The organism is Streptomyces solitudinis, from assembly GCF_036323765.1.
Taxonomy (GTDB): Bacteria; Actinomycetota; Actinomycetes; order Streptomycetales; family Streptomycetaceae; genus Streptomyces.
The window spans coordinates 171,970-228,278 of the sequence record NZ_JAZDCW010000008.1 but is presented as its reverse complement, the minus strand read 5'-3'; the positions used below and the strand labels follow the sequence as shown (position 1 = coordinate 228,278).

At 75.2% G+C, this 56,309-nt stretch carries 53 protein-coding genes and 1 riboswitch (1 of these 54 running past the window's edge); of the genes, 28 read left to right on the top strand and 25 right to left on the bottom strand.

The features are described from left to right. Positions 1–128 precede the first annotated feature (128 nt). From V1J52_RS20955 to V1J52_RS20940, 4 genes are all read left to right on the top strand, one after another. Entirely contained in the window at positions 129–1,652 is a 1,524-nt protein-coding gene (locus V1J52_RS20955; protein WP_330141464.1) for a S8 family serine peptidase, read from the top strand. A gap of 288 nt (positions 1,653–1,940) precedes the next feature. Beyond that, positions 1,941–2,972 carry a DEDDh family exonuclease gene (locus V1J52_RS20950; RefSeq protein ID WP_330141463.1) on the top strand — a complete coding sequence of 344 codons (1,032 nt, stop codon included), beginning with the start codon at positions 1,941–1,943 and terminating at the stop codon, positions 2,970–2,972. 76 nt (positions 2,973–3,048) lie between these two features. Next, positions 3,049–3,891 (top strand): SURF1 family cytochrome oxidase biogenesis protein, encoded by an 843-nt coding sequence (locus V1J52_RS20945; protein ID WP_330141462.1) that lies wholly within the window; start codon positions 3,049–3,051, stop codon positions 3,889–3,891. 5 nt (positions 3,892–3,896) lie between these two features. Beyond that, positions 3,897–4,652 carry an SDR family oxidoreductase gene (locus V1J52_RS20940; RefSeq protein WP_330141461.1) on the top strand — a complete coding sequence of 252 codons (756 nt, stop codon included), beginning with the start codon at positions 3,897–3,899 and terminating at the stop codon, positions 4,650–4,652. Between the two features lie 72 nt (positions 4,653–4,724). Here V1J52_RS20940 and amaP read toward each other — a convergent pair whose 3' ends face one another. The 11 genes from amaP to V1J52_RS20885 all read right to left on the bottom strand — a co-directional run bounded on the left by amaP (position 4,725) and on the right by V1J52_RS20885 (position 14,290). Beyond that, entirely contained in the window at positions 4,725–5,330 is a 606-nt protein-coding gene (gene amaP, locus V1J52_RS20935; RefSeq protein WP_330141460.1) for an alkaline shock response membrane anchor protein AmaP, read from the bottom strand. Between the two features lies 1 nt (position 5,331). Continuing rightward, entirely contained in the window at positions 5,332–6,006 is a 675-nt protein-coding gene (locus V1J52_RS20930) for a DUF6286 domain-containing protein (RefSeq protein WP_330141459.1), read from the bottom strand. Continuing rightward, a complete protein-coding gene (locus tag V1J52_RS20925; protein ID WP_330141458.1) occupies positions 6,003–6,389 on the bottom strand; it encodes a hypothetical protein in 387 nt (128 codons plus the stop codon). The genes V1J52_RS20930 and V1J52_RS20925 overlap by 4 nt, the downstream gene beginning before the upstream one ends. 3 nt (positions 6,390–6,392) lie before the next feature. Then, a complete protein-coding gene (locus V1J52_RS20920; RefSeq protein WP_330141457.1) occupies positions 6,393–6,584 on the bottom strand; it encodes a hypothetical protein in 192 nt (63 codons plus the stop codon). 119 nt (positions 6,585–6,703) lie between these two features. Beyond that, positions 6,704–7,195, bottom strand: coding sequence for an Asp23/Gls24 family envelope stress response protein (locus tag V1J52_RS20915; protein ID WP_330141456.1), 492 nt, complete (start codon positions 7,193–7,195; stop codon positions 6,704–6,706). Between the two features lie 161 nt (positions 7,196–7,356). Next, the gene (locus V1J52_RS20910) at positions 7,357–8,136 is read right to left on the bottom strand and encodes an enoyl-CoA hydratase/isomerase family protein (RefSeq protein WP_330141455.1); all 780 of its coding nucleotides are present in this window, start codon (positions 8,134–8,136) and stop codon (positions 7,357–7,359) included. 201 nt (positions 8,137–8,337) lie between these two features. Next, positions 8,338–8,553 (bottom strand): helix-turn-helix domain-containing protein, encoded by a 216-nt coding sequence (locus V1J52_RS20905; RefSeq protein ID WP_330141454.1) that lies wholly within the window; start codon positions 8,551–8,553, stop codon positions 8,338–8,340. Positions 8,554–8,950: 397 nt separating this feature from the next. Further along, on the bottom strand, positions 8,951–10,549 hold the full coding sequence (locus V1J52_RS20900; RefSeq protein ID WP_330141453.1) for an ABC-F family ATP-binding cassette domain-containing protein: 1,599 nt from the start codon (positions 10,547–10,549) through the stop codon (positions 8,951–8,953). Positions 10,550–10,764: 215 nt separating this feature from the next. Beyond that, the gene (locus V1J52_RS20895; protein WP_330141452.1) at positions 10,765–12,165 is read right to left on the bottom strand and encodes a hypothetical protein; all 1,401 of its coding nucleotides are present in this window, start codon (positions 12,163–12,165) and stop codon (positions 10,765–10,767) included. A 103-nt stretch (positions 12,166–12,268) separates the two neighbouring features. After that, positions 12,269–13,429 (bottom strand): alpha/beta hydrolase, encoded by a 1,161-nt coding sequence (locus tag V1J52_RS20890; RefSeq protein WP_330141451.1) that lies wholly within the window; start codon positions 13,427–13,429, stop codon positions 12,269–12,271. Between the two features lie 69 nt (positions 13,430–13,498). Continuing rightward, positions 13,499–14,290, bottom strand: coding sequence for a class II aldolase/adducin family protein (locus V1J52_RS20885; protein WP_330141450.1), 792 nt, complete (start codon positions 14,288–14,290; stop codon positions 13,499–13,501). 370 nt (positions 14,291–14,660) lie between these two features. Here V1J52_RS20885 and V1J52_RS20880 point away from each other — a divergent pair, with 370 nt between their 5' ends. The 15 genes from V1J52_RS20880 to cobC all read left to right on the top strand — a co-directional run bounded on the left by V1J52_RS20880 (position 14,661) and on the right by cobC (position 34,055). Then, positions 14,661–15,908: an inorganic phosphate transporter gene (locus V1J52_RS20880; RefSeq protein ID WP_330141449.1), complete on the top strand. Its 1,248-nt coding sequence runs from the start codon at positions 14,661–14,663 to the stop codon at positions 15,906–15,908. 88 nt (positions 15,909–15,996) lie between these two features. After that, positions 15,997–16,209: a hypothetical protein gene (locus V1J52_RS20875; protein WP_330141448.1), complete on the top strand. Its 213-nt coding sequence runs from the start codon at positions 15,997–15,999 to the stop codon at positions 16,207–16,209. A 178-nt stretch (positions 16,210–16,387) separates the two neighbouring features. Beyond that, a riboswitch (cobalamin riboswitch) is annotated at positions 16,388–16,513 on the top strand. Between the two features lie 122 nt (positions 16,514–16,635). Continuing rightward, positions 16,636–17,622: a cobalamin biosynthesis protein gene (locus V1J52_RS20870; RefSeq protein WP_330141447.1), complete on the top strand. Its 987-nt coding sequence runs from the start codon at positions 16,636–16,638 to the stop codon at positions 17,620–17,622. Further along, a complete protein-coding gene (locus V1J52_RS20865; protein ID WP_330141446.1) occupies positions 17,609–19,132 on the top strand; it encodes a cobyric acid synthase in 1,524 nt (507 codons plus the stop codon). The genes V1J52_RS20870 and V1J52_RS20865 overlap by 14 nt, the downstream gene beginning before the upstream one ends. Further along, positions 19,129–22,779 carry a cobaltochelatase subunit CobN gene (gene cobN / locus V1J52_RS20860; protein WP_330141445.1) on the top strand — a complete coding sequence of 1,217 codons (3,651 nt, stop codon included), beginning with the start codon at positions 19,129–19,131 and terminating at the stop codon, positions 22,777–22,779. Before V1J52_RS20865 ends, cobN begins: the two co-directional genes overlap by 4 nt. After that, positions 22,776–24,890 carry a putative cobaltochelatase gene (locus V1J52_RS20855; protein WP_330141444.1) on the top strand — a complete coding sequence of 705 codons (2,115 nt, stop codon included), beginning with the start codon at positions 22,776–22,778 and terminating at the stop codon, positions 24,888–24,890. Before cobN ends, V1J52_RS20855 begins: the two co-directional genes overlap by 4 nt. After that, complete coding sequence (gene cobO / locus V1J52_RS20850) at positions 24,890–25,486, top strand: cob(I)yrinic acid a,c-diamide adenosyltransferase (protein ID WP_330141443.1); 597 nt, start codon at positions 24,890–24,892, stop codon at positions 25,484–25,486. Before V1J52_RS20855 ends, cobO begins: the two co-directional genes overlap by 1 nt. A 4-nt stretch (positions 25,487–25,490) precedes the next feature. Then, a complete protein-coding gene (locus V1J52_RS20845; protein WP_330141441.1) occupies positions 25,491–26,837 on the top strand; it encodes a cobyrinic acid a,c-diamide synthase CobB in 1,347 nt (448 codons plus the stop codon). Further along, entirely contained in the window at positions 26,834–27,568 is a 735-nt protein-coding gene (cobI, locus tag V1J52_RS20840) for a precorrin-2 C(20)-methyltransferase (RefSeq protein WP_330141440.1), read from the top strand. The genes V1J52_RS20845 and cobI overlap by 4 nt, the downstream gene beginning before the upstream one ends. Further along, a complete protein-coding gene (cobM, locus tag V1J52_RS20835; RefSeq protein WP_330141439.1) occupies positions 27,565–28,395 on the top strand; it encodes a precorrin-4 C(11)-methyltransferase in 831 nt (276 codons plus the stop codon). Before cobI ends, cobM begins: the two co-directional genes overlap by 4 nt. Then, positions 28,388–29,683: a precorrin-6y C5,15-methyltransferase (decarboxylating) subunit CbiE gene (cbiE, locus tag V1J52_RS20830; RefSeq protein ID WP_330141438.1), complete on the top strand. Its 1,296-nt coding sequence runs from the start codon at positions 28,388–28,390 to the stop codon at positions 29,681–29,683. Before cobM ends, cbiE begins: the two co-directional genes overlap by 8 nt. After that, positions 29,680–31,425 (top strand): precorrin-3B C(17)-methyltransferase, encoded by a 1,746-nt coding sequence (gene cobJ, locus V1J52_RS20825; protein ID WP_330141437.1) that lies wholly within the window; start codon positions 29,680–29,682, stop codon positions 31,423–31,425. Before cbiE ends, cobJ begins: the two co-directional genes overlap by 4 nt. Then, positions 31,422–32,021 (top strand): precorrin-8X methylmutase, encoded by a 600-nt coding sequence (locus V1J52_RS20820; protein WP_443075886.1) that lies wholly within the window; start codon positions 31,422–31,424, stop codon positions 32,019–32,021. The genes cobJ and V1J52_RS20820 overlap by 4 nt, the downstream gene beginning before the upstream one ends. Beyond that, positions 32,018–32,950 (top strand): sirohydrochlorin chelatase, encoded by a 933-nt coding sequence (locus V1J52_RS20815; protein ID WP_330141436.1) that lies wholly within the window; start codon positions 32,018–32,020, stop codon positions 32,948–32,950. The genes V1J52_RS20820 and V1J52_RS20815 overlap by 4 nt, the downstream gene beginning before the upstream one ends. Then, a complete protein-coding gene (gene cobC / locus V1J52_RS20810; protein WP_330141435.1) occupies positions 32,934–34,055 on the top strand; it encodes an Rv2231c family histidinol phosphate aminotransferase CobC in 1,122 nt (373 codons plus the stop codon). Before V1J52_RS20815 ends, cobC begins: the two co-directional genes overlap by 17 nt. Positions 34,056–34,407: 352 nt before the next feature. Here cobC and V1J52_RS20805 read toward each other — a convergent pair whose 3' ends face one another. Further along, on the bottom strand, positions 34,408–35,499 hold the full coding sequence (locus V1J52_RS20805) for an amidohydrolase family protein (RefSeq protein ID WP_330141434.1): 1,092 nt from the start codon (positions 35,497–35,499) through the stop codon (positions 34,408–34,410). A 237-nt stretch (positions 35,500–35,736) separates the two neighbouring features. Here V1J52_RS20805 and V1J52_RS20800 point away from each other — a divergent pair, with 237 nt between their 5' ends. The 5 genes from V1J52_RS20800 to thpD all read left to right on the top strand — a co-directional run bounded on the left by V1J52_RS20800 (position 35,737) and on the right by thpD (position 40,191). Then, positions 35,737–36,408 carry a SigE family RNA polymerase sigma factor gene (locus tag V1J52_RS20800; protein WP_330141433.1) on the top strand — a complete coding sequence of 224 codons (672 nt, stop codon included), beginning with the start codon at positions 35,737–35,739 and terminating at the stop codon, positions 36,406–36,408. 343 nt (positions 36,409–36,751) lie between these two features. Then, positions 36,752–37,267: a diaminobutyrate acetyltransferase gene (ectA, locus tag V1J52_RS20795; protein ID WP_330141432.1), complete on the top strand. Its 516-nt coding sequence runs from the start codon at positions 36,752–36,754 to the stop codon at positions 37,265–37,267. A gap of 115 nt (positions 37,268–37,382) precedes the next feature. Beyond that, positions 37,383–38,651 (top strand): diaminobutyrate--2-oxoglutarate transaminase, encoded by a 1,269-nt coding sequence (ectB, locus tag V1J52_RS20790; RefSeq protein ID WP_330141431.1) that lies wholly within the window; start codon positions 37,383–37,385, stop codon positions 38,649–38,651. 91 nt (positions 38,652–38,742) lie between these two features. Further along, a complete protein-coding gene (locus tag V1J52_RS20785) occupies positions 38,743–39,141 on the top strand; it encodes an ectoine synthase (protein ID WP_330141430.1) in 399 nt (132 codons plus the stop codon). A gap of 150 nt (positions 39,142–39,291) precedes the next feature. Beyond that, positions 39,292–40,191 (top strand): ectoine hydroxylase, encoded by a 900-nt coding sequence (gene thpD / locus V1J52_RS20780; protein ID WP_330141429.1) that lies wholly within the window; start codon positions 39,292–39,294, stop codon positions 40,189–40,191. A 220-nt stretch (positions 40,192–40,411) separates the two neighbouring features. On the opposite strand, the gene V1J52_RS20775 is transcribed toward thpD, so the two are convergent. Continuing rightward, positions 40,412–41,509, bottom strand: coding sequence for an aminotransferase class V-fold PLP-dependent enzyme (locus tag V1J52_RS20775; protein ID WP_330141428.1), 1,098 nt, complete (start codon positions 41,507–41,509; stop codon positions 40,412–40,414). 413 nt (positions 41,510–41,922) lie between these two features. Here V1J52_RS20775 and V1J52_RS20770 point away from each other — a divergent pair, with 413 nt between their 5' ends. The 3 genes from V1J52_RS20770 (at position 41,923) to V1J52_RS20760 (ending at position 44,297) form a co-directional block, all read left to right on the top strand. Next, positions 41,923–42,141: a hypothetical protein gene (locus tag V1J52_RS20770; RefSeq protein ID WP_330141427.1), complete on the top strand. Its 219-nt coding sequence runs from the start codon at positions 41,923–41,925 to the stop codon at positions 42,139–42,141. Between the two features lie 109 nt (positions 42,142–42,250). Then, positions 42,251–42,940 carry a class F sortase gene (locus V1J52_RS20765; RefSeq protein WP_443075885.1) on the top strand — a complete coding sequence of 230 codons (690 nt, stop codon included), beginning with the start codon at positions 42,251–42,253 and terminating at the stop codon, positions 42,938–42,940. A gap of 109 nt (positions 42,941–43,049) precedes the next feature. After that, on the top strand, positions 43,050–44,297 hold the full coding sequence (locus V1J52_RS20760; RefSeq protein ID WP_330141505.1) for a TerD family protein: 1,248 nt from the start codon (positions 43,050–43,052) through the stop codon (positions 44,295–44,297). 71 nt (positions 44,298–44,368) lie between these two features. On the opposite strand, the gene V1J52_RS20755 is transcribed toward V1J52_RS20760, so the two are convergent. After that, positions 44,369–46,003, bottom strand: a complete 1,635-nt coding sequence (locus V1J52_RS20755; protein ID WP_330141426.1) for a hypothetical protein — start codon at positions 46,001–46,003, stop codon at positions 44,369–44,371. A gap of 238 nt (positions 46,004–46,241) precedes the next feature. On the opposite strand from V1J52_RS20755, the gene V1J52_RS20750 reads away from it, so the two are divergent. After that, positions 46,242–48,083 (top strand): DUF8508 domain-containing protein, encoded by a 1,842-nt coding sequence (locus V1J52_RS20750; protein WP_443075884.1) that lies wholly within the window; start codon positions 46,242–46,244, stop codon positions 48,081–48,083. 91 nt (positions 48,084–48,174) lie between these two features. Here V1J52_RS20750 and V1J52_RS20745 read toward each other — a convergent pair whose 3' ends face one another. From V1J52_RS20745 to sufB, 11 genes are all read right to left on the bottom strand, one after another. Beyond that, positions 48,175–48,975: an EI24 domain-containing protein gene (locus V1J52_RS20745; RefSeq protein WP_330141425.1), complete on the bottom strand. Its 801-nt coding sequence runs from the start codon at positions 48,973–48,975 to the stop codon at positions 48,175–48,177. Between the two features lie 63 nt (positions 48,976–49,038). Further along, complete coding sequence (gene dapD / locus V1J52_RS20740) at positions 49,039–50,028, bottom strand: 2,3,4,5-tetrahydropyridine-2,6-dicarboxylate N-succinyltransferase (protein WP_330141424.1); 990 nt, start codon at positions 50,026–50,028, stop codon at positions 49,039–49,041. Between the two features lie 43 nt (positions 50,029–50,071). Next, a complete protein-coding gene (locus tag V1J52_RS20735) occupies positions 50,072–50,680 on the bottom strand; it encodes a TetR/AcrR family transcriptional regulator (protein ID WP_330141423.1) in 609 nt (202 codons plus the stop codon). After that, positions 50,680–51,003, bottom strand: coding sequence for a DMT family transporter (locus V1J52_RS20730; protein ID WP_330141422.1), 324 nt, complete (start codon positions 51,001–51,003; stop codon positions 50,680–50,682). The genes V1J52_RS20735 and V1J52_RS20730 overlap by 1 nt, the downstream gene beginning before the upstream one ends. A 163-nt stretch (positions 51,004–51,166) precedes the next feature. Beyond that, positions 51,167–51,499 (bottom strand): metal-sulfur cluster assembly factor, encoded by a 333-nt coding sequence (locus V1J52_RS20725; RefSeq protein ID WP_330141421.1) that lies wholly within the window; start codon positions 51,497–51,499, stop codon positions 51,167–51,169. Next, on the bottom strand, positions 51,496–51,963 hold the full coding sequence (sufU, locus tag V1J52_RS20720; RefSeq protein WP_330141420.1) for a Fe-S cluster assembly sulfur transfer protein SufU: 468 nt from the start codon (positions 51,961–51,963) through the stop codon (positions 51,496–51,498). The genes V1J52_RS20725 and sufU overlap by 4 nt, the downstream gene beginning before the upstream one ends. Positions 51,964–51,977: 14 nt before the next feature. Beyond that, entirely contained in the window at positions 51,978–53,234 is a 1,257-nt protein-coding gene (locus V1J52_RS20715) for a cysteine desulfurase (RefSeq protein WP_330141419.1), read from the bottom strand. Then, the gene (gene sufC, locus V1J52_RS20710) at positions 53,231–53,995 is read right to left on the bottom strand and encodes a Fe-S cluster assembly ATPase SufC (RefSeq protein WP_330141418.1); all 765 of its coding nucleotides are present in this window, start codon (positions 53,993–53,995) and stop codon (positions 53,231–53,233) included. The genes V1J52_RS20715 and sufC overlap by 4 nt, the downstream gene beginning before the upstream one ends. Positions 53,996–54,001: 6 nt before the next feature. Next, positions 54,002–54,334 carry a non-heme iron oxygenase ferredoxin subunit gene (locus tag V1J52_RS20705; protein WP_330141417.1) on the bottom strand — a complete coding sequence of 111 codons (333 nt, stop codon included), beginning with the start codon at positions 54,332–54,334 and terminating at the stop codon, positions 54,002–54,004. Continuing rightward, the gene (gene sufD / locus V1J52_RS20700) at positions 54,331–55,512 is read right to left on the bottom strand and encodes a Fe-S cluster assembly protein SufD (RefSeq protein ID WP_330141416.1); all 1,182 of its coding nucleotides are present in this window, start codon (positions 55,510–55,512) and stop codon (positions 54,331–54,333) included. Before sufD ends, V1J52_RS20705 begins: the two co-directional genes overlap by 4 nt. A gap of 61 nt (positions 55,513–55,573) precedes the next feature. Continuing rightward, on the bottom strand, positions 55,574–56,309 hold the 3' portion of the coding sequence (gene sufB / locus V1J52_RS20695) for a Fe-S cluster assembly protein SufB (RefSeq protein WP_330141415.1). The gene runs 686 nt beyond the window's last position; the window shows 736 of its 1,422 coding nt (coding positions 687–1,422); the start codon falls outside the window, past its right edge; it ends in the stop codon at positions 55,574–55,576.

Below are 56,309 nucleotides of genomic sequence, written 5' to 3'. Positions count from 1 at the left end.
CTACAGAATCATTGCCGCCCGGTGTCCGACGGCGATAGCTTCCCACCGAACCGGCCCCCGAACGGCCAGGACCGTTTACCGGACGGTGGTTCCCCGCCCGACCGTTGACGAACGAACATGGAGACCCCATGGCACTGAGCCCCCTGTCCAGACGGCGGCGTCTGCTCGCGGTACCCGCCGGAGTGGCCCTGACCGTCTCACTCGGGCTGATGCCCGGTGCGAGCACGGCGCTCGCTAAGGGGAAGCCGGCCGCCGAGGACGGCCCGCGGCTGTCCTACGTGGTGAACACCGACGCCTCCAAGAAGGCCGTCAAGAAGGCCAAGAAGGCCATCAAGAAGGCGGACGGCACCGTCGTCACCGCCTACGAGGAGATCGGCGTCATCGTCGCGCACTCCACGAACCCGGACTTCGGCGCGGAGGTCCGCGCGGCCCGCGGCATCGACTCGGCCGGCGCCACCCGCACCGCGCCGCTGGAGTCCGCGGCCACCACCGACGTCGGCGAGCCGACGTACGTCAAGGAACCGCGGCAGCTCTTCAAGAGCGCCCAGGCCGCCGGTGTGACGAACGAGCCGCTGGAGTCACTCCAGTGGCCGCTGCCGCAGATCAAGGCCGACGAGGCGCACAAGATCACCGAGGGCAGCCGGAACGTCACCGTCGCCGTCATCGACACCGGTGTGGACGACACCCACCCCGACCTCGCGCCCAACTTCTCCGCCGGGCAGTCGGCCAACTGCGTGGGCGGCGTCGCCGACACCTCCCCCGGAGCCTGGCGCCCCTACCCCGACGGCAGCTACCACGGCACCCACGTCGCGGGCATCGTGGCGGCCCCGCGCAACGGCATCGGCGTCGCCGGCGCGGCCCCCGGGGTGCAGGTCTCCTCCATCAAGGTGAGTGAGCCGGGCACGAGCCTCTTCTACACCGAGGCCGTCGTCTGCGCCTTCATGTTCGCCGCCGAGAACGGCGTGGAGATCACCAACAACAGCTACTACATCGACCCGTGGATGTTCGCCTGCCGGGACGACGCCGACCAGGGCGCTCTCGTGGACGCCGTCTCGCGGGCCATCACGTACTCCCAGCGCCAGGGCGTCGCCCACATCACCTCGGCGGGCAACTCCAACTACGACCTCGCCAACGAGATCACCGACGACTCCAGCCCGAACGACTCCACGCCCGTGGAGCGGACCATCGACCCCAGCGTGTGCCCCGACATGCCCACGCAGCTCAGCGGCGTGACCTCCGTCGCCTCCACGGGCTCGCACGGCGTCAAGTCGTACTTCTCCAACCACGGTCTCGGGCAGATCGACGTCGCGGCCCCCGGCGGCGACTCGCGCTACCAGATCCCCGAGGCCCCGGCCAAGAACGGCGGCGTGCTGTCCACGATGCCCGACGGGGAGTACGCCTTCCTCCAGGGCACCTCGATGGCCGGTCCCTACGTGGCGGGCGTGGCCGCGCTCATCAAGAGCCAGGACCCGTACGTGACGCCGCAGGAACTGGCCTGGCGCCTGAAGGCACAGGCCGTCAGCACCCCGTGCCCCGAGGGCGAGTTCGACCCGAGCGGCGACGGCCGGTACGCGGCCGAGTGCACCGGTACGCAGCACATCAACAGCTTCTACGGCTACGGCATCGTGGACGCCCTCGCGGCCGTGAAGTGACGCACGCCCACGCGTGACACCGCCACCGCGCGCGGCGGCGGCCCATGCGGCGGAAGGGGGCCGGGCAGTCCGTCCGGCCCCCTTCCGCGTGCCCGGGACCTGCCCGGCGCGCGGCCGGACGGGGCCGGAGCGCGCACGCCCCAGCGCCGGGAACGCGCCCCCGGACGGACAAGCGGGACCAAAGCGGCGAGCGTGAGGTAAACGGGCGTCAGCCGCCCGCCGCGCAGCGGTCCTTGCCCGGCGGCCGGCGGGCGGTGCTGTCAGTCATGGCCCGTATCCTCTGTGACCATGCTCGAAGACCAGACGGCACACGACCGGGTGGCGGCCGCCCCGCAGATCCCCGCGCAGCAGCACGCCGCCGAGTTCTCCTGGCCGTCCGGCTACCCGGACGGCTACGCCGTGGTGGACGTGGAGACGACGGGCCTGGCCCGGGACGACCGCGTCGTCTCGGCCGCGGTCTACCGCCTCGACGCCCGCGGCGAGGTGGAGGACCACTGGTACTCCCCCGTCAACCCGCAGCGCGATCCGGGACCCACCTGGATCCACGGGCTGACCAGCGACATGCTCGCCGGCGCCCCGCTCTTCGCGGACATCGCCGAGGAGTTCGCGGCCCGGCTGGACGGGCGGGTGCTGGTCGCGCACAACGCCGTCTTCGACTGGATGATGATCGCCCGCGAGTACGCGCGGGTGCGCCGCACCCCGCCGGTGCGGCAGCGGCTGTGCACCATAGCGCTCGCCAAGGAGCTGGCGCTGCCGCTGCCCAACCACAAACTGGAGTCGCTGGCCGCGCACTACGGCGTCGTGCAGGAGCGGGCGCACCACGCGCTCGACGACGCCCGGGTGCTCGCCGAGACGTTCCGGCCCAGCCTGCACCGGGCGGCGCAGGACGGCCTCCGGCTGCCGCTGCTGGCCTGCCGCCCGCTGACCGAGTGGACCCAGACGTCCTTCGGCGGCAGCCCGGCGCGCAGCGGCGGGGCCGGGGGACACGGACCGGCCGGGTGGCGCCCGTCCCGCCGGCGCCCCGCCTGCCCCTACCCCAACCCGGGCCGCTATGAGCCGGGCGGCACGCTGGTGCAGGGCATGCGGGTGGCGATCTCCGGGGACACCTTCACCGAGCGCGAGCTGCTGGAGGACCGCGCCGTCGAGGCGGGCCTGCACATCGCCACCAGCGTCTCGCGGCTCACCAGCCTCGTCGTGACCAACGACCCGGAGTCGGCCACCTCCAAGCTCGCCCGCGCCCACGCCTACGGCACCCCGGTGATCGACGAGGCCGCCTTCACCCAGCTCCTCCAGGACGTCACGCCCGCCCCCGGCGGCTGAGCCGCGCCGGCCGGGCGCTCCCCGGCGGGTGCCCCACCGGCACCCGGCGCGGCCGGGGCGGGTACCGTCGACAGGCGTGTACCGCTTCCTGTTGTCCCGGCAGTGGGTGATCCTCACCCTCCTCGCCCTCGCGCTCGTCCCGGTGATGACCGAGCTGGGTTTCTGGCAGCTGCACCGGCACCAGGCGCGGGTCGCGCACAACGAGGCGACCGCCGCGAGCCTGGCGGCCGACCCCGTACCGGTCGCCGAGCTGACCGGCACCGCCCGCCCGCCCGCCGACGAGGACCGGTACCGCCCGGTCACCGCCACCGGCACCTACGACAGCGCACACGAGGTCGTCGTGCGCCGCCGCACGGCCGCCGACGGCCGGGAGATCGGCTACTTCGTGCTGACCCCCCTCGTCCGCGAGGACGGTTCCGCCGTCCTGGTGAACCGGGGCTGGGTACCGGCCCCCGGCGACCAGACGACCTACCCCGAGGTGCCGAAGGCGCCCGGCGGCACGGTGACGGTGACCGGACGGCTGCTGCCCGACGAGACGACCGCCTCCACCGGCATCAAGGTCCGCGGCGGCCTGCCCGACCGGCAGGTCATGCTCATCAACAGCGAGCAGCGGGCGCGGGAGATCGGCCGCCCGGTGCTGCACGGCTACCTGGAACTCACCGGCACCCGTCCGCAGCCGCCCGCCGGCCGGCTCGCCCAGCAGATCCCCGAGCCCGACCACAGCGGCGTCGGTGCGCACCTGGCCTACGCCGTCCAGTGGTGGCTGTTCACCGCGGCCGTGCCCGTCGGCTGGGTGGTCCTGGTGCGCCGGGAGCTGCGCGACCGGGCCCGCGCCGCGCGGGACGGGGACGGGCCGTCGGCCGGGACCGCGGGAAGGGCCCCGGCCCTCGCGGCGGGGGCCCCCGGCACGGCAGACTGACCCCCATGGATCTTGGGCTCAAGGACAGGGCGTACCTCGTCACCGGCGGCACCCGCGGGCTCGGGCTCGCCACCGCGCGGGAACTGGTGAACGACGGCGCACGGGTGATCGTGACCGGACGCGACGGCGAGAGCGTCGCGGCCGCGGCGGCGGAGCTGGGCGCGGGCGCCGTGGGCGTGGCCGCCGACAACGCGGACCCGGACACCCCCGGACGGCTCGTGGACGCGGCCGTGACGCACTTCGGCCGCTTCGACGGCGTGCTGGTCAGCGTGGGCGGCCCGCCCGCGGGGACGACGGAGTCGGTCACCGACGAGCAGTGGCAGCGGGCGTTCGACTCGGTGTTCCTCGGAGCGGTGCGGCTGGCCCGCACGGCGGCCTCCCGGCTCGGCGAGGGCGGCGTGATCGGATTCGTGCTCTCCGGTTCGGTGGCCGAGCCGATCCCGGGGCTCACGGTCTCCAACGGGCTGCGTCCGGGCCTGGCCGGCTTCGCCAAATCGCTGTCGCTGGAGCTGGGGCCGCGCGGCATCCGCGTGGTCGGGCTGCTGCCGTCGCGCGTGGACACCGACCGGGTGCGGGAGCTGGACGCGCTGTCGGGGGACGCCGACGCGGCGCGGGAACGCCAGTGCGCGGCCATCCCGCTGGGCCGCTACGGCACGCCCGAGGAGTTCGGCCGGGCGGCGGCGTTCCTGCTGTCGCCCGCCGCATCCTACCTCACCGGCACGATGCTGCCGGTGGACGGCGGGGCCCAGCACCGCTTCTGACGGCACGCACCCGGCGGCCGCTGGGGCCGCCGGGTGCGCGGGCCGGTTCCGGCCGGGTGCGGTGGGCCCGGGTCAGTCCAGGCGTTCGGCGCGGTGCCGGGACGCCCGCAGCCGCACCTGCGCGGGCAGCGCGGCCAGCCCCGCCGACGTCCTGGCGTGCTCCAGCGCCCGCGCGCGCAGCTCCCTGACGACCCGGGCCGGCCGCGCCTCCGGCTCCAGCAGCAGGCCGACGCGGGCCCGCGGGGAGCCGCGCCGGCCGGTCAGCGTGACCCGGGCCCGGCCGACGCCGTGCTGGTCCTCCGCCTCGGCGGCCATCGCGTCCTCCAGCGCGGCGCCGCGCACCCGGGCCCCGGCGCCGTCCCCGGTGTCCACCCGGACCGTGCCCAGGCGCCGGGAGCGGAGCTGGGCGACCAGCCACCACAGGGCGAGGAGGACGAGCAGTCCGAGCACGGCGAAGACGACCGGCCACCACCAGTCCTCCGCGCGCCACTGCGTGCGGTCGGCCGCGGTGAGCAGCACCTCGTCGGGGCTGCGCCAGGCGTAGCCGTCCGGCGGGGTGACGCCGACGCGTCCGTACAGGTCGAAGGCCGCGGCGAGCGCGGCGAGGCCGAGCCCCAGCAGGGCCAGCCCGGTCAGCGCGAGCAGCACCCGGTTGACGGTCCTCAGCACAGCGATCACCTCAGCCCTTGTCCGGACGGTCGACCCGCACCGACAGCTTCGGCTGCCGGGCGAGCCCGAGGTCGGCGACGGTGTCGGCGAGCACGCCGACGAGATCGTCGCGGACGTCGTCGACGTCGCGGAAGTGCGCCGTCGCGCGCACCTTCGCCTTGCGGCGGCGCACCTTCACCCGGGCGTGCCGCACGCCGGGGACCCGGGTGGCCTCGTCGCGCAGCACGAGGGCCGCGGCCCGGCGGTCGAGACCGGCCCGCAGCCCCGGCGCGCCGCGCATCGTCAGCAGGTGGCGCAGGCCCGGTGTGAGGGCGAGCAGCAGCAGCCACAGCCCGAGCAGGGCGGCCAGCACGGCACCGGCGATCACCCAGGCGTCGTCGAGCTGCCGGGTGGCCAGGTCGTCGGCCACCTCGCGGCGCCACCGCGCGGCGGACCCGCCGACGCGGGTGGCGGCCAGTTCGTAGAGCAGCAGGCCGGCGGCGGCGAGGCCGAGGAGGGCCACCAGGGCGGCGGGCACGCGCCGCGCCGACCAGAAGCGCCCGGTCCGGCCCGCGTCCGCGCCCGAGGCCTTGGGGCCGGGCGCGAACCCGGTGCCTTCGGCGGCGGGGTCCGCGGTGGCTCCCGGCCGGGTGGCGGGCTCTCCGGTGTCCAGGGTGGGTACGTGGCGGGCGGACTCCTGGCTCACCTGACCCTCCCGCCGGTGTCCCTCGCCAGGTGCGGCGAGGTGAGCCGCTCGACGTCCACGGCCACTTCCGGCACGGTGAAACCGGCCAGTTCCTGGACGCGGCCCGTCACCCGGCGGCGCACGGCCCCGCACTGGGCACCGATGTCGCTCGGGTAGGGCAGCTCCACGGAGACCCGCAGCCGGGCCTCGCCCGGCTCACCGCCGGGTCCGGGCCCGGTGCGGCGGGCGACCGTGGCGTGCTGCGCCCGTCCGCCGCCGGTGCCCGCCGGGGCGCCGGCGGGGTGCAGCGCCTCGTGGGCGGCCTGGGCGGCGATCTTGGCGATCACCCGGTCGGTGACGTGGGTGGCACCGCGTTCGGCGGCGGGAACGGCTTCGAGCTCCACCGCTCACCGCCGCCGGTCGCTGCGGCCCCGGGTGTGGAAGAACTCTCCCGGTTCCAGGTCGCCGTCGGCGAACCGGCCGACGACGAAGCCCACCGCGCCCAGCGCGGCCACCAGGAGGAAGGCACCGAAGCCGCCGAAGTACCCGGCGAAGCCCAGCGCCATTCCGGCGATCAAGCCGACGACAGCCATACTCATCCTGTGCTCCTCAGTCGCTCACTGCACACGGGGAAACCGGAGAGGTCGTATCCGGAGGGGCCGGGCCCGCCCGGCAGGCCCGGGGGCGCCGGGAAGGCCGGGACGAGCCGGGAGGACCGTCACCGCAGCCTCGGCTGCTCCGGCTCCTCCTCGTCCTCGTCCGGCTCGTCGGGCAGTTTGACGTCGCTGACGGCGATGTTGACCTCGACGACCTCCAGCCCCGTCATCCGCTCGACGGATTCGATCACGCTCGCGCGCACCTCGCCCGCCACGTCCGCGATCGGCACGCCGTACTCGACGACGATCTCCAGGTCGAGCGCGGCCTGCACCTCGCCGACCTCGGCCTTCACCCCGCGCGTGACGGACTTGCTGCCGCCGGGCACCCGGTCGCGCACCGCGCCGAACGTGCGGGAGAGTCCGCCGCCCATCGCGTGGACGCCTTCCACCTCCCGGGCCGCCATCCCGGCGATCTTGGCCACCACCCCGTCGGCGATGGTGGTCTTGCCCCGGGACGCCGGATCGCCCGAGGCACCGCGGCTGCCGAGCGTCTTGCCGGCACCCTGGCCGGGCTGGCTCACCGTGCTGCCTGCGGAGGACGTGGTCTCGGTCATGGCCTTCACCCCTTTCGGAAAGAGCCCGGGGAGGCGGACGGGCCTCCCCCGCTCCGCGTTCACCCTAAGGCTGGAATGACCGCGTACCCGCCTGATGCGCCGCTGAACGGGGGAAGGGGCATCCGTCCGGGCCGGTGGGAGGCCGCCGGGGCGCCGGCGGGCTACTCGCCGAGCCCCGCGAGGTCGCGCAGCCGCCGGGCCTGCCCGGCCCGCTCGGCCGCGCGCTGCTCCTCGTAGTCGCGGGCGACGGCGCCGCGCAGCAGGGCCTTCGTCTCGATGACGGCGTCCCGGGGCGCCGCCAGCAGGGCCGCCGCCAGGTCGGCGGTCGCCGCCTCCAGCTCGGCGCGCGGCACCACCAGGTTCGCGATTCCCGTGCGTTCGGCCTCGGCGGCGTGCACGAAGCGGCCGGTCGCGCAGATCTCCAGCGCGCGGGCGTAGCCGACCAGGTGCACCAGCGGATGGGTGCCGGTGAGGTCGGGCACGAGCCCGAGGCTCGTCTCGCGCATGGCGAACTGCACGTCGTCCGCGCAGACGCGCAGGTCGCAGGCGAGGGCGAGCTGGAACCCCGCGCCGATGGCGTGCCCCTGCACGGCGGCGACGGAGATGAGGTCGGTCCGCCGCCACCAGGTGAACGCCTCCTGGTACCCGGCGATCGTCGCGTCCAGCTCCTCGGCCGGGCCCCGGGCCATGTCGAGGAAGGTGGGCTCCCCGTCGAAGCCCTCGGGGGTGAACGCCCGCCGGTCCAGCCCCGCGGAGAAGGACGGCCCCTCGCCGCGCAGCACCACCACCCGGACGCTGCCGGGCACCAGGCGGCCCGCCTCGGTGACCGCCCGCCACATCGCCGGGGACTGGGCGTTGCGCTTGTCCGGGTTGGCGAGGGTGACCGTGGCCACGGCGTCGTCGACGGTGAGCCGCACACCGTCCTGGTCGAGCAGAGTCATGAGGCCCTCCGGTGGCTTGACCGCAGTGAAGTGACTGCAGGGTAACCACCGGCTGCGAGGGCGGAGCGGCCGGGTGGCGCGGGCCCCGGGGCGCACCGCGCCGCGAAGCCCGCCTCCGGCGCGGCGCGGCGGCCGGAGCGTGCCGGAGAGGGCCGCGGCGAACGGCGTGGCGGACGCCGCGGCCCGGCCCGGGAGACGTCCCTAGCCGGCCTTCTTGCCCCGCGTCGCCCCGCCGCGCCCGCGCAGGGTCACGCCGGCCTCGCTGAGCATGCGGTGCACGAACCCGTAGGAACGGCCGGTCTCCTCGGCCAGCGCCCGGATGCTCGCACCTGAGTCGTATTTCTTCTTGAGGTCCGCCGCGAGTTCCTCGCGCGCGGCGCCGGTCACCCGGCTGCCCTTCTTCAGAGTCTCGGTCACCCGTGCCTCCTCATGGGAAGTGCGCTCTGAGTTCTCATGATCACCCCTTCCGGTCCTTCTGGCCACCCATTCGGCAAGGTCAGTGCGACCGCTTCGCGCGGCCGTCGTCGCGGGCGCGGGGTGACGGGGGCGGCGGGGCGGGCGCTTCCGGGGCGTGCGCTCCCCCGGAAGCGGGTGAGAACGGGCAGGTCAGCGGGGGCTTCGGGCGGGGCGGCGGGCGGGGCGGCGGGACGTGCCCGCACTCCGGCGCACCGCCCGGGCCCGGGCGGTGCGGGGGCCGCGGTACGAGCCGCCCTCACTCAGATGAAGGATCTTGCGTCCACGCCGCTCCGCCGGACGGCCCCCGGAAGGCCCCGGGTGACGGCTGCGGGAACGGACGGCGAACACCCGCCGTCCGTCAGGCGAGGGCGACCAGGTCCGCGTAGTCGGCGCCCCACAGGTCCTCGACGCCGTCGGGGAGCAGGATGATGCGTTCGGGCTGGAGCGCGTCCACGGCCCCCTCGTCGTGCGTCACCAGCACCACCGCGCCGGAGAAGGTGCGCAGGGCGCCGAGGATCTCCTCGCGGCTGGCCGGGTCGAGGTTGTTCGTGGGCTCGTCCAGCAGCAGGACGTTGGCGGAGGAGACGACGAGCGTCGCCAGCGCGAGCCGGGTCTTCTCCCCGCCGGAGAGGACCCCGGCGGGCTTGTCCACGTCGTCACCGGAGAAGAGGAAGGAGCCCAGGACCTTGCGGATCTGCACCAGGTCCATGTCGGGCGCCGCCGAGCGCATGTTCTCCAGCACCGTGCGCCCGGGGTCAAGCGTCTCGTGCTCCTGCGCGTAGTAGCCGAGCTTGAGACCGTGCCCGGGGACGACCGCGCCGGTGTCCGGCTCCTCGATGCCCGCCAGGAGCCGCAGGAGCGTCGTCTTCCCGGCGCCGTTGAGGCCGAGGATGACCACGCGGGAGCCGCGGTCGACCGCCAGGTCCACGTCGGTGAAGATCTCCAGCGAGCCGTAGGACTTGGACAGGCCCTCGGCGGTCAGCGGCGTCCTGCCGCAGGGCGCGGGGTCGGGGAAGCGCAGCTTGGCGACCTTGTCCGACTGGCGCTCCTCCTCCAGGCCCGCGAGGAGTTTCTCGGCGCGGCGCGCCATGTTCTGCGCGGCGACGGCCTTGGTGGCCTTGGCGCGCATCTTGTCGGCCTGGGTGTTGAGGGCGGCGGCCTTCTTCTCGGCGTTCGCGCGCTCCCGCTTGCGGCGCTTCTCGTCGGCCTCGCGCTGGGTGAGGTACTGCTTCCAGCCCATGTTGTACTGGTCGATCTGCGACCGGTTGGCGTCCAGGTAGAAGACCTTGTTGACGACCGTCTCCACCAGGTTGATGTCGTGGGAGATGACCACGAGGCCGCCGCGGTAGGTCTTCAGGAAGTCGCGCAGCCAGACCACGGAGTCGGCGTCGAGGTGGTTGGTCGGCTCGTCCAGCAGCAGGATGTCGGCGTCCGAGAACAGGATGCGCGCCAGCTCGACGCGGCGGCGCTGGCCGCCGGAGAGGGTGTGCAGCGGCTGGCCGAGCACCCGGTCGGGCAGTCCGAGGCTCGCGGCGATGGTGGCGGCCTCCGCCTCGGCGGCGTAGCCGCCCTTGGTGAGGAACTCCGTCTCCAGCCGCTCGTACTTCTTCATCGCGCGTTCGCGGGTGGCGCCCTTGCCGCCCGCCATGCGCTCCTCGTTCTCCCGCATCCGGCGGATGACGGTGTCCAGGCCGCGGGCGGAGAGGATGCGGTCGCGGGCGAGGGTGTCGAGGTCGCCGGTGCGCGGGTCCTGCGGAAGGTAGCCGACCTCGCCGGTGCGGGTGATGTGGCCGGCGGCGGGGACGCCCTCCCCGGCGAGGCACTTGGTGAGCGTCGTCTTGCCCGCGCCGTTGCGGCCGACGAGGCCGATGCGGTCGCCGCGGGCGATGCGGAAGCTGGCCGACTCGATGAGGACGCGGGCGCCGGCGCGCAGCTCTAGGCCGGAAACGGTGATCACGGAGAACTCCTGGACAGGACGTACGTACGGGCTGGCGGGCTGCGGTGCGCGTGCCGGGCGTCCGCGGCGGACGGGCGGCAGGCGGCGGACGTACGTCGACTGCTAATGCACGTAAGGAGTTGCCATGCGGGCCAGTCTACCGGCGCGCCGCGGCGGACCGTCCGCGCGGTGGCGGGGCCCCGCCACCGCACCGGCGGGGGCGGGGCACGGCCGGTTCAGGCGCCGCCCGCGTGCACCTGGAAGGCGGCCCGGCGCACCGCGCGGGCCAGGGCCGGGTCCGGGTGGGCGGCGGCCAGGGCAACGAGCACCTGGACGGTGCGTGGGTGCCCGGTGGCACGCACCTCCTCCAGGAACCGGGGCACCGACTCGTGGACGGCCGACTCCAGGTGGTCCACCAGGAGCTGGCTCTCGCCGTGGTCGGCGACGGCGGCGGCGGTGTCCACCCACAGCCAGGCGGCCTCCGCGCGGGTGAGGACCCCGGGCGCCCCGCCCGCCAGGTCCTCCGGGTCGGCGCCCTCCTGCTCGGCGAGCCACAGCAGCGCGTAGGGCCGCAGCGCCGCCTCCCCGGTGACGGCGCGCACGGCGGGCTCGGCCGGGGTGCCCACCACGCGCAGCGCCTCGAAGGCGAGCGCCCGGATCAGGGCGTCCTCGCCCCGGGCCGCCGCCAGCAGTTCGGTCACGGCGGGACCGGTGGGCCGGGCGGCGAGCCAGGCGCGGTACTCGTCACGGGCGGGTCCCGGGGAGAGCCGGGCGCAGCCGCGCAGCATGTCGGCCGCCGGCTGCTCGATGTTGCCGACCGGGCTGAGCGCGGCCACGCAGATCTGCTCCAGTTTGACCCACACCGCCCAGTTGCCCAGCGGCGTCAGGACGGCCTGGCCCGGCGGCTCCCCGGGCCCGGTGCCCGCACAGCGGGTCAGCGCGCCGACGGCGGCGAGCCCGTCCAGGGCCCAGCCGAGCAGTTCGCCCAGCTCCCGGGGCGCCGGTACCCCGGCTGGGACCGCGCCGTTGGCGTCGTCGCCCGGGGCGGCCCCGGCCCGTTCGTCGCGCAGCTCGGCGATGCGCTGTTCGAGCAGCTCCAGCAGGGCGGGTTCGGTGACCGGCCCCGAGGAGAGGTGCATCACCGACAGGAGCTGCGGCGCCGCGATGACGACGTCGCCGATCAGTCCGGCGTCGTCGGTGGACGGCGGTGCGGGGCAGGCCAGCGACCAGGCGTCGAAGAGGGCGACCCAGCCGCGCAGCACGGCGGAGTCGTCCCTGTCCCAGGCCCGCAGCCGCCACCCGGCCCCGACCGTGCCCGCGTGGAGCTCGACGAGGCCCGCCAGCCGGGCCCGGTCCCAGTGGACGAGCAGCTGCCCGGCGGGCACCCGCGTGTCGGCGGCGGCCCGTTCGGTCTCGGCGGCCGGGGAGAGGCCGCTCGCGGCGGCCCAGCGCGCCAGGCGCACGGCGTCGCCCAGCGCGGCCCTCGCCTGGCGGGCCAGCTCCTCACGGGGCGCCAGGGAGGCGGGTGGCCGGGGCGCGGGGCGGGAGCGCCGGACGGCGACGGAACGGCGGGCCGTGGCCAGGGCCTGCCCGGGGACGATGCTCAGCCTTTTGTCTCGCGGGATACGGGACGTCACGGGGTGCAGTCTTCCTGCTGAGCCCCGAAAAGCCCAAACCGCCGCCGTCGCGGTGCAGATGAACCGGGTTCCGGACCCGCCCGGTGCAGCGGGACGGCGGCGCTCACACCAGCGGGGTGAGGAAGCGGCGCAGGGCCTCCTCGCAGCCCACGGGGTCGGCGTTCCAGGAGCCCGCGTGCCGCCCGTGCCGGACCTCGCGCACGCCGACGAGGTCCGGGCGCCCGGCGGCGTAGGTGCAGGACGCGTCGTAGGAGGCGATCGTGTCGCCGGGGCCGTGCAGGATCAGCGTGGGCACCGCGAGCAGCCCGGGGTCGGCCGCCTCGTCCAGCCGCTCGGGGCACAGCCCGGCGCGGCCCTGTGCGGCGCGCACGGCCAGCGGGAGCAGCGGGCCGGGCGCGCGGCGGGCGGCCAGCGCGCGCAGGGTGCCGCGCCAGTCCAGGACGGGCGAGTCCAGGACGAGTCCGGCGATGTGGCCGCGCAGCTCGGAGCGGGCGGCGGTGTACAGGGCCATGGTGGCGCCGGTGGACCAGCCGAACAGCACGACGCGTTCGGCACCCTCCCGCACGGCGTGGCGCAGCGCCGCGTCCACGTCCCGCCACTCGGAGTCGCCGAAGTGCCCGACGCCGCAGGGCGCGGGCGGCGCGCCCGCGTCGCCCCGGTAGCCGAGGGACAGGACGGGGAACTGCATCCGGTGCAGGAACGGCATGGCGGCCACGGGGTGCTCGCGCGTGGTGCCCATGCCGTGCACGGCGATGACCCAGGTGTCGCGGGCGCCGGGCACGAACCAGCAGGGCAGCGCACCCAGCTCGCCGGGCACCCGGATGTCGGAGCAGTCCAGGCCGAGCGCCTCGTCGGGGGCGCCGGTGTGGATCTGCGGGGTGAGCCGGACCCGGGTGCCGGGGCGCAGGCTGCCCTCGGTGACCCGTACCAGGCGCCGCACGACGGTGTCCGCCGAACCCGGGGGGGTGCCGGGCGGCGGCCCGCCGGGCTCGAACCCGGCCTCCAGCACGTTGCCGACGACGGCGTGGCAGCCCGAGCCCGTCAGCCCGTAGGTCCCGGGCAGGAGGGAGTCCAGCGAGCGCGTCAGCGTGATCTGGCCGGCGGCGGTGGAGTGCACGGTCAGCATCGGCCCGTCGAAGCCGGGCGGCACCGACCGGCCGGTCTTCAGGGCGGCTCCCGCCGCGTACCGGCCGACCGCCACGGCGGCCCCGGCACCCAGCACGGTCGTGGAGGCGGCTACGGCCGCCGCGGTTCCCGTTCGCATCCCGTCCAGTGTGCGGGTACCGCCCGGCAGTCGGCCAGTGGGCGTCCCCGGACGGGTGACGGGGCCGGTTCACGCCGTCGGCGGCTGTCCGTAGCCGCGCAGCCGTTCCGCGACGGCGTCCAGTTCCCCGGGCGGAAGCAGCGCGGGACGGCCACCGGGCACGGAGGCCGCGGCGAGCCACACGCGGCACATCCACTCCAGCTGCGCGGTCCGGTCCAGGGCCTGCTCCAGGTCCCGGCCGTACACGACCGTGCCGTGGTTGCGCAGCAGACAGCCGCTGCGTCCGCGCAGGGCCGCCAGCACGTGGCCGGCCAGCTCGGCGGTGCCGTAGCGGGCGTACGGGGCGACCCGCACCGGGCCGCCGAGCGCGGCGGCCATGTAGTGCACGGCGGGCAGTTCGTCCACCAGGGTGGAGACGGCGGTGGCGTGCACGGCGTGGGTGTGCACGACGGCGGCGGCGTCGGTGTGCCGGTAGACCGCGAGGTGCAGGGGGAGTTCGCTGGTGGGCACCCGGTGCCCGGCGGCGGGCCGGCCGTCCAGGGTGACCGCGCACAGGTCGCCGGGGCCGAGCCGGTCGTAGGGGATGCCGCTCGGGGTGACCAGCACGGTGTCGCCGACGCGGGCCGAGACGTTGCCCGAGGTACCGGTGACCAGCCCGTCGGCGACGGTGCGCCGGGCGGTGGCGACGACGGCGCGCCAGGTCTCGGCCCAGCCGGGCGGCAGGGCCGCGGCCGTCCCCCGGTCCGGAGTGCGGGGCGCGTCCGGAGTGCGGGACGCGTCCGCCCCGGTGTGCCGGTCCCCGTCCGGCGGAGGGTCCGCGGGCCGTGCCGGGTGCCGGCCGGGGTGCTGCGCGTCGGACATGTGCCGTCCCTTCGTCCGGATGGGCGTGCCGCGGATGGGCGTGCCGCCCGCCCCGCCGGGCGGCGCGGGCGGCCGGACCAGGCAGCCGGACCGGGCGCTGCCGAAGGTTCCGGATCGGCCTCGGTTCGGGAAAGTCCGCCCTGCCCGGCGGCGTCGTGTGCGTGGTGCGTCAACCTAGCGCCGGACCGTCCCCCTCCGCCGTGACCTGCGTCTCCCGGGCTTCTTCCACCCCACTGCGACCAGGGCGGACGGGGGCCGCCCAGCGCTCCCCGCAGGGGGACACCCCGATGCCCTGCTCAGTTCACCTTCCGTTTACCCGACATCCTTAGGTTCACGACGCAACCTGACCGCCAAACTGATTGCCGGGTGAATGGAACACTTCACGCTGCTGATCGGGATCGTGATCGTCACGGCCCTGGTGTTCGACTTTACGAACGGCTTCCACGACACCGCCAACGCGATGGCCACCACGATCTCCACCGGGGCCATGAAGCCCAAGGCGGCGGTGACCATGTCGGCGGTCCTGAACCTCGTCGGGGCGTTCCTGTCCGTCGAGGTCGCCACGACCATCTCCAAGGGCATCATCGACGAGACGTCCGGCATCAGGCCCGAAGTGATCTTCGCGGGTCTCGTGGGCGCGATCCTGTGGAACCTGCTGACCTGGCTCGCCGGTCTGCCCTCCAGCTCCTCCATGGCGCTGTTCGGCGGTCTCATCGGGGCGACGATCGCCTCCGTCGGCATCGGGGCCGTCCACATGGACGCCGTGCTGAGCAAGGTCCTGATCCCCGCGTTCATCGCCCCGGTCGTCGCCGGTGTCGCCGCCATGCTGGCGACCCGGCTCACCTACCGCGCGGCCCGCCGCGCGGACCCGGAGAAGACCTCGCACGGCTACCGCGCCGGGCAGATCACCTCCGCCGCGCTGGTCTCCCTCGCGCACGGTACGAACGACGCGCAGAAGACCATGGGCGTGATGACCCTCGCGCTGATCTCCGGCGGCGTCCTCGGCGCCGACGCCGACCCGCCGATGTGGGTCATCGCCTCCGCCGGCATCGCGATCGCCCTGGGCACCTACCTGGGCGGCTGGCGCATCATCCGCACCATGGGCCGGGGCCTCACCGACATCCACGCGCCGCAGGGCTTCGCGGCACAGACCAGCTCGGCCGTCACCATCCTGGCCTCCTCGCACCTCGGCTTCTCGCTGTCCACCACCCAGGTCTGCTCGGGCTCGGTGATGGGCTCCGGGTACGGCCGCAAGGGCGGTGTGGTGCGCTGGAACACCGCGTACCGCATGTTCGCCGCCTGGGGGCTCACGCTCCCGGCCGCGGGCCTGGTGGCGGCGCTGGCCGCCCTGCTGGCCGAACGGGGCGACTGGGGCATCACCGTGGTCGCCGTCCTCTTCGTGGCCGCCTGCGCCGCGATCTGGACCGCCTCCCGGCGCGAGGTCGTCAGCCACCACAACGTGAACGACATGCCGCAGGAGGACCCGGGCGTGGTGACGAGCGCGGTGCAGGCCGTCAGCCCGCCGCCCCTCGGCGCCCCCCGCGACGAACGGGACCCGCTGGCCGGACAGGACGAGGCGCGGGACGCCGGGCACCGCTCCCCCACCGCCGTCTCCTGACCTCCGCCGGGACGGCCCCCGCACGGGCCGCCCCGGCAGACCCCCGACCTTCTCGTGACCCCCCGCACACCCGAGGACGTGACTTCCGATGGACATCGACTGGGCAGCTCTCGGCCAGGTCTTCGGCGTCAGCCTGCTGGCGACCGTCGCCCTGGTGGGCGTCTTCACCCTGGGCATCGTCAGCGGCTCCGCCCGCAGGACGGACGGCACCGTCCCGGTGCTCGCCCGCACCGGCGCCTACGCCGCCTACGCGGCGTGCGCCGCGGCCGTCGCCTTCGGCATCTACACGATCGCCGCCTGAGCGCGGCACCCCGCAGCAGCCGGTGAGGGGCACGGGCGGCGCCCGTGCCCCTCACCGGCGCGCCCGCGCACGCCCGCGCCGTGTGCCACCTCACACTCCGTCACCGCAGGTCAGGGCGGAGTTGACGGCTCTGCGCGGCCGTGGTGGACTTCGGCCCGTTGCCACACGGCGGCAGGAGAGGAAGCCGGTGCGAATCCGGCGCGGTCCCGCCACTGTCACCGGGGAGCACTCCCCCACCGAGCGTCACGGCCCGCGAGCAGGGCTGGAAGGCCGGGGGAGCTGTAGATCCGGGAGCCAGGAGACTCTCACCGCCGGTCACGTCGAGCCAGGGCGAGGACCCTGAGTGAGGACACACCGCCATGCCCGGCATTCCCCTGCCCCCAGACCCAGCGACCCCTCCGGGAGTGAGCGCGGGCTGACGGCGCCATGGGTTTCTCCCCTTCCGGCGCCGTGCTGGGCCACCTCTGCGACGCGCTCGCCGGTGACCCGCGCCGTGCCCACCCCGTCGCCGCGTTCGGACGGGCCGCCGCGGCGGCCGAGCGCCGCCTGTGGCGCGACCACCGGGCGGCCGGGGCCGCGCACACGGTGCTGTGCGCGGGCGGCGTCGCCGCCGCCACCGCCGCGCTGGCCCGCGCCGCGGGCCGGCGGCGGGCCGCGGACACCGCCCTCACCGCCGCCGTCACCTGGGCCGTGCTGGGCGGCACGTCCCTGGCGCGGGAGGCCCGCGCCGTCGCTGACGCGCTGACGGCCGGGAACGTCGGGGCCGCCCGCGCCCGGCTGCCGCACCTGTGCGGCCGCGATCCGCAGGCGCTCGACGCGGACGGCATCGCCCGCGCGGTCGTGGAGTCCGTCGCCGAGAACACCTCCGACGCGGTGGTCGGCGCCCTGGTGTGGGGCGCGCTCGCCGGGGTGCCGGGGATGGCGGCGTTCCGCGCGGTGAACACGCTGGACGCCATGGTGGGGCACCGCTCGCCGCGCTACCTGCGCTTCGGCTGGGCGGCGGCGCGCCTGGACGACGCCGCCGGGTGGCCCGGCTCCCGGCTCACCGCCGCCCTGGCCGCGGTGCTCGGGCCGGACCGGGCCGGTGCCGTGCGGGCCTGGCGCGCGGACGCGCAGCGGCACCCCTCGCCCAACGCCGGGCCCGTGGAGGCCGCGTTCGCCGGAGCGCTGGGCGTGCGGCTCGGCGGCACGCTCTCCTACGGCGGGCGCGTCGAGCACCGTCCCGTCCTGAACGCCGCCGGGCGCGCCGTGGCGGTCGCCGACATCGAGCGGGCGGTGCGGCTCTCGCGCCGCGTGGGCGCCCTGGCCCTGGCGGTCGCGCTGACCGGACGGGCGGCCGGGCAGGCTGCCGGACGGGCGGCTGCCGGACGGGCCGCGGGCGGGCACGGAGGGCGGCGTCATGGCCGGCTCTGAACCGGGCGGCGCCCTGCTGGTGGCGGGCACGACGTCCGACGCGGGCAAGAGCGTCGTCACGGCGGGCATCTGCCGCTGGCTGGCCCGCCAGGGGCTGAAGGTGGCGCCCTTCAAGGCGCAGAACATGTCGCTCAACTCCTTCGTCACCCGGGACGGCGCGGAGATCGGGCGGGCGCAGGCCATGCAGGCCGCCGCCGCCCGCACCGAGCCGAGCGCGCTGATGAACCCGGTGCTGCTCAAGCCGGGCGGCGACCGCACCAGCCAGGTCGTGCTGCTGGGCCGGGCCGTCGGGGAGCTGAGCGCGCGCGGCTACCACGGCGGGCGCGCGCAGCGGCTGCTGGGCACGGTGACGGAGTGCCTGGCCGAGCTGCGCCGCACGCACGACGCGGTGATCTGCGAGGGCGCGGGCAGTCCGGCCGAGATCAACCTGCGCCGCACCGACATCGTCAACATGGCGCTGGCCCGCGCCGCCCGGCTGCCGGTCGTCGTCGTGGGCGACATCGACCGCGGCGGGGTGTTCGCGTCCTTCTTCGGGACGACGGCGCTGCTGTCCGCCGAGGACCAGGCGCTGGTCGCCGGGTACCTCGTCAACAAGTTCCGCGGTGACGTCTCGCTGCTGGAGCCGGGGCTGGACATGCTGCACCGGCTCACCGGGCGGCCGACCCTCGGGGTGCTGCCGTTCCGGCACGGCCTGGGCATCGACGAGGAGGACGGGCTGCGCGTCTCGCTGCGCGGCACCGTGCGCGAATCGGCGACCGCGCCGCCGCACGGCCGGGACGTGCTGCGCGTCGCGGTGCTGCCGGTGCCGCTCATGTCGAACTTCACCGACGTCGACGCGCTGGCCGCCGAGCCGGGCGTGGTCGTGCGGTTCTGCGACCGCCCCGAGGAGCTGGCCGACGCCGACCTCGTGGTGGTGCCCGGCACGCGGGGCACCGTGGGCGCGCTGCGCTGGCTGCGCGACCGGGGGCTGGCGGCGGCGCTGGCCCGCCGCGCCGCGCAGGGCCGCCCGGTGCTGGGGATCTGCGGCGGCTACCAGCTCCTCGGGCAGCGCGTCGAGGACGACGTCGAGTCCCGCGCCGGGGTGGTGGAGGGGCTCGGGCTGCTGCCGGTGCGGGTGCGCTTCCACCGCGAGAAGACCCTCGCCCGGCCGACGGGGACGGCGCTGGGCGAAGCCGTCGAGGGGTACGAGATCCACCACGGCGTCGCCGACGTGCTCGGTGGCGAGCCGTTCCTGGACGGCTGCCGGGCCGGATCGGTGTGGGGCACGCACTGGCACGGCTCGCTGGAGAGCGACGCCTTCCGGCGCGCCTTCCTGCGCCGGGTGGCCGCCGACACCGGGCGCGCCTTCGTCCCCGCGCCGGACACCGCGTTCGCCGCCCTGCGGGAGGAGCAGCTCGACCGGCTGGGCGACCTGATCGAAGAACACGCCGACACCGCGGCCCTGCTGCGGCTCATCGAGGACGGCGCGCCCGCGGGCCTGCCGTTCGTACCGCCGGGAGCACCCTCATGAGCACCGTCACCCTGCTGTCCACCGCCGACACGGACCTGCTGGCCGCCCGCGCCTCGGGCGCCGCCTACCGCATCGCCAACCCCACCCGCGTGGACGTCGCCGAGGAGCTGCCGGGGCTGCTGGCCGGCACCGACCTGGTCGTCGTCCGGCTGCTCGGCGGGAAGCGCGCCTGGGAGGACGGGCTGGCCGCCCTGCGGGCGTCCGGGCTGCCCACCGTGCTGCTCGGCGGGGAGTCCGTGCCGGACGCCGAGCTGATGGCCGAGTCCAGCGTCCCGGCCGGGGTGGTGGCCGAGGCGCTGCGCTACCTCGTCGAGGGCGGCCCGGAGAACCTGGCCGAACTGGCCCGCTTCCTGTCCGACACCGTGCTGCTGACCGGCGAGGGCTTCGCGGAACCGCGGCCGATGCCCGCCTACGGGGTGCGCGGCGACCGCCCCCGCGACCCGGCGCGGCCCACGGTGGGCGTGCTCTTCTACCGGGCGCACGAACTCGCCGGCAACACCGCCTTCGTGGACACCCTGTGCGACGCCGTCGAGGAGCAGGGAGCCAACGCGCTGCCGGTGTACTGCGGTTCGCTGCGGGACGCCGATCCGGGCCTCTACGCGCTGCTGGGCGGTGTGGACGCGCTGGTCACCACCGTGCTCGCGGCCGGCGGGAGCCGGGCGTCGGACGCGAGCGCCGGCGGCGACGACGAGGCGTGGGACATCGGGGCGCTGGCCGAACTGGACGTACCGGTGCTCCAGGGCCTGTGCCTGACGACGTCCCGCACGGCGTGGGAGGAGTCCGACGCGGCCCTCACCCCCATGGACGCCGCGATGCAGGTGGCGATCCCCGAGTTCGACGGGCGCATCGTCACCGTGCCGTTCTCCTTCAAGGAGGACGGCCCCGACGGCATCCCGCTGTACGCGGCCGACCCCGGGCGCGCCCGCCGGGTGGCGGGCATCGCCGTGCGGCACGCGGCGCTGCGGCACAAGCCGAACGCGCACAAGAGGCTCGCGCTCGTCTTCACCGCCTACCCGACGAAGCACTCGCGGGTCGGCAACGCGGTCGGTCTGGACACCCCAGCCTCCGCCGTGCGGCTGCTGGACGCCCTGCGGGAGGCCGGGTACGGCGTGACGGACTACCCCGGCAACGGCGACGAGCTGATCCACCGGCTCATCCAGGCGGGCGGACACGACGTGGAGTGGCTGACGGAGGACCAGCTCGCCGCCGCCCCGGCGCGGGTGCCGCTGGCCGACTACCGGGAGTGGTTCGCCACCCTCGACCCGGCGCTGCGCGCGGACATGCTGGAGCACTGGGGGGAGCCGCCGGGCTCGCTCTACGTGGACGGCGACGACATCGTGCTGGCCTCCCTGGAGTTCGGGAACGTCGTCGTGATGATCCAGCCCCCGCGCGGCTTCGGCGAGAACCCGATCGCCATCTACCACGACCCGGACATGCCGCCCTCGCACCACTACCTGGCGGCCTACCGCTGGCTGGAGCGGAGCTGGGGCGCGGACGCCGTCGTGCACATGGGCAAGCACGGCACGATGGAGTGGCTGCCGGGCAAGGGCCTGGGGCTGTCGGGCGGCTGCGCCCCCGACGCCGTCCTCGGCGACCTGCCGCTGGTGTACCCGTTCATCGTCAACGACCCCGGCGAGGGCACCCAGGCCAAGCGGCGCGGCCACGCCACCGTCGTGGACCACCTGGTGCCGCCGATGGCCCGCGCCGACTCCTACGGCGACCTGGCCAAGCTGGAGCAGCTGCTGGACGAGTACGCGCTCGTGAGCGACCTGGACCCGGCCAAGGCCCCGGCGGTGCGCAGCCAGATCTGGACGCTGGTGCGCGCCGCCGAACTCCACCACGACCTGCACGTGGAGGAGCAGCCGGACGAGGACGCGTTCGACGAGTTCGTCATGCACATCGACGGCTGGCTGTGCGAGATCAAGGACGTGCAGATCCGCGACGGGCTGCACGTACTGGGCGGTGCGCCCGAGGGCGAGCCGCGGGTCAACCTGGCGCTGGCCGTGCTGCGTTCGGCACAGGTCTGGGGCGGCGTGGGCGGCGCGCTGCCGGGGCTGCGGGCGGCGCTGGCCGCGCACTTCGGCCTCGTGGAGCAGGAACTGCTGGCCGAGCCGGGTGCCCGGCTCGCGGTGCCGGACTCCCTGACGGCGCTCGCCGAGGGCCCGGCCCGTACCGCGTCGGACGCCGTCGACCTGCTGGAGCGGCTGGCGCGGCGGCTGGCGGAGACCATGGAGGCCGCCGGCTGGGCCCGGGAGGCGGCCGCGGTCACCGTGCGGGAGGTGCTGGGCGCCGAAGTGCCGGACGCGGTACGGGTGCTGGAGTTCGCGGCCGAGGAGGTCGCGCCGCGGCTGGCCCGCACGACGGACGAGATCGGCAACGTCCTGCACGCGCTGGACGGCGGCTACGTCCCGGCCGGTCCGTCCGGCTCGCCCACCCGCGGCCTGGTCAACGTGCTGCCGACGGGGCGGAACTTCTACTCCGTGGACCCCAAGGCCATCCCCTCGAAGCTGTCCTGGGAGGTGGGCAGCGCGCTGGCCGACTCGCTGCTGGCCCGCCACCTCGCCGACAACGGGGCCTACCCGAAGTCGGTGGGGCTCACGGTGTGGGGCACCTCGTGCATGCGCACCCAGGGCGACGACATCGCGGAGATCCTGGCGCTGCTGGGCTGCCGCCCGGTGTGGGACGACGCCTCCCGGCGCGTCACCGGCTTCGAGGTGGTGCCGCGGGCCGAACTGGGCCGCCCGCGCATCGACGTCACCGTCCGCATCTCGGGCTTCTTCCGCGACGCGTTCCCGCACGTGGTGGGGCTCATCGACGACGCCGTGCGGGCGGTGGCCGAACTGGACGAGCCCGCCGACGCCAACTACGTCCGCGCCCACGCGGACGAGGACACCGCCCGGCACGGCGACCGGCGCCGGGCCACCGCGCGCGTCTTCGGCTCCAAGCCGGGGGCGTACGGGGCGGGCCTGCTGCCGCTCATCGACGCCCGCAACTGGCGCTCCGACGCCGACCTCGCCGAGGTGTACGCCGTGTGGGGCGGCTACGCGTACGGGCGCGGCCTGGACGGCCGGGCGGCGCGCGGGGACATGGAGACGGCCTTCCGCCGCATCCAGGTGGCGGCGAAGAACGTGGACACCCGTGAGCACGACATCGCGGACGCGGACGACTACTTCCAGTACCACGGCGGCATGGTGGCGATGGTGCGCCACCTGACGGGCTCCTCCCCCGAGGCGTACGTCGGGGACAGCGCGGTGCCCGAGCAGGTCAGGACCCGCACCCTGGGCGAGGAGACCCACCGCGTCTTCCGGGCCCGCGTCGTCAACCCGCGCTGGATGGCGGCCATGCGGCGGCACGGTTACAAGGGCGCCTTCGAGATGGCCGCCACCGTGGACTACCTCTTCGGCTACGACGCGACGGCCGGGGTGGTGGACGACTGGATGTACGAGAAGCTGGCGTCCGAGTACGTCTTCGACGCCGAGAACCAGGAGTTCATGCGGCGGTCGAACCCGTGGGCGCTGCGCGGGATCACCGAACGCCTCCTGGAGGCCGCCGAGCGCGGCCTGTGGGCGGAACCGGACGCCGGGACGCTGGACCGGCTGCGCCAGACCTACCTGGAACTCGAAGGCGACCTGGAGGACGACGCATGAGCATCCCGTATCCGTTCACGGCGATCGTGGGCATGGCCGACCTGCGTCTCGGGCTGCTGCTCAACGCCGTCTCGCCCGCCATCGGCGGCGTCCTCGTGCGGGGCGAGAAGGGCACCGCCAAGTCCACCGCGGTGCGGGCGCTGGCCGCGCTGCTGCCCGAGGTGGACGTCGTCCCCGGGTGCCGGTTCTCCTGCGACCCGGCCGACCCCGACCCCGGCTGCCCGGACGGGCCGCACGAGCGCGGGACGGGCCGGGCGCGTCCGGCCCGCATGGTGGAACTGCCGGTGGGCGCCTCCGAGGACCGGCTGGTGGGCGCGCTGGACATCGAGCGGGCGCTCGCGGACGGCGTGAAGGCGTACCAGCCCGGCCTGCTCGCGGACGCGCACCGCGGCGTGCTGTACGTGGACGAGGTCAACCTCCTGCACGACCACCTGATCGACTCGCTGCTGGACGCCGCCGCCATGGGCGCGTCCTACGTCGAGCGGGAGGGCGTGTCGGTGCGGCACGCCGCCCGGTTCCTGCTCGTCGGCACGATGAACCCGGAGGAGGGCGAGCTGCGGCCGCAGCTCCTGGACCGGTTCGGGCTGACGGTCGAGGTGGCCGCCTCCCGGGAGACCGAGGAACGGGTGGAGGTGGTGCGGCGGCGGCTGGCCTACGACGCCGGACCGGCCGCCTTCGCCGCCCGGTGGGCCGCCGAGGAGAGCGCGCTGAGGCAGCGGATCGCCGCCGCCCGCGCCCTGCTGCCGAAGGTGCGGCTCGGGGACGCCGCACTGCGGCAGATCGCCGCCACCTGCGCGGCCTTCGAGGTGGACGGGATGCGCGCGGACATCGTCATGGCGCGCACCGCCTCGGCCCTGGCCGCCTGGGCGGGCCGCACCGGGGTGCTGGCCGAGGACGTGCGGCAGGCCGCGCTGCTGGCCCTCCCCCACCGCAGGCGCCGCAACCCGTTCGACGCGCCGGGCCTGGACGAGGACAAGCTCGACGAGACGCTGGAGCAGCACGCGGACGGCGACGGTCCGGACGGCGACGGTCCGGACGGCGACGGCGACGGTCCGGACGGCGGGCCGGACGGTGACGGTCCGGGCGGCGGGCCGGACGGCGGGCCCGGCGGAGAGCCGCCGCGCGGCGGCGGGGGAGAGCAGGCCACCGGGTCCGGCGGGGAGGCGCCCGCCGGGGCGGAGCCCGTCCCGCAGCCGCGGCGGCCCGGCGGCGAGGACCGCCGGGAGCGGGACGAGGACGGCGCGCGGGACGAGGAGCGCCAGCCGGGGAGCGGGGCCGCCGGGGAGCGGGCCGCCGCACCCGCGGGCGAGCCGTTCCACGCCCGCACGCTGTCCGTGCCCGGCGTCGGGGAGGGCGCGGCGGGCCGCCGGTCACGGGGGCGCACCGCGACCGGCCGCACCACCGGCGCCCGCCGTCCGCAGGGCGCCCTGCACAGGCTGCACCTGACCGCCACCGTGCAGGCCGCGGCCCCGCACCAGCGGGCGCGGGGCCGCCGGGGGCCCGGCCTGGTCGTGCGCCGGGACGACCTGCGCGAGGCGGTGCGCGAGGGCCGGGAGTCCAACCTCGTCCTGTTCGTCGTGGACGCCTCCGGGTCCATGGCGGCGCGGCAGCGGATGAGCGCCGTCAAGGGCGCGGTGCTGTCGCTGCTGCTGGACGCCTACCAGCGGCGGGACAAGGTGGGCCTGGTCACCTTCCGGGGCGCGGACGCCGAGGTCGTGCTGCCGCCCACCTCCTCGGTGGACGCGGCGGCGGCGCGTCTGGAAGCGCTGCCGACCGGCGGGCGCACCCCGCTGGCGGCCGGACTGCTGAAGGCCCGCGAGGTGCTGCGGGTGGAACGGCTGCGGGACCCCTCCCGGCGGCCGCTGCTCGTCGCCGTCACCGACGGACGGGCCACCGGCGGCCCGGAGCCGGTGGCCCGGGCCGGGCGCGCGGCCCGGCTGCTCGCGGACGAGGGCACGGCGTCGGTCGTCGTGGACTGCGAATCCGGGCCGGTGCGGCTCGGTCTGGCGGGCACGCTGGCCGCCGAGCTGGGCGGCCCGGCGGTGACGCTCGGCGAACTGCGCGCGGACGCGGTGTCCGCGCTGGTCAAGGACGTACGGAGGGCCGCGTAATGCCGCAGGGGAAGCCGAGTAGCGTGCCGGACGACGGGCTGACGACCCGGCAGCGGCGCAACCGGCCGCTGGTCGCGGTGCACACCGGCACCGGCAAGGGCAAGTCGACGGCCGCCTTCGGGCTGGCGCTGCGGGCCTGGAACCAGGGCTGGCCGATCGGGGTGTTCCAGTTCGTCAAGTCGGCCAAGTGGAAGGTCGGCGAGGAGCGGGCCCTGCGGGTGCTGGGCGACTCCGGCGAGGGCGGCAGCGTCGCCTGGCACAAGATGGGCGAGGGCTGGTCGTGGGTGCAGCGCGACATCGCCACCAGCGAGGAGGCCGCCCGCGAGGGCTGGGAGCAGGTCAGGCGGGACCTGGCCGCCGAGACCTACCGGCTGTACGTGCTGGACGAGTTCGCCTACCCGCTGCACTGGGGCTGGGTGGACACCGCCGAGGTCGTGGAGGTGCTGCGCGCCCGCCCCGGTACCCAGCACGTCGTGGTGACCGGGCGCAACGCCCCCCAGGCGCTGCTGGACGCGGCGGACCTGGTGACGGAGATGGGGAAGGTCAAGCACCCCATGGACGCGGGCCAGAAGGGCCAGCGGGGCATCGAGTGGTGAGGGCATGACGGACGTACCCCGGCTGGTGGTCGCGGCGCCCGCCTCCGGCAGCGGCAAGACCACCGTCGCCACCGGCCTGATGGCCGCCTTCGCGGCGGCCGGGCTCGGCGTGTCCGGGCACAAGGTCGGGCCGGACTACATCGACCCCGGCTACCACCGGCTCGCCACCGGCCGCCCCGGCCGGAACCTGGACGCCTACCTGTGCGGCCCCGAACGGGTCGCGCCGCTGTTCCTGCACGGCGCTCGGGGGGCGGACCTAGCCGTCGTGGAGGGCGTGATGGGGCTGTTCGACGGCGCCGCCGGGCTCGGTGACCTGGGCTCCACCGCGCAGGTCGCGGCCCTGCTGCGGGCACCGGTCGTCCTCGTCGTGGACGCCTCCGCCCAGTCCCGCTCGGTCGCGGCCCTCGTGCACGGCTTCGCCTCCTTCGACCCGGGCGTGCGGCTCGCGGGCGTGATCCTCAACAAGGTCGGCTCCGCGCGCCACGAGGAGCTGCTGCGGGAGGCCCTGGACCACTGCGGAGTGCCGGTGCTGGGCGCCCTGCACCGCGCCGAGGCGGTGGCGGCGCCGTCCCGGCACCTGGGACTGGTGCCGGCCGCCGAGCGGCGGCCGGAGGCCGTGGCGGCGGTCGCGGCCCTGGCCGACCGGGTGCGGGCCGGGGTGGACCTGGACGCCGTGCTCGCCGTCGCCCGCAGCGCTCCGCCGCTGCCCGGGCGGCCGTGGGAGCCGCCCGAGGCGCCCGCGCCCGCCCCCGCCGGGCCGCGCCCGGTGGTCGCGGTGGCCGGCGGCCCCGCCTTCACCTTCGCCTACGCCGAACACGCCGAACTGCTGACGGCGGCCGGCGCGGAGGTCGTCACCTTCGACCCGCTGCGGGACGAGCGGCTGCCCGACGGCACCGCCGGGCTCGTCGTCGGCGGCGGCTTCCCCGAGGTGTACGCCCCCGAGCTGTCCGCGAACGCGCCGCTGCGCGCGGCCGTCGCCGCGTTCACCGGGCCCGTCGCCGCCGAGTGCGCCGGACTGCTGTACCTCGCGCGGGAACTGGACGGGGCGCCCATGTGCGGCGTGCTGGACGCCGCCGCGCGGATGACGGAACGGCTGACGCTCGGCTACCGGGACGCCGTCGCGGTGGGCGACAGCGTGCTGGCCGCCGCCGGGACGCGCGTACGCGGCCACGAGTTCCACCGCACCGCCCTCACGCCGGGCGCCGGGGCGGCGCCCGCCTGGGGGCTCACCCGCCCGGTGCGCCGCACCGAGGGATTCACAACGGACCACGTGCATGCCTCCTACCTGCATGTGCACTGGGCCGCCGAGCCGTCCGTGGCCCGGCGCTTCGTCGAGAGGTGTGCCGCATGAGCGCGCAACCGCGCCTGATCGGGGTCGGGGTCGGCCCCGGCGATCCGGAACTGGTGACCGTGAAGGGGGTGAACGCCCTGCGGTCGGCGGACGTCGTCGTGGTGCCGGTGATGGACACCGGCGAACGCGGCCGGGCCGAGGCCACGGTGCTGGCGTACGTCGGCGCCGGGCGGATCGAGCGGATCGTGTTCGCGCTCAACGAGCGGGAGGACCGCCGGCGCCGCGAGGCCGCGTGGGACGCCGCCGGGCGGCGCGTGACCGCGCTGCTGCGGGAGCACGGCACGGTGGCCTTCGCGACGATCGGCGACCCCAACGTGTACTCCACGTTCGGCTACCTCGCCCAGACCGTCCGGGAGCTGCTGCCGGGCACCGTCTGCGAGACCGTGCCGGGCATCACCGCCATGCAGGACCTCGCCGCGCGCAGCGGCGCGGTGCTCACCGAGGGCACCGAGCCGCTGACCCTGGTGCCGGTCACGGCCGGTGCCGCGGTGCTCAGGGACGCGCTGGAGGGGCCGGGCACCGTCGTCGCCTACAAGTTCGGGCGCCGGGCCGCCGAGGTGGCCGGGGCGCTGCGCGAGACCGGACGCGAGGCGGACGCGGTGTGGGGCTCGGCGCTCGGGCTGCCGGACGAGGCGATCCACCCGGCCGCCGCGCTGGACGGCGCTCCCCTGCCGTACCTGTCGACGCTGATCGCGCCCGCGCGGCGCGCGGCCCGCGGAGGGAAGCTGTGAGCGGCAAGCACGGTCACGTCACCATCGTGGGAGCGGGGCCGGGCGCCGCCGACCTGCTCACCTTCCGTGCGGCGCGGGCGATCGCCGAGGCCGACGTCGTCGTCTGGGCGGCCAGCCTCGTGCAGGAGGCCGTGCTGGAGCACGCCGCGCCCGGCGCGGAGATCCTGGACTCGGCGGCCCTCTCGCTGGAGGACGTGCTCGCCGTCTACGCGCGGGCGCAGCGCGACGGGCTGCGGGTCGCCCGCGTGCACTCCGGCGACCCGGCACTGTGGGGCGGCACGCAGGAGCAGGTGGACCGCTGCCACGAGCTGGGCATCGAGGTGGAGATCGTCCCCGGCGTCTCGGCGTTCTCGGCGGTGGCCGCGCTCGCCCAGCGGGAACTGACGATCCCCGAGGTGGCGCAGTCGGTGATCCTCACCCGGCTCGGCGGCGGCAAGACGCCGATGCCGCCGGGCGAGGAGGTGCGGGAGTTCGCCCGGCACGGCACCACCATGGCGCTGTTCCTGTCGGCCGCCCGGTCCGGGCAGCTCGCCGCCGAACTGCTGGAGGGCGGCTACACCGAGGACACCCCGGTGGTGATCGCCTACCAGGCGACGTGGCCGGAGGAGCTGCTGCTGCACTGCACGGTGGGCACCCTGGCGGACACCGTCAAGGAGCACCGGCTGTGGAAGCACACGCTGTTCCTGGTGGGCCCGGCGCTCGCGGCGTCCGGCACCCGCTCGCACCTGTACCACCCGGGCCACTTCCACGGCTTCCGGCGCGCCGATCCCGAGGCGCGCCGGGCGCTGCGGGCGCTCAGGACCCGGCCCGGGGACGGCCGTGGGTGAGCCGGGGCCGGCCGGGCCCCGGCCGGACGCGCCGGGGCGCGTTGTCACCGTGCTGGGCACCGGGACGGCGGCCGGGGACGCCCCGGCCGTCGGCGGGGACGCGACCCTCGTCGTCGGCGCCCGCCGCCACCTGGAGGCGGCCGGGCTGCCGCCCGGCGCGCGCCGGATCACGCTGGGCCCGCTCGCCCCGGCGCTGGACGCCGTCGAGGCGGAGCTGGCGGCGCCCGGCGCGCCGCGCGTCGTGGTGCTCGCCTCCGGGGACCCGGGCTTCTTCGGCATCGTCCGGGCGCTCGCCGAGCGGCTGGGCCCCGGGCGGCTGGACGTGCGTCCCTCGGTGCCGTCCGTCGCGGCGGCGTTCGCCCGCGCCGGACTGCCGTGGGACGACGCGGCCGTGGTGAGCGCCCACGGACGGGACCTGCGCCGGGCGGTGAACGTGTGCCGCGCGCACCCGAAGACCGCCGTGCTGACCGGCCCCGGCGCAGGCCCGGCCGAGCTGGGCGCCGCCCTGGCCGGCGCCGGTGTCCCGCGCACGCTCGTGGTGGCGCAGGCCCTCGGCACGCCGCGCGAGTCGGTGCGGTGGCTGGCGCCCGCCGAGGCCGCCGCCCGCGCCTGGCCCGAGCCCGTCAGCGTCGTACTGAGCCTGGCGCCCGAGCGCCGCGTGGCGGACGTCCAGCGCACCCTGGCCGGACCGTGGCGCACGGAGGCGGACGCGGGCTGGGCCCTGCCGGAGTCCGCCTTCGCGCACCGCGACTCGATGATCACCAAGTACGAGGTGCGGGCGCTGGCGCTGGCCCGGCTCGGGCCGCGCCCCGGCGACCTCGTGTGGGACGTGGGCGCCGGGTCCGGCTCGGTGGCCGTGGAGTGCGCCCGGCTGGGCGCGGCAGCCGTCGCCGTCGAGCGCGACGCGGACGGCGCGGAGCGCTGCCGGGCGAACGCCGCCGCCCACGGCGTCGACGTGCAGACCGTGCACGGCGCCGCCCCACAGGCGCTCGCGGGCCTGCCCGATCCGGACGCGGTGTTCGTCGGCGGGGGCGGGCGGGACCTGCCCGCCGTCGTCGGCGCCTGCGCGGCACGGGCCCGGCGCACCGTCGTCGTCACCCTCGCGGCGCTGGACCGGGTGCCCGCCGTCCGGGCGGCCCTGGCCGGGGCGGGGCTCGCCCCCGAGGGCGTCCAGCTCCAGTCCGCCCGGCTCGCGCCGCTCCCCGGCGACGTCACCCGGCTCGCCGCCGTCAACCCCGTCTTCGTCCTGTGGGGCAGCAGGACCCGTACGCAAGGAGTCTCCCCGTGATCGGCCTGATCTCCGCCACCGCGGCGGGCGCCGCCGCCCGGGACCGGCTGGCCGCCGCCTGGCCGGACCGCGCCCGCGTCTTCGAGGGGCCGACCGTCGCCGACGCCGTGCGGCGCGCGTTCGCCGAGTGCGACCGGCTGGTGTGCTTCCTCGCCACCGGCGCCACCGTCCGCATCGTGGCCCCGCTCCTCACCGGCAAGGCGGCCGATCCGGGCGTCGTCTGCGTGGACGAGGCGCAGCGGCACGCGGTGAGCCTGCTCGGCGGCCACGCGGGCGGCGCGAACGAGCTGGCGCACGCGGTGGCCGACGCGCTGCCGGGCTGCCGTCCGGTCATCACGACCGCCACCGACGCCGTGTCCGTGCCCGGCCTGGACACGCTCGGCTGGCCCGTGGAGGGCGCCGTCGCCGCCGTCTCCCGGGCCCTGCTGGACGGTGAACCCGTCCGCCTGGTCTCCCCCGCCGTCCATCCCCTTCCGGCGCTGCCGCCCAACGTGACCGCCACCGCCGACGGGGGCGGCGGGGACGCCGAGAGCCTTGGGGACGCCGGAAGCGCCGGAAGCGAAGTGGCGCTGCTCGTCAGCGACGAGACCGTGGCGCCGGGCCCCCGGCAGGCCGTGCTGCGCCCGCCGACGCTCACCGTCGGTGTCGGCGCCAGCCGCGGGGTGTCCGCGCAGGAGGTGCTGGACCTCGTCGGCCGCTCCCTGGCGGCGGCCGGACTCTCCCCGCGCTCGGTCGCGGCGCTGGCCACGGTGGACGCCAAGGCCGGCGAGGCGGGCCTGCTGGCCGCGGCCGAACGGCTCGGCGTCCCCCTGCGCACCCACCCGGCGCCGGTGCTGGCCGCCGTGCCGGTACCCAACCCGTCGGCGGCGCCCCAGGCGGCCGTGGGCACCCCAAGCGTGGCCGAGGCGGCGGCGCTGCACGGCGCGGGGGACGGCGCGCGGCTGGTGGTGCAGAAGCAGAAGTCGGCCATGGCCACCTGCGCCGTCGCCCGCAGCCGCCCGCGCGGCCGGCTCGCCGTGGTGGGCCTGGGCCCCGGCGCCCGCGACCTGCTGACGCCGCGGGCGCGCGACGAGCTGCGCCGGGCCTCCGTCGTCGTCGGCCTGGACCAGTACGTGGAGCAGATCCGCGACCTGCTGCGCCCGGGCACCCGCGTCCTGGCCTCCGGGCTCGGCGCGGAGGAGGAGCGGGCCCGCACCGCGGTGGCCGAGGCCCGCGAGGGGCGGGCCGTGGCGCTGATCGGCAGCGGCGACGCGGGCGTCTACGCGATGGCCTCGCCCGCGCTCGCGGAGGCGTCCGCCGACATCGACGTCGTCGGTGTGCCCGGCGTGACCGCCGCGCTGGCCGCCGCCGCGCTGCTGGGCGCCCCGCTGGGGCACGACCACGTCTCGGTCAGCCTCTCCGACCTGCACACCCCCTGGGAGGTGATCGAGCGCCGGGTGCGGGCCTGCGCCGAGGCGGACCTCGTCGTCACGTTCTACAACCCGCGCTCCCGGGGCCGGGACTGGCAGCTGCCCAAGGCGCTGGGCCTCCTCGCGGAGCACCGGGCTCCCGGCACCCCGGTCGGCGTCGTACGCAACGCCTCACGGCCCGGCGAGCGGGTCACCCTCACCACCCTGGAGGCCCTCGACCCGGCGTCCGTGGACATGATGACCGTGGTGACCGTCGGCAACACCGCCACCCGCGCCGTCGCCGGACGCATGGTCACCCCGCGCGGCTACCGCTGGCAGGAGGCGGGCGCGTGACGATCCGCACCGTGCACCCCATCGAGCAGGAGTCCTACCGCATCCTGCGCGCCCGCCTGGACACCTCCCCCTTCCCGCCGCTGACCCGGGCCGTGGTGGAGCGGGTGATCCACTCCAGCGCGGACCTGGAGTACGCCACCGACCTCGTCACCGACGAGGCCGCCCTGCGCGCGGCGCACACGGCGCTGCACGAACGGGACGCGCCCGTCGTCACCGACGTGGAGATGGTCGCGGCCGGGATCACCCGCCGCCAGACGGTCTGCCGCCTGGCCGACGCCACCGCCTCGGGCGGGCTGACCCGCTCCGCGCACGCGGTCCGCCTCGCCTACGCCGAGGTCGGGCCCGGCGCGGTGTGGGTGGTGGGCTGCGCGCCCACCGCGCTCTTCGAGCTGATCGCCCTGGACGTGCGGCCCGCGCTGGTCGTGGGCCTGCCGGTGGGCTTCGTCGGCGCGGCCGAGTCCAAGGCGGCGCTGCGCGCGAGCGGCCTGCCCGCCGTCAGCAACATCTCCGAGAAGGGCGGCTCCGCCGTGGCCGCCGCCGCGCTCAACGCCCTGCTCTACACCCCGCTTCACACCCCCACCGAGGAGACCGCGTGACCACCCCGCCTGCCCTGCTGCTCGTCGGACACGGCACCCGGGACGAGGCCGGAGCCGAGGCGTTCCGCTCCTTCGTCCGCAAGCTCGGCGACACCCGTCCGCAGACCCCGGTCGCCGGCGGGTTCATCGAGCTGTCCCCGCCGCCGCTGGCCGACGCCGTCACCGGCCTGGCCGAACGGGGCGTGCGGCGCTTCGCGGCCGTCCCGCTCATGCTCGTGTCCGCCGGCCACGCCAAGGGCGACATCCCGGCGGCACTGGCCCGGGAGAAGGAGCGGCACCCGGGCACCACCTACGCCTACGGGCGTCCGCTGGGCCCGCACCCCTCGCTGCTCTCCGTCCTGGAGCGGCGGATCGACGAGGCGCTGCCCGGGGCCGAGCGCACCCCGCAGGGGCGGTCGGACGTCACCGTGCTCCTCGTCGGGCGCGGTTCCACCGACCCGGACGCGAACGCCGAGGTGCACAAGGCGGCCCGGCTGCTGTGGGAGGGCCGGGGCTACGCGGGCGTGGAGACGGCCTTCGTGTCGCTGGCCGCGCCCGACGTGGCCGCCGGGCTGGACCGGTGCCGCGCGCTGGGCGCCCGGCGCGTCGTCGTGCTGCCGTACTTCCTGTTCACCGGCATCCTCCCCGAGCGCGTCACCCGCCAGGCGCTCGACTGGGCCGGTGCCCACCCGGACACGGAGCTGCACGTCGCGGACGTCATCGGCCCGACGGACGAGCTGGCGGCGCTGGTCTGGCAGCGCTACCAGGAGGCGGTGGACGGGGACATCCGGATGAACTGCGACTCCTGCGTCTACCGGATCGCGCTGCCCGGCTTCGAGGACAAGGTGGGCGCGCCGCAGCAGCCGCACTACCACCCGGACGACGACGAGCACGGCCACGGCCACGGGCATCACGCGCACCAGCACGGCGGCCATGTCCACGCTCACTGACCGGTCCGCCGGGTCCCGCCCCGCGGCCGCCGCCCCGGACGGCCCGCCCGGCGGGGGCGGCGCGACGGACCTGCGCCACCACGGCGACGCCGAGGTGCGCGACGCCGGCGCGCACCTGACGGACCTCGCCGTCAACGTGCGCGCCGGTACGCCGCCCGCCTGGCTGAAGGAGCACGTCGCCGCGTCCCTCGACACCCTGGCCGCCTACCCCGACGGGCGCGCGGCGCGCCGGGCGGTGGCCGCACGCCACGGCCTGCCGGAGGACCACGTGCTCCTGACGGCCGGGGCGGCGGAGGCGTTCGTCCTGCTCGCGCGGGCGGTGCGCAGCCGCTGCCCGGTCGTGGTGCACCCGCAGTTCACCGAGCCGGAGGCGGCGCTGCGTGAGGCCGGGCACACCGTGCACCGGGTGCTGCTGCGCGCGGCGGACGGCTTCCGGCTCGACGCGGGGCAGGTGCCCGAGCAGGCTGACCTGGTGGTCGTCGGCAACCCCACCAACCCGACGTCCGTCCTGCACCCGGCGGCGACGCTGGCCGCGCTGGCCAGGCCCGGCCGCACGCTGGTCGTGGACGAGGCGTTCATGGACGCCGTGCCGGGCGAGCCGGAGTCGCTCGCTCCGCGCCTGACGGCGGCGGGCGGGCGGATCGTCGTCCTGCGCAGCCTCACCAAGACGTGGGGGCTGGCCGGGCTGCGCGTCGGGTACGTCCTGTCCGACCCCGCGACCGTCGCCGCGCTGGCCCGGCACCAGCCGCTGTGGCCGGTCAGTTCCCCGGCGCTGGCCGCCGCCGAGGCGTGCTGCACCCCGCGGGCGCTGGCCGAGGCGGACGCGGCGGCGCGCACCGGCGCCGCCGACCGGGAGCACCTGCTGGCCCGGCTCGCCGCCTTCGGCTCGCTGGACGCCGCGACGCCCGGCCCCGCCGGGCCCTTCGTGCTGGTCGGCCACGAACGGGCCGCGGGGCTGCGGGTGCGGCTGCGGGAGCTGGGCTTCGCCGTCCGGCGCGGCGACACCTTCCCCGGGCTCGGCCCGCGCTGGCTCCGGCTGGCCGTGCGGGACCGGGCGACGACGGACCGCTTCGCCGACGCCCTGCGGACGGCCGGAGTCCGCTGAGCCCGCCGCCGGACCGCCCCGGGTCCGTTTCTGCGTGCCCGGGACGGCCCGGACCTGCCGCCGGGCCCGGGAGACCGGTCGGCTCCGGCGGTGCCGGACGTACGGGCCGAGGACCGTCTTCTTCACGGTAGGGAACTCCCACACGCGGTGGGACACCACCGGTGGGAGCCGGGGGGACCACACCCGCACCGGCGACGGGGGCTCCGCCATCGTTGACGCCGCCCGCGTCGCCCGCCGCCGTTCCGCGGCCGGTTCACCCCCACGGGAGCACTCCGCGCTCCCGCTCGGACCGCCGGAGGGGCCCCGCCCGCCCGCGCGTTCCGCCCCGGCGGGCGGGGCGCCTCCGGCGGCGCTAGCGCACGATCCGCCCGCGCAGGACCACGCGCCGCGGGGCGGCGAGCACACAGACGTCGGCGCGCGGGTCGCTGTCGTAGACGACCAGGTCGGCGGGGGCGCCCTCGGTCAGTCCTGGGCGGCCCAGCCACGCCCGCGCGCCCCAGGCCGTCGCCGCGAGCGCGTCCCGCGCCGGGATGCCCGCCCGCACCAGCTCGGCGACCTCGGCGGCGACGAGGCCGTGCGCGAGCGAGCCCCCGGCGTCCGTGCCGACGAAGACGGGGATGCCCGCGTCGTAGGCGGCCCGCACCGTCGCGTACCGCCGCGCGTGCAGCCGCCGCATGTGGTCGGCCCAGCGCGGGAACTTCTTCTCGCCCCCGTCCGCGAGGTGCGGGAACGTCGCGATGTTGACGAGGGTGGGCACGATGGCGATGTTCCGCTCCGCAAACAGCGGAATCGTCTCCTCGGTCAGCCCGGTGGCGTGCTCCACGCAGTCGATGCCCGCCTCGGCGAGATCGCGCAGGGAGTCCTCGGCGAAGCAGTGCGCGGTGACCCGGGCGCCCTCCTCGTGGGCCGCCGCGATCGCGGCCCGCACCGCACCGCGCGGCCAGCAGGGGGCCAGGTCCCCGGCCTCCCGGTCGATCCAGTCCCCGACGAGCTTGACCCAGCCGTCGCTCCGGCGCGCCTCCCGCCGCACGTACGCGACCAGGTCCTCGGGCTCGATCTCGTGCGCGTAGTTGCGGATGTAGCGGCGGGTGCGGGCGATGTGCCGGCCGGCCCGGACGACGCGCGGCAGGTCCTCGCGGGCGTCGATCCAGCGGGTGTCGGCGGCGGAGCCCGCGTCGCGGATCAGCAGGGTGCCCGCGTCGCGGTCGGTGAGCGCCTGGCGCTCGCTGGTGGCCTCGTCCACCGCGCCGTGCGCGTCGAGGCCGACGTGACAGTGGGCGTCCACGAGACCGGGCAGCGCCCAGCCCCGCACGGTGGTGACGCGGGTGGCGGCCGGGGGCCGCTCGAACGTGACCCGGCCGTCCACCACCCACAGTTCGCCGGTGACGTCCTCGGGGCCGGTCAGGACCCGTCCCGTGATGTGCAGCACCGCGCTCTCCCTCATACCAGCACTGTACGAGGCCGCTCCCCGGAACCCGCCGCCGCTGCTAGGCTCCCGCCACTGCGACGTTTCCGCACAGGTTGCGAAGCGCGAATACCTACGTTCGCACACAAGCGCACAGCCGTGGCCGTGCGCGGGCATGTCCGGCTCGCGGGAACGCGGCGGCGCTGCCGCCCGGCGGCGGCAGCGGCAGCGGCAGCGGCAGCGGCAGCGGCAGCGGGAAATTGTCGGGGAGGTCGCGTGGGGCACGACGGCCGCGGGGAACACGGGGACGGCACACCGGCGGACGCGGGCGGAAGCGGCGCCGAGGCGGAGCGGCACGCCGAGTTCCGCGCCTTCTACGAGCGCCACCACGCGGAACTGGTCCGGCTGGCGGCCCGGCTCCTGGCCGACGGGAGCGAGGGCGAGGACCTGGCGGCCGACGCCTTCGCCGCGCTGTGGCACCGGTGGGACCGGGTGCGTGCGGCCCGGCACCCGGCGGCCTACGCCCGCGGGGTGGTGGCGCACCTGGCCCGCTCCCGCATCCGGGCCGGGGCGCGCGAACGGCGGCGGGTCGCCCTGTTCTGGGCCGGGGGCCCGCAGTACGCCGAGGACGCGGACGTGCCCTCCGTGCTGGACGTCCGGGCGGCGCTCGCACGGCTGCCGCGGGGCCGGCGCGCCTGCGTCGTGCTCCGCCACGCGTTCGGGCTCTCGGAGCGGGACACGGCGTCCGCGCTCGGCGTCTCGGTGGGAACCGTCAAGAGCCAGACGTCACGCAGCGTGGCCGAACTCGGGCGGCTGCTGGGCCGTCCCGGTCCGGACCCGGAGCGCGGACGGGACACGGGCGGCTCCGCTCCGGGGCCCGCGAGACGGGCCGATGCCGAATTGCCGGAGGGCTGCGATTACGTGAAGCAACGGTTTCGAATACGCTGAGAATTCATATTCAGCCTAGGCGTCCGTGACTCTTCTTCCCGCTTTTGCTAAACCTAAACACCCCACCTTGGAGAGCGGTGGAACCCCTCGCTCCGGACAGGCATCACGGTCGTTATGCACCTGTGACACACTCCACAACCGGGGTGTTTTGCCCCGGCATAACCGACATGACCAGGCATTCTACCGGAGCAGGTGGCGACAGGCGCGCCCGCGCGCGATAACACAGCCACCTCGCGTCCGTAACCCCTCTCCACGATGCAATCTCAATTTTTCCTGGGTAAATTGAATCGACATGACCCCCGCACAAGCTGACCATGCACGTGCCCAGAGCGAATTCATCGAAATGCCCGAGGGACTCAAGCTCGACACGCCACGGGTGGACGACGGTGCGGCGATCTGGCGGATCGCCCGCGACTCCCAGGTGCTCGACCTCAACTCCTCCTACAGCTACCTGCTGTGGTGCCGCGACTTCGCCGCCACGTCCGTGGTGGCGCGTGACGGCGACGGCGGGCCGGTCGGCTTCATCACCGGCTACATCCGCCCGCAGGCGCCGCGGACGCTGCTGGTGTGGCAGGTGGCGGTGGACCACGGCCAGCGGGGCCGCGGCCTGGCCGGCGCGATGCTGGACGGGCTGGCCTCGCGGGTCGCCGAGGAGCTCGGAGCCGACCGCGTCGAGACGACGGTCACCCCGGACAACGCCCCCTCCAACCGCCTCTTCACGTCCTTCGCCGAGCGCCACGGCGCCGAGCTGAAGCGCGAGGTGCTGTTCGACGGCGAGGCGTTCCCCGGCGACGGCCACGAGCCCGAGGTGCTGTACCGGATCGGGCCGGTCCGCACCCTCGTCGGCTCGCCGGGCTGACACCCGCGCCCGCCGCACCACCGGCCCGGCGACGGGCCCCGCGCGCGGCCACCGCACAGGCCGCGCCGCCCCCAGACTTCCTCACTCTTCACGACTCACTCCCCAGGAGCCTTCCGTGACCATCACCCAGCCGGACCTGAGCGTCTTCGAGACCCTGGAGTCGGAGGTGCGCGGCTACTGCCGCAACTGGCCCACCATCTTCGACCGCGCCCAGGGCAGCCACATGTACGACGAGGACGGTCACACCTACCTCGACTTCTTCGCCGGCGCGGGGTCGCTGAACTACGGGCACAACAACCCCGTGCTCAAACGCGCCCTGATCGACTACATCGAGCGCGACGGCGTCACGCACGGCCTGGACATGTCCACGGTCGCCAAGCGGGCGTTCCTGGAGGCGTTCCAGAACGTCGTGCTGCGCCCGCGCGACCTGCCCTACAAGGTCATGTTCCCCGGCCCCACCGGCACCAACGCCGTCGAGTCCGCGCTGAAGCTGGCGCGCAAGGTCAAGGGCCGCGAGTCCATCGTGTCCTTCACCAACGCCTTCCACGGCATGTCCCTGGGCTCGCTCGCCGTCACCGGCAACGCCTTCAAGCGGGCCGGCGCGGGCATCCCGCTGGTACACGGCACGCCGATGCCGTTCGACGCCTACCTCGACGGCCAGACGCCCGACTTCATCTGGTTCGAGCGGCTGCTGGAGGACTCCGGCTCCGGCCTGAACAAGCCCGCCGCCGTGATCGTGGAGACGGTGCAGGGCGAGGGCGGCATCAACGTCGCCCGCGCCGAGTGGCTGCGCGCCCTCGCCGAGCTGTGCGAGCGGCACGACATGCTGCTCATCGTCGACGACATCCAGATGGGCTGCGGCCGTACCGGTGCCTTCTTCTCCTTCGAGGAAGCCGGCATCACCCCGGACATCGTCACCGTCTCCAAGTCGATCAGCGGTTACGGCCTGCCCATGTCGCTGACCCTCTTCAAGCCGGAGCTGGACATCTGGGAGCCGGGCGAGCACAACGGCACCTTCCGCGGCAACAACCCCGCCTTCGTCACCGCCACGGCGGCGCTGGAGACGTACTGGGCCGACGGCCAGATGGAGAAGCAGACCCTGGCCCGCGGCGAGCAGGTCGAGTCGGCCATGAGCGAGATCGCCCGGGAGCACCCCGAGGCCGTGGCGGACTACCGCGGCCGGGGCCTGGTGTGGGGCATGGAGATGACCGACAAGGCCGCCGCCTCCCGCATCGCGCGCCGCGCCTTCGAGCTCGGCCTGCTGGTGGAGACTTCCGGACCGGAGAGCGAGGTCGTCAAACTGCTGCCCGCGCTCACCATCAGTCCGGAGGAGCTGGACGAGGGTCTGCGCATCCTCGCCCGTGCCGTCCGCGAGACGCTCTGACGCGTCCACCGCGCACGGCACCGCGCTCAGGCCCGCCCCGTACCGGGGCGGGCCGCCCCGTAACTGAACGAGCAGAAAGGCACCACGAACAGTGATCGTCCGTTCCCTTCAGGAAATCGAGGACACCGACCGCGACATCAAGTCGGCCTCCGGCACATGGCGCAGCAAGCGGCTCGTCCTGGCCAAGGAGAAGGTCGGCTTCTCGCTGCACGAGACCGTGCTCTACGCGGGTACCGAGACCTCCATGTGGTACGCCAACCACATCGAGGCCGTCCTCTGCGTGGAGGGCGAAGCCGAGCTGACCAACGACGAGACCGGCGAGAAGCACTGGATCAGCCCGGGGACGATGTACCTGCTCAACGGGCACGAGAAGCACACGCTGCGCCCCAAGACGGACTTCCGCGTGGTGTGCGTCTTCAACCCGCCGGTGACCGGCCGTGAGGACCACGACGAGAACGGCGTCTACCCGCTGCTCACCGAGGACGACTGACCCGCGCACCGCCGGGCCCGGACGGCGCGGCGGTGCACTTCCCATCTTTGGAACGTCCCCCGCGGGGAACACTGCGCGACAGGGGCACCTGCCGGGCGACATCCCAACGAGAAAGACAGGGCCGTACGAGAGGAGAGGAAGGAAACTCCCATGACCACCGCACCCGAGCGCACCACCGACCTGTACCCGACCCGGGGAGCCGCAGAGGTGGCCACCCCGCGGCAGGACCCGGTGGTGTGGTCCGACCCGGGCGCTCCCGGGCCCATCGCGGCCGGGGACCTGGCGGACTACGAGCGGGACGGGTTCCTCGCCATCGACCAGCTCATCACCCCGGACGAGGTGACGGGCTACCGCGCGGAACTGGAAAGGCTCATCTCGGACCCGACGATCCGCGCCGACCAGCGTTCGATCATCGAACCGCAGTCGCAGGAGATCCGGTCCGTGTTCGAGGTGCACAGGATCAGCGAGGTGTTCGCCTCTCTGGTCCGCGACCCGCGGGTCGTGGGCCGGGCGCGGCAGATCCTCGGATCGGACGTCTACGTCCACCAGTCCCGGGTCAACGTCAAGCCGGGGTTCGGGGCCAGCGGGTTCTACTGGCACTCGGACTTCGAGACCTGGCACGCCGAGGACGGTCTGCCGAACATGCGGACCGTGTCGGTGTCGATCGCTCTCACCGAGAACTTCGCCACCAACGGCGGCCTGATGATCATGCCGGGGTCGCACAAGACGTTCCTCGGCTGCGCCGGGGAGACGCCGCGGGACAACTACAAGAAGTCGCTCCAGATGCAGGACGCGGGCACGCCCTCGGACGAGGCCCTCGCCAAGTTCGCGGACGCCCACGGCATCCGGCTGTTCACCGGCCAGGCCGGATCGGCGACCTGGTTCGACTGCAACTGCATGCACGGCTCGGCCGACAACATCACGCCGTACCCGCGCAGCAACGTGTTCATCGTCTTCAACAGCGTCGAGAACACGGCCGTCGAGCCCTTCGCGGCGCCGGTGCGGCGTCCGGAGTTCATCGGCGCCCGGGACTTCACCCCGGTGCACTGACGTCGCGGCGGAACGGTCCGCACGGGCGGTGACGCGGTGACCGTCACGTCGGTGTGACATCTTGCCGGTGCCTCGCAGCCGGAGGGTGAGCGCGCGGACGGTGGCGGCCGCCCGGTCAGCCGCCGGACGGCTCCGGGCCCGGCCACTGCTCCTCGCCAGGGGCGGTGACCGGGCCCGGAGCCGTGCCGCGTCCCGGTCCGTCCCCGGCCCGGGACCCGCGTCAGCGGACGTGCGCGGCGAGCGCCTCCAGCAGCCGGTCCACGTCGGCGTCCGTGTTGTAGAGGTGGAAGGCGGCCCGCAGGTGGCCCGCCCGGTCGGCGACGCGGATGCCCTCCCGCGCCAGCGCCCCGGTGGCCGCCCCCAGGCCCGGCACGGCGACGATCGGGGAGTCCGCGGGCACCGCCGGGCGGCCCAGCCCGGCCACCCCGGCGCGGAAGCGGGCGGCCAGCGCCCGGTTGTGCCGGCCGATCGCCTCCACACCCAGCCCGGCCACCAGGCCGAGCGAGGCCGCGGCGCCCAGGTAGGGCAGGTGGGGCGGGGACTCGTCGAAGCGGCGCGCGGATCGGGCCAGCTCGGTGACCGGCCCGTAGGTGCTGTTCCACAGGTCCTCGCCGGCGACCCACCCCGCGTGCAGCGGCTCCAGGCCGCCGCCGTCCCCGGGCACCGTGAGGAAGGAGACGCCGCGCGGGCACAGCAGCCACTTGTAGGCACCGCAGACCGTGTAGTCCGCCACGTCCGGTTCCAGGGGCAGCCAGCCGGTGGACTGGGTGGTGTCCACCAGGAGCCGCGCCCCGTGGGCCCGCGCCGCCGCGCCGACCGCCGCCAGGTCCGCGACGCGGCCGTCGGCCGACTGCGCCGCGCTGACCGCCACCAGCGCGGTGCCGGGGCGTACGGCCCCGGCCAGCTCCTCCAGCGGCACCGAGCGCAGCTTCAGGTCGCGCCGCACCGCGAACGGGGTGACCAGGGAGGCGAAGTCACCGTCCACGGCCAGCACCTCGGCGCCGGAGGGCAGCGCGTGGGCGACGAGCGCGACGTGCACGGCCACGCTGGACCCGAGGGCGACGCGCTCGGCGGGTATCCCCACGACGCCCGCGTACGCCGCACGGGCCTCCCCGGCCCGCTCCCCGTAGACGGCCAGGTCGGCACGGCCCTCGGCCATCTCCGCGACGGCCGCCGCGAGCGCGGCCGTGGTACGGGCGGGCAGCAGGCCGTGGGAGGCGGTGTTCAGGTAGGTGGTGCGCGGCGTGAACTCGTCACCGAGGTGCGCGGGCGGGAAGGACGGACGGGCGCTCGACGCGGCAGGCGGAGAAGTCGGCATGGGCTTAACTCTCCGACGGATGCGCCCCGCTGTCCATGGGCCCCCTTCTTCCCGGAACCCGAAGGCGCGCTTATAGCGCCAGGTCAGCGCCGCCCGGCACCGGTGTCGCGGGCGCCGCACGGCTGGTGCCGTCCCCGCCGCGCGGACGGGGCCGTCCCCGCGCGGCCCGGTGCCGGCCCGGGGGGTGCCGGTGCCCGCCCGCGCGGCGGGGCGGCGCGCGGCGCACCACCCGTTCGCCACAGGTCCCCCGGTTGCCGCAGCGACGGGGCTGAACTGCGACGATGCCCGGCGGCCCGCCGCCGGAGGGCGGACGCCGGGCCCCGTCACCTCGCGTGGGCCGGGGCGACCGGGTTTCGTGGTGCCACGGCGCGGCGGACACCGCGCTCCGCGACGAAGCGAGGGAGAGGGGCAGCATGCGGCACGCCGGCCTCCTCACCACCGCCGCCCTGGCGGTGGCCGCTCTCGCGGCCCTCGCCCTCGCCGCGTACCCCGCCGAGGCGGCGCACGCGCGGACCACGGGCGCCGGGACCGTGCGCTTCCTCGCGGGCGCGGCGGTGCTCGCCGTCGCCGCGGCCGGCGGCAGCTGGCTGCTGCACCGGCGCGAGCGCGAGCAGCGCCGGAACCGGTCCTGACCGGCCCCGGCGGCCCACCAGCCCACGGGCGGCCACCGGCCCGCCCCGAACGTCCCGGACCCCCGGGTCGCACCGCACGCACCCGCCGAGGAGCAGCCGGAGGGAAGCGATGGACCGAGCGCAGCGGCGCCGCGAGACGATCGCGGCCACCCTCACCGCGATGGGGCTGTGCGCCGGGGTGTGGCTCATCGAGCACAGCCCCCGCGAGGAGCTGCCGCCGCAGCCGTCCCCCGAGCAGGCCGCCCTGCCCTCGGAGGGCCCCACCGCGGACCCGGGCACGCAGGCCATGGTGCCGCTGCCGCCTTCCGAGCCGGTGCGGGTCCGCATCCCCGCCATAGAGGTGGACGCGGCGGTGATGCCGCTGGGCCTGGAGGAGGACGGCAGCCTGGAGGTGCCGCCCCAGGAGGCCGCCAACCTGACCGGCTGGTACGAGGGGGGGGCGACGCCCGGGACCCGGGGCACCGCGATCGTCGCCGGGCACGTGGACAGCGCGGCGGGCCCGAGCGTGTTCTACGGCCTCGGCTCGCTGAAGAAGGGCAACACCGTGGCCGTGGACCGGGCCGACGGCCTGACGGCGGAGTTCGAGGTGCACGCCATAGAGGTGTACGACCGCGACGCGTTCCCCGACGACCGCGTCTACGGACCCTCCTCCCGGGCGGAGATACGGCTCATCACGTGCGGCGGCGGTTATTCGCGCTCCGACGGCTACCTGGGCAACGTCGTGGTGTACGGGCACCTGACGGCCATCACCGTCACGCCCGAGGCGCGTCCGGCCGCGGCGGCGCACCCGCCGGGCTGAGCCCCGACTCCGGGACGGACGGGGCACACGGGAATCGCGGGGTGCACGGGGCGGCGGTGGCGGGAGGAACCGGGCGGCGCGGCCGGTCGTTACCCCGGACATGACCGCTATGACTCCTGGCTCGAACCTTCCCCTCTCCGCCGTCCGCGTGGCCGTGGACGTGGCCGCTCCGGTACGGCTGGACGTGTCGGGCCTGCTGATCGGCGCCGACGGAAAGGTGCGCTCCGACGACGACTTCGTCTTCTACAACCAGCCCGCGGGGCCCGGTGTCACCCACAGCGGCAGCGGCGGTACCGACACGATCACCGTGGACACGGCGGCGGTCCCCGCGGAGATCGAGAAGGTCGTCGTGACGGCCAGCCTGGACGCCTCCGGCGGCCCCGGCGCGACCTTCGCGGGCACCGAGCCGACGGGGACGGTCCGGGACGCCGCGTCCGGCGCGGTGCTGGCCGCGTTCACGCCGCCGCAGCTGGGCCCGGAGACGGCGCTGGTGCTGGTCGAGATCTACCGGCGCGGCGGCGGGTGGAAGGTGCGCGCGGTCGGCCAGGGCTACGCCGACGGCCTGGCGGGGATCGCCACGGACTTCGGCGTCAGCGTCGAGGAGCCGGCCCCGGCGCCCGCCGCCGCGCCGTCGGCTCCCCCGGCGCCCCCGGCCCCGCCCGTGCCGCCGGCGCCCGCCGCCCACGCCGCGCCCCCGCCCGGTCTCCAGGCCAGCGCGCCCGGCGCTCCCCCGGCGCCCGCCGCACCGCCCGTGCCCGCCGGGGCGGCCGCGCCGGGCGCCGGGAAGATCAACCTGGACAAGGGCCGGGTGAACCTCCAGAAGAACCAGACGGTCTCGCTGGTCAAGGACAACCAGCCGCTGCGCTCCTCCCTCGTCATGGGCCTGGGCTGGGAGCCCGCCCACCGGGGCAAGAGCATCGACCTGGACGCCTCCGTCATCGCCTACGACGCGCAGCGCAAGAAGATCGACGCCTGCTACTTCGGCAAGCTGAACATCCTGCGCGGGGCGATCCAGCACTCGGGCGACAACCTCACCGGCGAGGGCGCGGGGGACGACGAGACGATCACCGTCCACCTGGACGGGCTGCCGCCGGAGGTGACCGGCCTGGTCTTCACCGTCAACTCCTTCACCGGGCAGAAGTTCAGCGACGTGTCGAAGGCGTACTGCCGGCTGCTGGACCAGCGCGGCCAGGAGCTGGTGCGGTTCGACCTCACCGACGCCGAGCCGCGCACGGCCGTCCTCATGTGCAAGTTCGTCCGGCAGTTCTCCGGCGAGTGGGAGATGACGGCGCTCGGGCAGTTCCTCGACGCCCGCACCGTGCGCGGCCTGGTCAAGCCCGCGGGCCAGGCGCTGTAGGCGCCGGGCCGCACCGGACACCGGTGCGGCCCGGCTCCGCCCGGGCGCGTGCCCCGGCACCTGGCCGGGGCTCAGGCGGCGCGGGTGCGGGCCTTGTACGCGGCCTTGCGGGCGTCCTTGGCCACCGCGCGGTCCGGGTGCAGCCGTGCCATGGCCTCCAGCACCCGGGCCGTCGCCGGGTGGTCCACGCGCCACGCCTTGTCGAAGAAGCCGCTGTGCTGGGCCACCAGCCCGGTCATCAGCTCGCGCAGTTCGGCGGAGGCGGCCGTCGCGTCCTCGGGGTCGAGCTGCGCGGCGAGCGTGTCCACCGTCAGCCAGAAGATCAGGTCCTCCCCCGGCGGGGGGACGTCGGCGGCGCCGCGTTCGGCCAGCCAGACCCGCGCGAGCCCGCCCAGCTCCGGATCGCCGAGCACGTCCCGCAGGGCCGGTTCGGCCTCCGCGCCGACCACCGACAGCCCCTGCTGGCACAGCAGCCGGCGGCGCGGCGCGTCCTGGTCCGCGCCGCGGGCCGCCGCCAGCAGCGCGCGGGCGGCCTCGGACGCCGGACGGCCCGCCAGCCACTGCTCCAGCTCCGTCTGCGCCAGGTCCTCGGGGTATCCGGAGACGGCGGTGAGCAGGGCGCCCGCGTCGGCGTCGGCGAGATCTCCCACGGCTGGCGCGGGGATGCCGGCGTCGAGCAGGCGCGCCCGCTCGCCGAACAGCCCGAGCGGGGTGAAGCGGAGCATGCCGTACCGGGTCAGCTCCTCGTCCCGCAGCTCCTCGCCCGCCGGGACGGCGGCGGGGGCGTCGTCGGCCTCCTCCAGCAGCGCCTCGTCCACCGGCCGGTACTCCAGCGCCCCGGACGGCTCCAGCAGCCGGAGCTGCTCGTCCAGGCGCATCATGACCTCGGAGACCTCCTCCAGCACGTCGTCGGTGGGCTGCTCGCCGCCGTCGAACTCGTCGGGCACGACCATGGAGGCCGCCAGCACGGGGAGCGGCACCATGGCACCCGCGCTGACGGCGGGGTCGGACGCGGTGAGCAGGTAGAGGTTGCCGAGGGCGGCGTCGAGGAAGTCCTCGGCCTCCTCCTCGTCCCAGTCCAGCGCGTCCGGGTCGATGGTGCGCGGCTCCGCCACGAGACCGTCCTCGCCGACGGCCCGCTCCGCGCCGTCGGGTCCCTCCGCGCCGTCGGGCCCGGCGGCTCCGGCGAGCAGGTCGGCGAAGGCCGGGGCGGCGGCGAACACGATGGCCACCTCCCAGACGTCGCGCCACAGGTCGAGCACGTCGGCCGGTCCGCCCGAGGTGAGCAGCTTCAGCACGGCGCCGGGCCCGGCGCTCCCGCCCGGCTCGTCCGGTCCCGCGTCGCCGGTGTCACCGGCGCCGGGACCGGCGGCCGCGGGGTCGGGGGCGTCGGCGTCACCGGGAGCGGCACCCGGGGCGTCGGCGTCGTCGGAAAGCTCGACCAGGCCCGTCTCGACGGCCACGTCCCAGGCCAGGGCGGTCAGTTCGGGGCCCTCCTCCGTGCCGCCGAGCCCGAGGTGGGCGGTGGCCTCGGTGAGCCGCGCGTCGGGGAGCCGCCCGGCGACGGTGACGCCGACCCCGTCGCCGGTCCAGCGGGCGAGGGCGGCGGCGCGGCTCAGCAGGGGGGCGGCGAGGGCGTCCCGGGCCAGTTCGGCCTCGGCGGGCAGCCGCACGGGCGGCATGGTGGGACGGTCGTCACCGGTCATCGAAGGGGGCTCCTCGGCAGGGCGGGACAGCACGGGGATCACGGGCCGTGCCCCAGCGTAGACGGATTTCACCGCACCGCGCCGGGTTCACCCGGCCGTCCCTCCCGGGCCACCCGCCGTGCCTTGACAACCCCGGTGCGCTGGGCGATTTTTACGCGCGTAGAACAACGTGGGGAACCGCACGCGGCACCACTTCCGCGCCCCTTCCCCGTCCTCACTCCCCTCGGAGGGACCGCACTTGTCCACTCGACGCATCTCCCAGGCCGCCACCGCGCTCGGCGCGTGCACCGTCGCCGCGGTGACGGCGGCGCTGCCCGCCACGGCGGCTCCGGCCCCGGGCGCGGACCCGGGCTCGGCCGCCGTCCGGGTCCACGACGTCCAGGGCAGCACCCGCACCTCGCCGCTGGCGGGGCTGCGGGTCACCGACGTGCCCGGCGTCGTCACCGGTGTCCGCCCCTACGGCTCGCGGGGGTTCTGGCTCCAGGACCCGGACCCGGACCGCGATCCGGCCACCAGCGAGGGCGTGTTCGTCTTCACCGGCTCCGCGCCGGACGTCGCCCCCGGCGACCTGGTGCGGGTCAGCGGGCGGGTCGGCGAGTACGTGTACGGCGGCACGGCCTCCGGGAACCAGTCGGTGACCCAGATATCCGCCGACCGCGTGGCCGTCGTCTCCTCCGGTCACGAACTGCCCGCGCCGGTACGGCTCACCGCGCGCACGGTGCCCGAGCGATACGCGCCCCCGGCCGCGGCGGACGGCACGATCGACGGGCTGCCGCTGCGCCCGGAGCGCTACGCCCTCGACCGCTACGAGTCGCTGGAGGGCATGAACGTGCGCGTGGCGGACGTACGCGTGGTCGGCCCGACGTCGCCCTACCACGACCTGTGGGTGACGGTGAAGCCGTGGCAGAACCCGACGCCGCGCGGCGGCACCCGCTACGGCGGCTACGACGAGCAGAACTCCGGGCGGCTGAAGATCACCTCCCTGACCCCCGCCGCCGAGGAGCCGTTCCCGGTGGCCGACACCGGTGACGTCCTCGCCGGTGCCACCGAGGGCCCCCTGGACTACGACCAGTTCGGCGGCTACCTGCTGGCCGCCCGGGAGCTGGGCGAGGTGCGCGAGCGCGGGCCGCGCCCGGAGACGACGCGGAAGCAGCACAGGAGCGAGCTGGCCGTCGCCGCCTACAACGTCGAGAACCTCTCCCCCGCCGACGACGCCGCGAAGTTCGAGCGGCTGGCCCGGGGCATCGTCGGCGACCTGGCCGCCCCCGACATCGTCGCCCTGGAGGAGATCCAGGACGACACCGGGCCGCGCGACGACGGCACCGTCTCCGCCGGTGCCACGCTGCGGCGGCTCACGGACGCGATCGCCGCGGCGGGCGGCCCGCGCTACGACTGGCGCGGCATCGACCCGCAGGACAAGCAGGACGGGGGCCAGCCCGGCGGCAACATCCGCAACGTCTTCCTGTTCGACCCGGACCGGGTGTCCTTCACCGACCGCGCGGGCGGTGACGCGACCACGCCGACGGGCGTGACCAGGGTCAGGGGCCGGGCGGCGCTGACCCACTCACCCGGACGCGTCGCGCCGGGCGACGCCGCCTGGGAGGACAGCCGCAAGCCGCTGGCGGGCGAGTTCCGCTTCCGCGGGAAGCCGGTCATCGTCATCGCCAACCACTTCGCGTCCAAGGGCGGCGACCAGGCGCTGCACGCCCGGTTCCAGCCGCCGAGCCGCTCCTCCGAGGCGCAGCGGCACCGGCAGGCCGAGGTGGTGAACGGCTTCGTCAAGGACGTCCTGGCCGTGGAGCGCAAGGCCCGCGTCGTGGTGCTCGGCGACATCAACGACTTCGAGTTCTCCGGCACCACCCGGGCGCTGACGGACGGCGGCGTGCTGCGCAGCGCGGTGTACTCGCTGCCGTTCTGGGACCGCTACACGTACGTCTTCCAGGGCAACGCCCAGGTCCTCGACCAGACGCTCGTCTCGCCGGGCATCCGCTCCTACGACTACGACATCGTGCACGTGAACGCCGAGTACGCCGACCAGGCCAGCGACCACGACCCGCAGGTGCTGCGCTTCCGTCCCTGACGGGACGCCGGGCGGGGCCCGGGTGCTCCCCGGCTCCGCCCGGCCGCTCCCCGGCGTCCGGCTCCCGGCGCCCCGGACCCGGCCCGCGGCGTCACCGGGCGGGGGCGTCCCCTCCCCGCGGCTGCGCCGGGTGGGGCCCGGGCTGCCGGGGCGCGGGCGTCCCGGCGAGGTCGCGGGCCAGCAGCGTGGCCCCGGCGACGGCGCCGGGCATGAGCAGGACGGCCACGAACGGCACGAGGAACGACACCGCGAGCGGCACCCCGAACCCGAGCGCCAGCCCCTTGCGCGCCCGCAGCATGCGCATCCGCTCCCGCACGGGCACGTCCCGGCGCTGGAGGGCGACGGAGGTCAGCTCGACGGTGAGGAAGAACCCGGAGACGGCCAGCCCCACGGCGGGGACGACGCTCTGGCCGACGAAGGGGACGAAGCCGAGCACGAACAGCGGCACCGCGCAGACCACCGCCCACATCAGCACGTAGAGGCTGTCGCACAGGGAGCGCCACAGCTCCTGCCACAGCGGCCGGTCGGGGCCCTCGGGGGCGCCGCCCTCGGACTCCTCCACCTTCTCCGAGAGCGCCTCGTAGAACGGGTCGCCGATGAGGAGGGTGACGGCGGTGAAGGTCAGCACGGCGAGCATCAGCCCGCCCGCGAAGAGCAGCAGGGCGAAGGACACCCGCACGAAGGTGCGCCACGCCCCGGCCCAGTCGTCGGCGAAGGGGGTGGCCCAGGCGGCGATGTCGCCCGCGTACAGCGCGAGGACGACGAGGGCGGCGGCGTAGAGGACGAGCGCGATGGCCCCGGGGATCAGTCCGAACCCGTACCACCGGCCGTGCCCGCCCGCCCAGCGCAGCCCCCGGCCCAGGTAGCGCGCTCCCGACGCGAGATCACTCATGCGCGCCAGGGTAGCCGGGCCCCGGGGCGGCGCGCACACGGCCGCCCCGGGACGCACGGGCGGTCAGTTGTGGCTGTGCAGGGCCTCATTGAGGCCGCCCCAGGAACCGGAGCGGGGCAGCGCCTCGACGGCGCCGGTGGTGGAGTTGCGGCGGAACAGCAGGTTGTCCGCGCCGGACAGCTCCGCCGCCTTGACGACCTGGCCGTCGGGCACCGCGACGCGGGTGCCCGCGGTGACGTAGAGGCCGGCCTCCACGATGCAGTCGTCGCCCAGCGAGATGCCGATGCCCGCCTCGGCACCGAGCAGGCAGCGCTCGCCGAGGGAGATCGTCTGCTTGCCGCCGCCGGAGAGGGTGCCCATGATCGAGGCACCGCCGCCGATGTCGGAGCCGTCGCCGACGACGACGCCCGCGCTGATACGTCCCTCGACCATGGAGGTGCCGAGCGTGCCCGCGTTGAAGTTGACGAAGCCCTCGTGCATGACGGTGGTGCCCTCGGCCAGGTGGGCACCGAGCCGCACCCGGTCGGCGTCGCCGATGCGCACGCCCGCCGGCATGACGTAGTCGGTCATGCGGGGGAACTTGTCGACACTGGTGACCGCCAGGTGGCGGCCCCCGGCGCGCGCGGCCAGCCGGACCTCCTCCAGGCGGGAGACGGGCACCGGGCCGAGGTTCGTCCACGCCACGTTGGCGAGCAGGCCGAAGACGCCGTCCAGGCTCAGCCCGTGCGGCCGCACGAGGCGGTGGCTGAGCAGGTGGAGCCGCAGGTAGGCGTCGTGGGCGTCGGCGGGCTTGGCGTCCAGGGACCCGACGGCCGTCCGCACGGCGATGGTCTCCACGCCCCGCAGCGGGTCGGGGCCCAGCGCGCGCGGCGCGGCCTCGCCGAGCAGCTCGGCGGCGGCCTCGGGGCTCAGCCGCTCGGTGCCGGCCGGGCCGGGCTCGGCGGTGAGCTGCGGGTGGGGGAACCAGGTGTCCAGGACGGTGCCGTCGGCGGCGACGGTGGCGAGCCCGGCGCCGACGGCGCCGGTGGTGCGGGTGGTGGCTGCTTCGGTCATGCCGAAAACCTAACCGCAGGCCCGGCGCCGACGCGAACCGGTCTCAGCGCTCAGACTCCCGGCCGGACGGGGCGGCCGGGCGGGACGGGCCGGACGGGGCAGCCGGGACCGCCAGGCCGGCCACCCGGGCCAGCGCCGCCCGCGTCGCCGCGGCGTCGAGCGCGCGGCCGGTGAGCAGGCACTGGAGCAGCGCGCCGTCGAGGTACCCGGCGAGCGCCCGCGCGGTGGCGTCGTCGGGCGTGCGGCGGCGCAGGACGGCCGTGAGCCCGTCCAGGCAGTGCGAGGCCAGCGGACGCAGCCGCTCGTGGCGCAGGGCGGCGAGGTACAGCTCGTACTCCAGGAGCAGCTTGGGCCGGTCCCCGCACAGCCACGTCGTCATGAGCCGCAGGACGGCCTCGTCCAGCGCGGCGTCCCGCGGGAGCGCCCGCTCCCACGCGTCCGCCTCGGCCAGCCAGGCGTCGCCCGCCTGCCGCAGAGCGGCGACGAGGAGGTCGTCCAGGGTGGCGAAGTGGTACGTGGTCGAGCCGAGCGGCACGTCCGCCTCGGCGGCCACCGCGCGGTGGCTGAGCCCGGCCAGCCCCTGGGTGCCCACCACCCGGATCGCGGCGTCCACGATGCGCTGCCGGCGCTGGGGGTCGTGGCGGCGGGGCATCAGTGGGCCGCTGCCCCGAGGTTGAGCACGACGACGCCCGCGATGATGAGGACGATGCCCGCGATCCGGGCCACGGTGACCGGTTCGTCGATGAACACCATCCCGATCGTCGCCACGGCGGCCGTGCCGGCCCCGGACCAGATCGCGTAGGCGGTGCCCACGGACATCGTCTTCAGCGCCTGGGCGAGCAGGAGGAAGGCGATGAGGTAGCCGACGGCGGTGCCCAGCGAGGGCCACAGCCGTGTGAAACCGTCGCTGTACTTCATGGAGGTCGTGGCCAGCACTTCCGCGAGGATCGCGGCCCCGAGCGTCGCGTACACCATGCGTACAACTGTACACACCGATACGTACAACCGTACACATGAGCCGGACACGGCTCCCCGGGGCGGAGCCGCACAACCGTGCCGGAGCACGCGAACGGCCGCCCCCGGCCCCTGGTCGGGGCGGAGGCGGCCGGCGGTGCGCGGTCCGGGGAGACCGGCGGCGTCAGACGTTGAAGCCGAGCGCGCGGAGCTGCTCACGTCCGTCGTCGGTGATCTTGTCGGGACCCCACGGCGGCATCCAGACCCAGTTGATCTTGAGTTCCTTCACGAGGCCCTCGGTGGCCGACCTGGCCTGGTCCTCGATGACGTCCGTCAGCGGACACGCCGCCGACGTGAGCGTCATGTCGATGGTGGCCGTGTTGTCGTCGTCCACGTGGACGCCGTAGACGAGGCCGAGGTTCACGACGTCGATCCCCAGCTCGGGGTCGACGACGTCCATCATCGCCTCGTGGACCTCTTCCTCGCTCGCCGGCGAGGTGGTGGTCGTCTCGGTCATGCCGTCCTCTCCTTCGCGGCGGAATCGCCCAGCGCCTGGGCCGTGGCGTCCTTCCAGGCCATCCAGCTCAGCAGTGCGCACTTGACCCGCGCCGGGTACTTGGAGACGCCGGCGAAAGCCACCGCGTCCTCCAGCACGTCTTCCATGGCGTCGTCCGGGGTGAGCTGCCCCTTGGACTGCATCAGTTCGAGGAACGTCTCCTGGACGCGCCGGGCCTCCCCCAGTTCCTTGCCCACCAGCAGCTCGTTCAGCACGGAGGCGCTGGCCTGGCTGATGGAGCAGCCCTGGCCCTCGTAGCTGACGTCGGCGACGGTGTCGCCGTCGTAGCGCACCCGCAGCGTGATCTCGTCCCCGCACGTGGGGTTGACGTGGTGCACCTCGGCGTCGCCGTCGCGCAGCCCGCGTCCGTGCGGGTGCTTGTAGTGGTCCAGGATCACGTCCTGGTACATGGAGTCCAGCTTCACGAGTCAGGCCACCCTCATCCGAAGAAGTTCCGTACGTACTCCAGCCCCTCCACCAGGGCGTCCACCTCGGCCGGTGTGGAGTACAGATAGAACGACGCCCGCGTGGTCGCAGGAATTCCGTACCGCAGGCACACGGGACGGGCGCAGTGGTGGCCGACGCGCACGGCGATGCCCTGCTCGTCCAGCACCTGGCCCACGTCGTGGGGGTGGATGTCCCCCAGCACGAAGGAGATGGCCGCGCCCCGGTCCTCGGCCGTGGTGGGGCCGATGATGCGCAGGTCGGGCACCTCGCGCAGCCGCTCGACGGCGTACCCGGTCAGGGCGTGCTCGTGGGCGGCGATCCGTTCCATGCCGATGGCGCTGAGGTAGTCCACCGCCGCGCCGAGCCCCACGGCCTGCGCGATCGGCGGCGTGCCCGCCTCGAACTTGTGCGGCGCGGGCGCGTAGGTGGAGGAGTTCATCGAGACCGTCTCGATCATCTCCCCGCCGCCCAGGAACGGCGGCAGGTCCTCCAGCAGCTCCTGTCGGCCCCACAGCACGCCGATGCCGGTCGGAGCGCACATCTTGTGCCCGGTGAAGGCGACGAAGTCCGCCTGGAGCGCCTGCACGTCCAGCACCATGTGCGGCGCGGCCTGCGAGGCGTCCACCACGACCAGCGCGCCGACCTCCTGCGCCCGGCGGACGATCTCCTCGACCGGGTTGACCGTGCCCATGATGTTGGACACCAGCGTGAAGGAGACGACCTTCGTCTTCTCGGTGATGACCTGCCTGATGTCCGACAGGTCGAGCCGGCCGTCGTCGGTCAGGCCGAACCACCGCAGCTTCGCGCCGGTGCGCTGCGCGAGCAGCTGCCACGGGACGATGTTGGAGTGGTGCTCCATCTCCGTGATGACGATCTCGGTGTCGCCGTCCACGCGGTAGGGCTCGTCCGCCCAGCCCAGCATGTTGGCCACCAGGTTCAGCGACTCCGAGGCGTTCTTCGTGAAGATCACCTCGTTGCGGCTGGGCGCGTTGATGAAGGCGGCCACCTTGTCCCGCGCGCCCTCGTACAGTGCCGTGGCCTCCTCGGCCAGCACGTGCACGCCGCGGTGGACGTTGGCGTTGTGCCGTTCGTAGTAGGCGTTCAGCGCGTCGAGCACCTGGCGCGGCTTCTGCGAGGTCGCCGCGTTGTCCAGGTACACGACCCGCTTTCCGTCGTGGACCAGGCGGTCCAGGATGGGGAAGTCCTTGCGAATCGCCTCGGTGTCGAGGAGGCCCGGCAGGTGTGTCACGAGGGGGCGCCGCCCTTCACGTACTGCTCGTAGCCCTCGGCCTCCAGCTTGTCGGCCAGCTCCGGCCCGCCGGACTCGGCGATGCGGCCCCTGGCGAAGACGTGGACGTGGTCGGGCTTGATGTAGCGCAGGATGCGCGTGTAGTGGGTGATCAGCAGCGTGCCGACCTCGCCGGACTCGCGCACCCGGTTGACGCCCTCGGAGACGACGCGCAGGGCGTCGACGTCCAGCCCGGAGTCGGTCTCGTCCAGGATCGCCATCTTCGGCTTCAGCAGTTCGAGCTGGAGGATCTCGTGGCGCTTCTTCTCGCCGCCGGAGAAGCCCTCGTTGACGTTGCGCTCGGCGAAGGCGGGGTCGATGGAGAGCCGGGTCATGGCCTCCTTGACCTCCTTCACCCAGGTGCGCAGCTTGGGGGCCTCGCCGCGCATGGCGGTGGCGGCGGTGCGCAGGAAGTTGGAGACGGAGACGCCGGGCACCTCGACCGGGTACTGCATGGCGAGGAAGACACCGGCGCGGGCGCGCTCGTCCACGGACATCGCCAGGACGTCCTCGCCGTCGAGGGTGACGGTGCCGCCGGTCACGGTGTACTTCGGGTGGCCCGCGAGCGAGTAGGCGAGCGTGGACTTGCCGGAGCCGTTCGGGCCCATGATGGCGTGCGTCTCGCCCTGCTTCACGGTCAGGTCGACCCCGCGCAGGATCTCTTCGGGCCCGTTGTCGGTCTCAACGGAGACGTGCAGGTCGTGGATCTCAAGGGTGGCCATGGGGCTTCAGGACTCCTGGGTGACGGAGACGAGCACGGCCGCGTCCGGGCCGTCTCCTTCGATCTTTACGGGGTACACGGGGACGGGCCGGGTGGCGGGCAGGCCCGAGGGCCGGCCGGTGCGCAGGTCGAAGCTGGAGCCGTGCAGCCAGCACTCGATGGCGCAGTCCTCCACCTCGCCCTCGGAGAGGGAGACGTTCGCGTGCGAGCAGATGTCGTTGATCGCGAACACCTCCCCCCCGGTGCGCACGAGCGAGACCGGCGTGCCGTCGACGTCCACCCGCTTGGGGGTGTCCTCCTCCAGCTCCGCCAGGCTCGCCACTGCGACGTAGACGCTCATGCGACGGACGCCTCCAGCTCGGCGTCGATCTTGGCGAGCAGGCGCTCCTGGACGTCGGGCAGGCCGATCTGCTGGACGAGCTCGGCGAAGAAGCCGCGCACGACCAGCCGGCGCGCGTCGTCGGCGGGGATGCCGCGCGCCATGAGGTAGAACAGCTGCTCGTCCTCGAAGCGGCCGGTGGCCGAGGCGTGCCCGGCGCCGGCGATCTCGCCCGTCTCGATCTCCAGGTTCGGCACCGAGTCGACCCGCGCCCCGTCGGTGAGGACGAGGTTGCGGTTCAGCTCGTAGGTGTCGGTGCCCTCGGCGGCCTTGCGGATCAGCACGTCGCCGATCCACACGGCGTGCGCGTCCTGGCCCTGGAGCGCGCCCTTGTAGGCCACGTTGCTGCGGCAGTGCGGGGCGTCGTGGTCGACGAACAGGCGGTGCTCCTGGTGCTGCCCGTTGTCGGTGAAGTACAGGCCGTACAGCTCGGCCTCACCGCCGGGCCCCGCGTAGGTGACGCGCGGGTGCAGCCGCACCACGTCCCCGCCGAAGGTGACGACGACGGACTTGAAGCTCGCGTCCCGGCCGATGAGGGCGTTGTGCTGGGAGCAGTGCACGGCGGTGTCGGCCCAGTCCTGCACCGAGACGACGGTGAGCTTGGCCCCCTCGCCGAGGACGAACTCCACGTTGGCGGCGCGCACGGCGTCGCCGGTGTGGTCGATCACGATGACGGCCTCGGCGAAGGCGCCCAGCTCGAAGACCGTGTGCCCGTAGGAGACCCCGCCCTCGCCGTGCAGGCCGACCCTCACCGGCTCCGTCAGCACGGCCTCCTTCGGCACGGTGACGACGGTGGCCTTCTCGAAGGCGCTGTACGCCTGCGCGGCCACCCGGTCCACCGGCTTGCCCGCCCGGCCGAGCCGGGCGTCGTCACGGGCCACGGTCTCGACGCTCACGCCCTCGGGCGCGGAGATCTCGGCCTTGAGCCCGCCGGACGCCTCGGCGCTGCCGTCGTGCAGGCCGCGCAGCCGGTCGAGCGGCGTGAAGCGCCACTCCTCCTCGCGGCCGTGCGGCACGGGGAAGTCCGCCACGTCGAAGGACGGCGGCGCGCTCATCCGGGTGGCGACGGTGGACTCGGCGGCCACCGCGATCGGTCCGGAGGCGGTGACGCCCGCCGGGATGTTCTGAGCCTCAGCCATGGCTACTACAGGTTCTCTTTCTCGGGTCAGGACGCGGGACGCGGGACGGCGGGCCGGGGCCTCAGCCGACCGCGCCTTCCATCTGGAGCTCGATCAGCCGGTTCAGCTCCAGCGCGTACTCCATGGGCAGCTCCTTGGCGATCGGCTCGACGAAGCCGCGCACGATCATCGCCATGGCCTCGTCCTCGGCCATGCCCCGGCTCATCAGGTAGAAGAGCTGGTCGTCGCTGACCTTGGAGACGGTCGCCTCGTGGCCCATCGTCACGTCGTCCTCGCGGACGTCGACGTAGGGGTAGGTGTCGGAGCGGGAGATGGTGTCCACCAGCAGCGCGTCGCACAGCACGTTGGACTTGGAGTTCTCCGCGCCCTCGGCGATCTCGATGAGCCCGCGGTAGGAGGTGCGCCCGCCGCCCCTGGCCACCGACTTGGAGACGATGTTGGAGGAGGTGTTGGGCGCCATGTGGACCATCTTCGCGCCGGCGTCCTGGTGCTGGCCCTCGCCGGCGAAGGCCACCGACAGCGTCTCGCCCTTGGCGTGCTCGCCCATGAGGTAGATGGCCGGGTACTTCATGGTCACCTTGGAGCCGAGGTTGCCGTCGACCCACTCCATCGTCGCGCCCTCGTAGGCCACGGCGCGCTTGGTCACCAGGTTGTAGACGTTGTTCGACCAGTTCTGGATCGTCGTGTAGCGGCAGCGGCCGCCCTTCTTGACGATGATCTCCACGACGGCCGAGTGCAGCGAGTCCGAGTCGTAGATCGGCGCGGTGCAGCCCTCGACGTAGTGCACGTAGGCGTTC

Coding starts and splice junctions, on each gene's coding strand:
- cobI (WP_330141440.1), top strand. CDS start 26,834: ATGAGCGCGCAACCGCGCCTGATCGGGGTCGGGGTCGGCCCCGGCGAT.
- ectA (WP_330141432.1), top strand. CDS start 36,752: ATGCCCGAGGGACTCAAGCTCGACACGCCACGGGTGGACGACGGTGCG.
- V1J52_RS20745 (WP_330141425.1), bottom strand. CDS start 48,975: ATGAGTGATCTCGCGTCGGGAGCGCGCTACCTGGGCCGGGGGCTGCGC.
- V1J52_RS20770 (WP_330141427.1), top strand. CDS start 41,923: ATGCGGCACGCCGGCCTCCTCACCACCGCCGCCCTGGCGGTGGCCGCT.
- V1J52_RS20950 (WP_330141463.1), top strand. CDS start 1,941: ATGCTCGAAGACCAGACGGCACACGACCGGGTGGCGGCCGCCCCGCAG.
- V1J52_RS20755 (WP_330141426.1), bottom strand. CDS start 46,003: ATGACCGGTGACGACCGTCCCACCATGCCGCCCGTGCGGCTGCCCGCC.
- V1J52_RS20880 (WP_330141449.1), top strand. CDS start 14,661: ATGGAACACTTCACGCTGCTGATCGGGATCGTGATCGTCACGGCCCTG.
- V1J52_RS20765 (WP_443075885.1), top strand. CDS start 42,251: ATGGACCGAGCGCAGCGGCGCCGCGAGACGATCGCGGCCACCCTCACC.
- V1J52_RS20725 (WP_330141421.1), bottom strand. CDS start 51,499: ATGACCGAGACGACCACCACCTCGCCGGCGAGCGAGGAAGAGGTCCAC.
- V1J52_RS20915 (WP_330141456.1), bottom strand. CDS start 7,195: ATGACCGAGACCACGTCCTCCGCAGGCAGCACGGTGAGCCAGCCCGGC.
- cobN (WP_330141445.1), top strand. CDS start 19,129: ATGAGCACCGTCACCCTGCTGTCCACCGCCGACACGGACCTGCTGGCC.
- dapD (WP_330141424.1), bottom strand. CDS start 50,028: ATGACCGAAGCAGCCACCACCCGCACCACCGGCGCCGTCGGCGCCGGG.
- V1J52_RS20805 (WP_330141434.1), bottom strand. CDS start 35,499: ATGAGGGAGAGCGCGGTGCTGCACATCACGGGACGGGTCCTGACCGGC.
- V1J52_RS20875 (WP_330141448.1), top strand. CDS start 15,997: ATGGACATCGACTGGGCAGCTCTCGGCCAGGTCTTCGGCGTCAGCCTG.
- V1J52_RS20910 (WP_330141455.1), bottom strand. CDS start 8,136: ATGACTCTGCTCGACCAGGACGGTGTGCGGCTCACCGTCGACGACGCC.
- V1J52_RS20955 (WP_330141464.1), top strand. CDS start 129: ATGGCACTGAGCCCCCTGTCCAGACGGCGGCGTCTGCTCGCGGTACCC.
- thpD (WP_330141429.1), top strand. CDS start 39,292: ATGACCACCGCACCCGAGCGCACCACCGACCTGTACCCGACCCGGGGA.
- sufC (WP_330141418.1), bottom strand. CDS start 53,995: ATGGCCACCCTTGAGATCCACGACCTGCACGTCTCCGTTGAGACCGAC.
- V1J52_RS20705 (WP_330141417.1), bottom strand. CDS start 54,334: ATGAGCGTCTACGTCGCAGTGGCGAGCCTGGCGGAGCTGGAGGAGGAC.
- V1J52_RS20855 (WP_330141444.1), top strand. CDS start 22,776: ATGAGCATCCCGTATCCGTTCACGGCGATCGTGGGCATGGCCGACCTG.
- V1J52_RS20865 (WP_330141446.1), top strand. CDS start 17,609: ATGGCCGGCTCTGAACCGGGCGGCGCCCTGCTGGTGGCGGGCACGACG.
- V1J52_RS20940 (WP_330141461.1), top strand. CDS start 3,897: ATGGATCTTGGGCTCAAGGACAGGGCGTACCTCGTCACCGGCGGCACC.
- cobC (WP_330141435.1), top strand. CDS start 32,934: ATGTCCACGCTCACTGACCGGTCCGCCGGGTCCCGCCCCGCGGCCGCC.
- V1J52_RS20735 (WP_330141423.1), bottom strand. CDS start 50,680: ATGCCCCGCCGCCACGACCCCCAGCGCCGGCAGCGCATCGTGGACGCC.
- V1J52_RS20730 (WP_330141422.1), bottom strand. CDS start 51,003: ATGGTGTACGCGACGCTCGGGGCCGCGATCCTCGCGGAAGTGCTGGCC.
- cobO (WP_330141443.1), top strand. CDS start 24,890: ATGCCGCAGGGGAAGCCGAGTAGCGTGCCGGACGACGGGCTGACGACC.
- V1J52_RS20890 (WP_330141451.1), bottom strand. CDS start 13,429: ATGCGAACGGGAACCGCGGCGGCCGTAGCCGCCTCCACGACCGTGCTG.
- V1J52_RS20920 (WP_330141457.1), bottom strand. CDS start 6,584: ATGAGTATGGCTGTCGTCGGCTTGATCGCCGGAATGGCGCTGGGCTTC.
- sufD (WP_330141416.1), bottom strand. CDS start 55,512: ATGGCTGAGGCTCAGAACATCCCGGCGGGCGTCACCGCCTCCGGACCG.
- V1J52_RS20870 (WP_330141447.1), top strand. CDS start 16,636: ATGGGTTTCTCCCCTTCCGGCGCCGTGCTGGGCCACCTCTGCGACGCG.
- V1J52_RS20885 (WP_330141450.1), bottom strand. CDS start 14,290: ATGTCCGACGCGCAGCACCCCGGCCGGCACCCGGCACGGCCCGCGGAC.
- V1J52_RS20760 (WP_330141505.1), top strand. CDS start 43,050: ATGACTCCTGGCTCGAACCTTCCCCTCTCCGCCGTCCGCGTGGCCGTG.
- V1J52_RS20775 (WP_330141428.1), bottom strand. CDS start 41,509: ATGCCGACTTCTCCGCCTGCCGCGTCGAGCGCCCGTCCGTCCTTCCCG.
- V1J52_RS20845 (WP_330141441.1), top strand. CDS start 25,491: ATGACGGACGTACCCCGGCTGGTGGTCGCGGCGCCCGCCTCCGGCAGC.